We start from the raw sequence: 55,872 nt of genomic DNA, 5'->3' as shown, positions 1-55,872 counted from the left end.
CATCGGCGAGCGCCTTACCGCCCGCCTCCCCCGCCATGTCCCAGTACTGCCAGTCCCGCGTCTCCGGCTTCTCGAACTTCGTCGTGCCCACGCCGATGATGTACGCCTTGCCGGTCATGGCGATCCTCCTCGTAGGCGTCGAAGCCCTCCCCCATGACGGGCAGACTAGAACACGTTTCAAACTGACGGAAGGTCAGGTGGGGGTCGGCTTCCGGCCGGGAGGACGGAGAGACGGCCGGAGACCGGCCCCGGTGAAATGCGTACAGGAACGTACGAGACGGACCGAATCCGTACGGGCCGGCGGGAAACGTAAACCTCCCCGCACCGAATCCGTAAACCGCCACACCCGCCCAACCGGAATAGGCGGCACATTCCCCATCGCTCATCCCTCTTCTCCCTTACGGCGCCACCCGCGCGCTCCCCGCATTACCGGCACGTACCATCCGTCCTTATGAGTCACCGCCGCACCGCCCGGTGACGTACGACGAGGAGGAATCCCCATGGCCGCCGCGAACACTCCCGCGCCGGAGATACTCGCCGCTTTCGAGGCGGCAAAGGGCTTCATGCCGCTCGACGAAGGGCTGGCGCTTTACGGGGCCGCGACGCGAGCGGCGGCGCTGGGGCTGCCGCTGGTGGAGATCGGGACGTATTGCGGCCGTTCCACGATCCTGCTCGCGGACGCGGCGCGGGCCGCGGGGGTGCGGGCCGTCACCGTCGACCACCACCGCGGCAGCGAGGAGCAACAGCCCGGCTGGGAGTACCACGACCCGTCCCTGGTCGACCCCGAGGCCGGGCTGATGGACACGCTGCCCGCCTTCCGCCGGACACTGCACGCGGCGGGGCTGGAGGACCACGTCATCGCGCTGGTGGGGCGCTCGCCGCAGATCGCCGCGCTGTGGAACACACCCGTCGGGCTGGTCTTCATCGACGGCGGGCACACCGACGAGCACGCCACCGCCGACTACGAGGGCTGGGCGCCGCACGTCGCGCCCGGCGGACTGCTGGTCATCCACGACGTCTTCGCCGACCCGGCGGACGGCGGACAGGCCCCGTACCGCGTCTACCGGCGCGCCCTGGAATCCGGCGCGTTCACCGAAATGTCGGCACACGGCTCGCTGCACGTGCTGCGTCGCACCGGTGAAGGGCACTGACCGCACCACTACGATCGCGATGTGTCGAACGGCAGTACATTCCCCCCGCGCCGCCGCTTCGGCGGCACCCTCGTCGTCGTCCTGGCCGCGCTGCTGGCCGCCTGCGCCGCGGGCTGGCTGATCTGGCGGTCCACGAGCGGACACGGCGGTGACCGGCCGCCGAAGGCGCTGCCCGCGGCGAGCCCGGGATCGCCGTCACCGGGCGGCACGCCCGGTGAGGGCGGTACGGGCGGCAGCGGACAGGACGGGAGCGGCCGGCCCGCCCCGGACGCTTCGGACGGCAAGGGAGACCGGCCCGGGACCGGGCCGGGCGGCCGCCCCGGCACCCGCCTCCAGGGAAAGACCGTCCTCCTCGACCCCGGTCACAACATCCGCAACCGCGACCACACCCGCGAGATCGCGCGCCGGGTCGACGTCGGCAACGGGCGCAAGGAGTGCGACACCACCGGCACGTCCACCGACGACGGGTACGCCGAGGCCGACTTCACGCTCGACGTGGCGCGGCGCGCCCGTACGCTCCTCCGGGCCGAGGGCGCGAAGGTGGTCTTCACCCAGGACGGCGACCGTCCGTACGGGCCGTGCGTGGACGAGCGGGCCCGCGCCGGCAACGCGGCGAAGGCCGACGCGGCGGTGTCCGTGCACGCCGACGGCGCGGGCGCGGGCAACCGGGGCTTCCATGTGATCCTGCCCGCCCGGGTCACCGCGGGCGCGGCGGACACCTCCGCCATCGTCGGCCCCTCGCGGCGGCTCGGCGAGCACCTGGCGGGCCGGTTCGTGGCGGCGACCGGGAGCGCCCCGGCCAATTACCTGGGCGGCGGCACCGGCCTCGTCGTACGGTCCGACCTCGGCGGCCTCAACCTCTCCGGCATTCCCAAGGTGTTCCTGGAGTGCGGCAATATGCGCGACGCGAAGGACGCGGCGCAATTGACCGACCCGCAATGGCGGGAAAAGGCGGCCCGCGGGATCGCCGAGGGCATTACGGGCTTCCTGACCGAGTAGCGGCGGCGCCGATACCGGGCGGCCACCGATACCGGGCATCCGCCGATACCGACTCGATACCTGACCGATACCGACAAGACGGCCCACAGGATCCGGCGGTAGGTTCCCCCTTACGATGGGGGGCCACCCCGTGCCTCGCCACGCGCCCACCAGCGCATATGGCTGCGACAGCGAAGACAGACACCGGAACCGACAAAGGACCCTTACGTGAACATCCGCTCCCTCACTAGAGGCGACGGCGTGGTGATCGGAGCAGCGGTGTTGCTGTTCATCGCCTCGTTTCTCAGCATCAGCTCGTACGACGGATCCGACTGCACCGGCAGCTTCTGCCCGAAGGTCACCTCCACGAACGCCTGGGACGCGCTGCCCCTGCTGATGGGCATGTACCTGGCCGGCATCATCGCGGCCGCCCTGATCGTCGTGGCGCGGGCCCTGCCGCGGCCCCTGAAGGTCGCCGGTCTCGACCTGGGCCAGTTCGGCGTCGCCTGGACCGTGTTCGTCGCCTGGTTCGCCTTCTGGACGATCGTCAACAGCGGCGGCGCGGGCGCCGGGCTGATCCTCGGCCTGATCGCCGCGCTGGTGCTGGCCGGCGCGGCCGTGGCCACGCCGCTGGTGCCCGCCCTCAAGGCCGGCCTCGTCCCGGCCCCGCGGCCGCAGGCCCCGTCCCCGTACGGCGCGGCCCCGGGCCAGGGGTACGGCTACCCCGGCGCCCACCAGCAGCAGCCGGGCCAGGGCGGCTACGGCTACCCGGGCGCGCAGCAGCCCGCTCCCGGGCAGGGCCAGCCGGGCGGTCCGCAGACGTACGGCGGCCCGCAGCCCTCGCCGGCCGCCGCGCAGCCGCCGGCCCCCGCGGCCGACTTCGCGCCGTTCTGGTTCGCGGTGCCGGTCGCGCGCCCGCTGTACGGCGAGGACGGCGCGCCGACGCCGATCGCCGAGCTCGCGCCCGGCACGTGGTACCTGGCCGTGGACCAGCGCGGCCAGGCGCTGGTCGCGCAGACGCAGGACGGGCGCCGCGGCGTCCTCCAGGACACGACCGGCATCCAGCGCGGCTGACCCCTCCGGCCCGCGGCACACCGCACGACGGCCCCTCGCCCACCTCGGGCGGGGGGCCGTCGCCGTACCCCCACCCTTCCCATCGCCTCCCCCACCTCCTACGCTGCGCCAGCGCCCCTGACGACCCGTCAGCAGGCTCGCCCCGACGCACCGGAGGCCCCACGCATGCGACTCGGCCTGGCACTCGGCTACTGGGGCCGCGGCCCCGACCCCCGGCACCTCGAACTCGCCCAGGAGGCCGAGCGGCTGGGCTACGACTCCGTATGGACCTCCGAAGCCTGGGGCTCGGACGCGTTCACCCCCCTCACCTGGATCGCGGCCCACACCTCCCGCATCAAACTGGGCACCGCCATCGCCCAGATGGCCGCCCGCACGCCCACCGCCACCGCGATGCAGGCCCTCACCCTCGACCACCTCTCCGGCGGCCGGATGCTGCTCGGACTCGGCCTGTCCGGGCCGCAGGTGGTGGAGGGGTGGTACGGCCGCCCCTTCCCCGCGAGCCCGCTCACCGCCACCCGCGAATACGTGGACATCGTCCGCCAAGTGCTGCGCCGCGAGGCCCCGGTGTCCCTCGACGGCCGCTTCCACCCGCTCCCCTACCGCGGCCCGGACGCCACCGGCCTCGGCAAGCCCCTCAAGCCCATCACCCACCCCCGCCGCGCCGGCCTCCCCGTCCTCCTCGGCGCCGAGGGCCCCAAGAACATCGCCCAGACCACCCGGATCGCCGACGGCTGGCTCCCGCTGTACTGGTCCCCGTACCGCACCGGCGTGTACGCGGCCTCCCTGGCCGACGCCCCGGAAGGCTTCCTCATCGCCCCCATGGCCCGCGCCCAGGTCTGCGACGACGTGACCGAGGGCCTGCTCCCGGTCAAGGCCATGCTCGCCTTCTACATCGGCGGCATGGGCCACGCCTCCCGCAACTTCCACACCGCCCTGATGTCCCGCCTGGGCCACCCAGAAGCGGCCCACCACATCCAGACCCTCTTCCTCCAGGGCCACCGCAACGAGGCCGTCCAGGCCGTCCCCGACGCCTTCGCCGACGAGATCTCCCTGATCGGCCCCCGCGCCCGCATAGCCGACCGCCTGGCAGCGTGGCGCGAGGGCCCGGTGACGGACCTTCTGGTCACGGCGCCGGATGCGGAGACGTTGCGGGTGGTGGCTGAGGTGAATGGTTGAGGCGGCAGGTGCGCCGCCGAGGGCACCATGCTCAAGGCGGTCGGGCCGACGCACGGCCAAGACCGCCTGGCAGCGGCAGGCATCGGGAAGGAGAACGCATGAGTCGCGGATACCACACCCGGTGGGAGGTACCGGACGAGCACCGGGCGGACCCCGCCTACGTGGAGGCGGGGGCGGCGATCGCGCTCGGGCAGGCGGTGTTCGACGTGCGCGGCGCGCTCGGGATGTCGGTGGGTGAGCTGGCGCTTCGGGCCGGTCTCGGTGTGGAGGAGGTCGAGCGGATCGAGGGGGGCGGGACGGTACCGACCCTGCCGCTGCTGCGTCGGCTGGCGCGCGCCCTCGATGCCCAGCTCGACCTCTCCATCGACTCGGACGAGGTGTCACTGTCCTTCGTGCCACACGCCGCTTGAGGCGGAGCGGCCCGTCGGCCTCGCCCATTCCGGATCAGAACTTCGCCGCCTCCAGCCACTCCTCCAGGAACGCGCGGTCGCCGATGGCCTCGATGCCCGGAGTGTCCACCGGGAGGCGGCGGTAGTAGACGCGGAGGAGGTCGGTGAGGGGGCCTTGCAGGGTGATGGTGGCTTCTTCGGGGGTGTGGCGGTAGGTGACCGTGTCGCCGGTGTAGTCGAGGAGCCAGTCGGCGGGGGCGCCGGGCGGGGCGTCGGTGGCGTGCAGGCGGAAGGTGCGGCCGGTGCCGGTGAGGCGGGCGGCCGGGTGGTCGGGCTTCAAGGCAGGGACCAGGCAGACCAGTTGCGTCCACTCTTCCATGGCGTCGGCGGCCACCTCCGGGTCGAGGGTGAAGCCGGTACCCGTCGCGGACGCCGCGTCCGCGCGGTGGACGGCCGTCTCGTGGGTCATCCGGCGGGACCAGAAGACCGTCGGCTGATCCGGTGCCCAGGCCCAGACCGGGGTGTCGGCGCCGGCCTCGCGCAGCGCCTCGACGACGCGCCGCGCGCCGTCCGCCAGCCAGGCGTCCAGGGCCTCCGGGTCGTCGCCCTCGGGGCCCTTGTGGTTCGGGACCGCGTCGAACGGCACCATCTCCTCGGCCCGCGTCCGTACGGTCGTGTCGACCCAGCGGTGCGCGCCGCCGACGTGGCGCAGGAGGTCCGCCAAGGTCCAGTCCGGACAGGTCGGCACGGCCGTCTTGAGGTCGGTGCCGCGGACGGTTTCCCGGAGCAGATCGGTCTGGGTGAGGATCTCGGCGCAATAGCGGCCGTGGTCGAGGGTTCCGGTCATGGTGATCGTCATGGTCGAACAGTAATGCGTGGGCGGGCGCAGAGCCGACCCGTTTCACCGCGAACGGACCGCCTCCGACCGGGAGTTGTTTATGGCGTACTTATGCGGCTACCCGGCTGTCATGTCCAGGAGACACCGCTACGGAAGCAGTCATGCGGCCCGGGCCGTCACCGTCGTCGCCGACCTCACGGCCGTGATCCTCGGCCTCTGGATCGTGATGTACCTGCTCGACGCGAACCGCGCCAACGACCTGGTGCACTTCGTGCAGGGCGCGGCGCGGTGGCTGGCCGGCTGGTCGTACAACCTCTTCACCTTCGACGCGGAGTGGCTGCGGACGCTGCTGAACTACGGGCTGCCGGCGCTCGTGTACCTGGTGGTGGGGCATGCCCTGGCCGCCCGCATCAGGCGTATCGAGCACTGAGGGAAACCGGGGGAAGGGGCGGGGCGCGCCCCATCCCTCAGCGGCAGCAGTCCGGGGTCAGGCCCGTCGGCAGGCGCTCGCCCCCGAAGACGGCCGTGGTCGCCTCGTCCCCTCCCAGCGCGGCCACCGCGAGCAGCATCGAGCCCGCCGTCCAGGACGTCTGCTCCTCGGGCCAGACCGCGTCGTCGTCGAAGACGTAGCCGGTCCAGTACATGCCGTTCTCGGCGCGCAGGTGCTGGACCCACTTGAGGATCTGCACGGCCCGGTCCGACTCGCCCATCGCCCAGAGGGCGAGGGCCAGTTCGGCGCTCTCGCCGCCGGTGACCCAGGGGTTGGGCAGGACGCAGCGGACGCCGAGGCCGGGCACGACGAAGTCCTCCCACGCCGCTTCGATGCGCTCCTTGGCGGCGGTGCCGCTCAGGGCGCCGCCGAGGACCGGGTAGTACCAGTCCATCGAGTAGCGGGACTTGTCGAGGAAGCGCTCGGGGTGGTGCTGGATGGCGTGGCCGAGCCGGCCGAGGGCCAGTTCCCAGTCGGGCTGGGGTTCCTCGCGCTGTTCGGCGATGGCGAGGGCGCAGCGCAGCGCCTGGTGGATGGAGGAGGAGCCGGTCAGCAGGGCGTCGGTGACCGGCGTGCCGTCGTCCTCGCGCTTCCAGCCGATCTCGCCGCCGGGCTGCTGGAGTTCCAGGACGAATTCGACGGCCGCGTAGACGGCGGGCCACATGCGGTCCACGAAGGTGTCGTCGCCGGTGGACAGGTAGTGGTGCCAGACGCCGACGGCGATGTACGCGCAGAAGTTGGTCTCCCGGCCGCGGTCGGTGGGCGCCGCGGCGTCCCCGTCGGCGTAGGCCGCGTACCAGGAGCCGTCCGGGTTCTGGTGCCGGGCCAGCCACTCGTACGCGGCCTCGGCGCGCTCGTGCTCCCCGGCCGCGTCCAGGGCCATGGCGGCCTCGGTGTGGTCCCACGGGTCGAGGTGGTGGCCGCGGAACCAGGGGATCGCGCCGTCCGCGCGCTGTGCCGCCAGGATGCCGGCGACGGTGCGCGCCGCCTGTTCGGCGGTCAGGACTCCGGGCAGGACCAGGCGTTCCGTACGTCCTGGTGTCGTCACTTGGCGGCCCCGGCGGCGGAGTCGGCGGTGGCCGTGGAGTCGGCGGCAGCGGAGTCGTCGGTCGCGGCGGCGTCCGTCGGCAGATGCGGCTTGACGGCGTACGCGACGAAGCTCTTGCCGATCACCGGGTTGAGCACCCGCTCGGCCATCCGCGTGGCCAGCGGCTTCTTCATGATGTCCCAGACCAGCAGCTTGTGGTACGCCTTGACCGGCAGCGCCTGGTCGTTGTCGACGCCGAAGGCGCACTTGAGCCACCAGTACGGGCTGTGCAGCCCGTGCGCGTGGTGGGTGCCGTACGGCCGCAGGCCCGCCTCGCGCATCTTGCCGAGCAGCTCGTCGGCCTTGTAGATGCGGATGTGCCCGCCCTCGACCTCGTGGTACTCGTCGCTGAGTGCCCAGCACACCTTCTCCGGGCCGTAGCGCGGCACGGTCACCGCGATCCGCCCGCCGGGCCGCAGCACCCGCACCATCTCGGCGAGCACGCCCTTGTCGTCGTGGATGTGCTCCATGACCTCGGAGATGATGACGACGTCGAAGCTCGCGTCGGGGAAGGGCAGGGCCAGCGCGTCGCCCTCCATGGCGGTGGCGGTGGCGCCCGCGGGCGCCTCACCGGCCTCCTTCATGGCGGCGAACCACTTGGCGACCTCGCGGATCTCCTCGGCGTTCCGGTCGAGCGCCACGACCTGCGCGCCGCGCCGGTAGCACTCGAAGGCGTGCCGGCCCGCGCCACAGCCCAGGTCGAGGACGCGGTCGCCCGGCGCCAGCGGGAATCGGGAAAAGTCGACGGTCAGCAAGGGCTCTCTGCTTTCGTCCTGGGGGTCCGCGGGCAGCTACGGCCGACGGCGGCGGGTCATGGCGGTGGTGGTCGGTGCCCGGCCGGGCCGCATCAGGCGCGGCCGGCGGGGGTCGGTGCGGTGGCGTCCGCGGCGGCGCGGCGGGAGCGCGCGGCGCGCAGGCGCGGGGCCTGGAGGGCGATGGCCTCCCGGTAGCGTTCGGCGGTGCCGATGGCGGCCTGGCGCCAGGTGAAGCGGGCCAGGACGCGTTCGCGCCCGGCGGCGCCGAGGCGGCGGCGCAGGTCGGCGTCGCCCAGCAGGCGGGTCAGCCCGGCGGCCAGCGCACCCGCGTCGCCGGGCGGTACGGACAGACAGGTCTCGCCGTCCGGGCCGGACACCTCGGGGATGGCGCCGCCGGTGGTGGCCAGCAGCGGCGTACCGGTGGCCATGGCTTCGGCGGCGGGCAGCGAGAAGCCCTCGTAGAGGGACGGTACGCAGGCGACCTGGGCGCCGCGGACCAGGTCGACCAGCTCGGCGTCGCTGATGCCCTTGACGAACTCGATCGCGCCGCCGAGGCCGTGCCGCTCGATGGCGGCGGCCACCGGGCCGTCGTCGGCGCGTTTGCCGACGACCACCAGATGGGCCCGCGGGTTCTCCGCACGGACCTTGGCCAGCGCCTCGACCAGGTGGATCAGGCCCTTGAGGGGCACGTCCGCGCTGGAGGTGGTCACGATGCGGCCGGGGACCTCGGGGACCGACGGATCGGGCGAGAAGAGGTCGGTGTCGGCGCCGATGTGCACGACGTGGATGCGGCCGTCCCGTACGCCGAGGTGGTCCACGATCTCCTGGCGGGAGGAGCCGGAGACGGTCAGCACCGACGGCAGACGGCGGGCGACGCGCTTCTGCATCCGGGTGAAGCCGTACCAGCGGCGCACCGACAGGCGGCGCTGCCAGCCGGTGGCGGCGTCGAGGTCGAGCTGCCGGTCGACGGTGATGGGGTGGTGGATGGTGGTGACCAGGGGCGCGCCGAGGTCGCCGAGCAGGCCGTAGCCGAGGGTCTGGTTGTCGTGCACCACGTCGAAGTCGCCGCGCCGGGCGGCGAGGTGGCGGCGGGCGCGCAGCGAGAAGGTCAGCGGTTCGGGGAAGCCGCCGGTCCACATCGTGCCGACCTCCAGCGCGTCGATCCAGTCCCGGTACTCGCCGCGCTTCGGCGTGCGGAACGGGTCGGGCTGCCGGTAGAGGTCGAGGCTGGGCAGTTCGGTGAGGGTGACTCCCCCGGTTCCCTGCGGGGAGGCGGCCCCCTCGTCCAGGACGGGGTACGGCTGCGCGCCGATGACCTCGACGCGGTGGCCGAGGCGGGCCAGTTCGCGCGAGAGGTGGCGGACGTAGACGCCCTGGCCGCCGCAGAACGGGTTGCCCTTGTACGTCAGCAGGGCGATGCGCAGCGGGCGGTCGCCGTCCGGCCCGGTGGAGGCGGCGGGGGCCTCGGCGGGGTGCGGCGCGGCTGCCTGGACGGCCTCGGCGGACACTCTCGGCCCCCTTCTCGCTGGACTTTCGCCGGAGCGTAACCGCTGGCGCTAATCTAGAACAAGTTTCAGTACGGTTCGGCCGCGGCCGGCCGGCGACCGGTCCGCGGCACCCGCGGGCCAGGGCGGCCGGCGGGCTACTGATCAGTTCAAGGAGCTTCGAATCTACCGGCCGGAAACCTGGTCGAAAGAGCCGCACCAGGTGATTCGCGCCACGGCCCGCGCCCCTGCCATGCTGTGCCGATCGCAGGACCGGTACGGGCCGCACCGCGGACGCACCGTCACGGAATGGGACATATGACTACGGACTCCACAGCGGCCGGAGCGGCGCTTCCCGCCGGTCCGCCCCTGACCGCGCGTCAGGAGGCCCGTCGCCGCCGCATCCTGCACGCCAGCGCGGAGCTGGCCGGCCGCGGCGGGTTCGACGCCGTGCAGATGCGCGAGGTCGCCGAGGCGTCGGACGTGGCACTCGGCACCCTCTACCGGTATTTCCCGTCCAAGGTGCACCTGCTCGTGGCGACCATGCAGGACCAGTTGCAGCACCTGCACGCGACGCTGCGCAAGCGCCCGCCGACCGAGCCGGAGCCGGGCGCGCGGGTCGCGCAGACCCTGATGCGGGCCTTCCGCGCGCTCCAGCGCGAACCGCATCTGGCGGACGCGATGGTGCGCGCCCTGACGTTCGCCGACCGGTCGGTGAGCCCGGAGGTGGACACCGTCTCCCGGCTGACCACGGCGATCATCCTGGACGCGATGGGGCTGGACGGCGCGCCCACGCCCGAGCAGCTGTCCGCGGTCCGGGTCATCGAGCACACCTGGCACTCGGCGCTGATCACCTGGCTGTCCGGGCGCGCCTCGATCGCCCAGGTGAAGATCGACATCGAGACGGTCTGCCGGCTCATCGATCTCACGGCGCCGGCGCCGCGCGCCTGATCCGGCGGCTACGAACGGGTAACCCCTGAAACGGCGCATTGGGGGCGCGCACAACCCCGACGCGCTCCCCCTCGCTTCCGCTTGGCCAGTTCTCCGGGTCCATGTCAGTGGCATTGCCGGTATGAATTCCGGGTACTCGCAACGGAGCCGGTACACGTGGGTCTGGAGGGGGACTGCAGTGATCCGGGTGCTACTCGTCCACGACATATGTCTGTTCCGATGGGCGTTGACGGAAGTGCTCGACCGGGAGAACGACATCGAGGTCGCAGCCGCCAGCACCCGCGACGCGGCGGAGCGGGCGCGGGCGACGCGGCCGGATGTCTGTGTCGTGGACGCGGAGAGCCCCGAGCCGAACGGGACGGGGATATTGCGCAAGTTATCCAAACTCGCGAAAGCGAAGGGCCCGGTGAAATCACCGGCCCTGCTGGTGCTGGGCTCGGCGCGCCGGCCCGGACCGCTGCGCCGGGCCTTCGAGGCGGACGCCCTGGGATATGTCGACAAGGAGGCCTCGCCGGTACAGCTGACCACCGGCATCCGGCAGGTCGCGGCGGGAAAACGATTCATCGACGGCTCGCTGGGCTTCGGCTTCCTCCAGGCCGCGGACATTCCGCTCACCCGCCGGGAGCTGAGCGTGCTGTCACTGGCCGCCGAGGGCTCCTCGGTCTCCGAGATCGCCGGCGTCCTGCATCTGTCGACCGGGACCGTGCGCAACTACATGTCCGCCATCACCCGCAAGACCGGGGCCCGCAACCGCGTCGACGCCATCCGCATCTCGCGCGGGGAGGGCTGGCTGTAGTGGCCCGGCGGCCCGGGGCGCGGCGCCGCCGCCGGGCTCCTCGTGCGCCCACCCGCCGGCCAGTTCGCGGTAGAGCTCGGATCGCCGCAGCAGATCGCCGTGGCGGCCCGTCCGGGCGTGCGTGCCGTCCATCACCAGCACCCGTTCGGCCCGCAGCGCCGAGCTGATGCGGTGCGCGACGACGATCAGGGTGCCGCCGGGCCGGTCCGCGAAGGCGCGTTCGGCGCGGGCCTCGGCCGCCGGGTCGAGGTGGCAGGTCGCCTCGTCCAGGACGACCAGCGGCGCGGGTGCCAGGTAGGCGCGGACCAGGGCGATCAGCTGGCGCTCACCGGCGGACAGTTCGGCCGGTACGAGCGTGCCGTCCGGCCCGCCCAGCCGCGCCAGCAGCGCGCCCGCGCCGATCTTCTCGGCGGCGGCCAGGAGATCGGCGTCCGAGCCGTCCCGGTCCTCCTGGCCATCCCGGCCGTCCGTACACAGGTAGCGCACGTTGTCCCGCACGGTGCCGGAGAAGACGTACGCCTCCTGCGGTACCAGCACCCGGTCCGCGGCGGCGGGCCGGCGGACCTCGCCGCCGTCGGGCTCCAGCAGACCCGCGACCAGCCCGGCGAGGGTGGACTTGCCGATGCCGCTGGGGCCGACGACGGCCAGGTGTCCGCCGTCCGGCACGGTCAGGTCCAGGTCGCGGAAGACCGGGTCGGCGTGCGGGCCGTACGCGAAGGTCACGCCGCTGAGTTCGACGGCGATCCCCTGGTGGGGCGTGCGGTGGGGCGGGGCGCCGTCCGGTCCGGTCACCGGCTCGGCGGTGAGGCGGCGCAGCACCACGCCGAGGCGGGTGCCGGAGGTGCCCAGCCCGTGCATCAGGCTCTGCAACGCGGGCAGCAGCGACTGCGTCAGATACGCGAGCGCGCCCACCAGCGCGCCGGGCGTCACCCCGCGGCCGAGCAGCCAGGGCGCGCCGAGCAGCAGCAGGACGATCGGCAGCCGGCCGCTGATCCCGAGGGCGAGCACCCGGCACATGCTCCACCGGGCCAGCGCGGCCGACGCCCGCTGTTCGGCGTCGAACCGCTCGTCCACCGCGCCCGCCACGGTCCGCTCCGCGCCGGCCGCGGTGATGTCGCGCAGCCCGCCGACCGCCGCGCCGGTCTCCTCGGCGATCGCCTCGTCCGCCGCGAGGAACGTCTCCTGCCGGCGGGCCATCGGCCGCAGCGCCCAGCCGAACAGGGCCAGTCCGAGCAGCAGCGGCGGCAGCACCAGCAGCAGGAGCACGGGGGCGAGCGAGCACAGCCCGGCCAGCGCCCCGGCGGTGACGAAGACGAACGAGCGGGAGACCAGCACCAGCCCGGCGAAGGTGTCGCGGGCGATCTCCACCTGGTGGGTGAGCCGGGAGACCGCGGCGCCGTCGGGGGCGTACAGGGCGCGGCGCACGACCTTGCGCACCAGGCTGTCGCGCAGCGGTTCCACCAGGTCGGCCACGGCCCCGTAGACCCGCGCGGTGCCGTACGCGCCCGCCCCGACGCAGACCGCGGCGGCGGCCAGCCAGCCGATGCCGACGGCCGGCGCGCCGCGCAGGAACCCGTCGTCCAGGGCGCGGGCCAGCGCGAACCCGAACAGGAAGGTCTGCGCGGACTCGACCAGCGACCAGCCCGCGAGCCTGCCCAGGACCCGGCGCCGCCGCTTGAGGAAGCGCGGCCCGGAGCGCCGCAGGGGCTCGCCGGGCACGGTCCCGTGCCCGGCGGTCGGTCCGGCCGCGGCCCCGCGCCGCCCGGCCTGAACGGCTTCAGACATGCGCGGCCTCCTTCGGGGCCGTGGCGAACAGTGCCCGGTAATCGGGCAGCTGCCACAGCTCGGCGTGCGGCGCAAGGGCGCGAATTCGTCCGTCGTCGAGCCAGGCCACCAGGTCGGCGCGGGCGGCGGTGGCGGCGCGGTGGGCGACGACGATACGGGTGGTGGCCTTCACGTCGCGCAGCAGGGCGCGGGTGACGTGCAGTTCGGTGACGGTGTCCAGGCTGGACGTGGCGTCGTCGAGGATGAGCAGCCGCTCGGCGTGCGCGAAGGCCCGCGCCAGGCCGAGGCGCTGGGCCTCGCCGCCGGACAGGGGCGCGTCCGCGCACCGCGTCGCGTACCCCTCGGGCAGGCGGTGGATGAAGGGCGCGGCGCAGGCGGCCTCGGCGGCGGCCTCCAGCTCGGCCCGGCCGGGTGCGTACGCGCCGAGCGCGAGCGTGTCGCGGAGGGTCGCGCCGAGGACCGCCGGGCGCTCGAAGGCGTAGCCGACCGCGCGGCGCAGGGCGTCGTGCGTCAGGTCGGGCAGCGGTACGTCGTCCAGGACGACGCTGCCGGAGTCCGGGTCGGCCAGCCGTCCGGCGACCGCGGCCAGCACGGACTTGCCGGTGCCGGAGCGGCCGACGACGGCGACCGAGGTGCCGCCGGGCACGGTCAGGTCCAGGCCGCGCAGCACGGTGCGGTCGCCCCGCGTCACGGTGACGCCGTGCAGCTTCAGGGTGCCCTCGCCCGCGCCGAGCTGCCGCCTTCCGTAGGGCATCGCCGGGATGTCCAGGACCTCCGCGATGCGCCGGGCGGCGGCGCGGGCGTGCACGAGGGTGTTCAGCTGCCCGACGATCTGGCCGATGCCGGTGGCCAGGGCCGCGTACCGGGACGCGGCGAGCAGCCCGCCGACGGTCACCTCGCCCTGCGCCAGCCGGACACCGGCCACGCACAGCACGGCGATCTGGAGGAGCGGGACGAGCATGGCGGCCTGGGCCGTCGACCGGCCCAGGACCTCCCACATGCGGTGGCCGTGCCGGGCGAGACCGGGCAGCGGGGCGAGGATGCGGGCGGTCTCGTGGCGCTGGGTGCCCGCGGCGGTGATCGTACGGGCGCCGCCGACCGCTTCGACGAGGCGCTTCGCCATGTCGCCCTGGTGCTCCTGGTAGGACACGACGCAGTCGCCGGTGGCCCGGGCGAAGGTGCGCAGCAGCAGGGCGAGCAGGGGCATGCCCACGAGGAAGACGGCGGCGGTCCACACGTCCACGTACGCGAGGGCGATCAGCGCGCCGACCGGGGTGATGACGGCGGCGAGCGAGGCCGCCAGGGCGGTGGGCGCGGTCCCGGCGTGGGCGGCGTTGCCGACGACGCGGGTGACCAGGTCGCCGGTGCCGTACCGCTCGGTGGCGCGCGGCCCGGCGGCGAGGAGGTGCCGGGTCAGGCGCCGCCGTACCCAGGCGGTGCCGCGGGCGTCGGTGGTGCCGGTGAGCAGTCCGTCCAGGGCGTCCAGCAGGACGATCAGGCCGGTGAGGGCCGCGCACAGGACGAGCCACGGGGCGGCCGGGCGGTGTGCGAGGAGCAGGTCGAGGGTGTGCCCGAGGGCGCCGGGGAGGGCCAGGCCGAGGCCGGCCGACGCGACGGTGAGCAGCAGCAGCGCGGTGGCGCGCGGGGCGCTGTGGCGCAGGGCGCCGCCCAGCAGCCGGTCGGCGGGGGTGACGGTCACAGGCTCTCCCACGGAGGTGTGCGTGCGGCCCACGCACGGGCCGCACGCACGTCCGGATCACAACTCCCGGATAAGGGCTACCGGTTCAGGCATTCCGGTAGCAGCGCCGTTCTGTCAGAGACAGAGCAGAACGCTGGCCTGGCTCGCGCAGAGCGTCAGGCTGATGGTGCTGCCGCCACCGCCGCCGTGCTCGGGAGCGTCCATCGCCTGAAGGTCGAGAAGCGCCATGACACTTTCCTTTCACTTATGGGGACGTTGTTGTACTGGTGTTGCTGCGGTTCCGGGCGGGCGGGTCGCCCCGCGGTGCCCGGGTGTACGGCTCCGGCACGCGGCCGGAGCCGGTCTCAGGGCCGCCGGTGCTCCGGGGAGGGCGGCGGCGGGAGGAAGGGCAGGTGGACGGGCCGGTCGTGGAGGGCCGCGCCCAGGCCCAGGAGGCACCCGGCGGACCCGGTGGCCAGGTCCGTCGACAGGCGCATCATCTGGTCGCCGGGGAAGGCGAGGTGGCCCCGGTAGGGCATCGCGTACCAGCCCAGGCAGGAGATCTGTGCGGCCAGCTCGCCGTCGAGGTCGGTGGCCGGTGTGGTGGTCCGCGCGAGGTGCAGGACGCACCCGGCGCGGCCGCGGAAGAGGCCGGGCTGCACGTAGAAGCGGGACATCGCGGCGGGCAGGATGGCGGCGCGCGCCTGCTCGAACTCCTCGTCGGCGCGGTGCCGCAGGTAGTCGTCGAGGACCGTGGCGATGCCGACGCTGCCGCCGCCGAGGTACGGCATGGTCCGCCAGCCCTCGTCGACCACCAGGGCGCCGTCCTTGTCCCGTACACAGCGCGCCAGGTCGCGGCGCAGCGCCCCGGCGGCCATGTCGAGCAGCCCCGCGTCGCCGGTGGTCTCGTACAGCCGCAGGAAGAGCAGGGCGGGTCCGGTGGCGCCGCGCAGCAGGCCGGCGCGTTTGCCGCAGGCGTCGAGCCGGTCGGCGGCGTGACCGGCGGCCTCCAGGGCCCGCTCGCGCAGTTCGCGTTCGCCGCGGGTGCGGGCCAGGTCCTCCAGGGCCAGGCCGACACCGGCCAGCCCGCCGTTCAGGTCGGGCGCGAGGCGGTGCCACTTCTCGGCGAGGACCTGCTCCAGCAGGTGCGTGGCGCGGTCCCGGTGGCCCAGCCGGTCCAGCACCCAGGCCACGCCGGACAGCCCGTCGTAGAAGCCCAGCGGGGTGCCGGGAGGGGGCGGGTCGGTCTGCCGCAGCAGCCACTCCTCGCCTTCCTCGTACCGTCCGGCGCCGGTCTCGGCGAGCGCGTGGAGCACGCCGGCGGCGCCGTGCGCGATCCCCAGGCCGCCGCCGTCCGAGAACTGGGCGATGTCGCCGGGGAAGAGCCGGTCGGTGCGCTCGGGCGTGGCCGAGGCGAGGATGCCGCGGACGATCGAGTCGCGGCTGTGCGGCCAGTCGGCGGGCTCGGCCGGGAGGTAGGGCGCGGATTCGGTGCGCCGCTTCGCGGCCTTCCGCCCGGTGCCCGGGTCCGTGCCGGGCGCGTCCGGCGGCCCCTGGATCACCTCGACCGCCCCGGCCAGGAACTCCGCCGGTACGTCCGGGAATTCGTGGGCCACGATCTCGGCGAGGTGCGCGGCCTTGTCCCGGTCGAGCACCAGCAGCGAGGTCATCGGCAGGAACAGGGCGAGCCGCAGGCAGGCGAGCGCGTAGCGGTCCACGTCGACGCCGATGCGGTCGGCGGGGGCCATGAAGCCCGGGTGGGCCAGCGTCTGGCGCAGCTTGGCGCCGTCCACCGCCGCCGCCTCGAAGTCCAGCAGCCGTACGCTGCGTTCGTCGGGCGCGACCATGATGTTGAACATGTGCAGGTCGTTGAAGACGACGCCGTGGCGGTGCAGCACGGCCACGGTCTCCTCGACCGCGGCGTGGATGTCCAGCGCCCAGCGGGTGTAGTCGGCGAGCCGGTCCGGGCTCGGGGAGGTCGAGGTCAGAGGGTGCCGCTCGGCGAAGAAGGCGTTGAGGGTGCGCCCCTCCAGGAAATCCATGACCAGGAAGCGGTGGTCGTCCAGGAGGAACCAGTCCCGGATCTCCGGCGCGACGCCGCTCCCGGACAGCTTCTCTAGGGCGGCCCGTTCGCGCTCCAGGCGGGCCACCGCGTCGGCTCCGTCGGCGGCTAGGCCGGCGTGCGGACGCGCCTCCTTGAGCACCACCTTGTCGCCGGTGCGCCGGTCGCGCCCCAGGTAGACGCCGCCGCCGTTGGAGAAGTGCAGCGCCGACTCGATCTGGTACGGCAGGTCCGCGACGGTGGTGGCGTTGCGGGCGGCGAGCTGCGGGGCGAGGAAGTCCGGCAGCGTCACCCACTCCGGCGGGCTGAAGCGCGGCTCGCGCCGGTCGGGGACCAGCTTGCCCTCGGGGTCCTCGATCGCCCCGACGAGGCTGCCGTGCTCGTCGACGCAGAAGCGCCGCGCGAAGCCGCCGTAGCGCACGTACAGCGGGCCGTCGTTCCACCGCAGGTCGGTGAGGATGTACGGGCCCGGTTGGCCCTCCAGCAGCGCGCCCAGTTCCCGCAGCACGGTGTGCAGCTGCCGCTCGTCCGACGGGTAGATCGTGGCGAACTTGCCGCTGCCGCCGCGGTCGGCGTACTTGGAGTTGCGCATGTGCATCGGGCGCGGCCCGGGCACGAACTTGAACGGGATCAGCCGGTCGACGCAGTAGTCCCACACCTGGGAGGCCGTCTTCTCGGCGTTCTCCATGCAGGCCGAGACATGGATCTTCCAGCCCTGCGCGGGCAGGTCGGGGTGCGGCCGTCCGTCGTCGTCGACGGGGTTGACGTGAAGCCAGTCCCCGGAGAGGAAACACCGCCACCCTTCGGGGACTGCGCGCTGGGCCGCTTCGTAGAGGGGGCTGCCGCCGGACGCGGTGCCGTTGCCGGCGGACAGACGGTCCGGGGTCTCGTAGAAGAGTCTGTCGGCGAGACAGTACACCTCGTACCGTTTGTCCATCGTCTCCCCCCTCGGCGGCGTGGCACCGAGATTTCCACGCCGCCGGGGCGCGTTAACAGTCACAGATGTCACGAGGTAACTGTGAGAAGTTCACGGGTTACCGACGGTACGCACCGGTGGGCGCGGGCCGTGCGGCCGTGGCGCCCCGTGGGAACGTCCGTGGACCGGGCGTCACTCCTCCGGCGGGAAGACGGCCTCCCCCGTGCGGGCGTCGGTCACGCTGATGGCCTCGACGGGGCAGCCCTCCGCCGCCGCCAGCACGTCGTCGGACGCGGCGCACTCGGACCGCACGGGGTGCGACTGGCGGGCCGCGTCCAGTTCGAAGCCGCCGGGCGCGGTGGCCACGCACAGCCCGGAGCCGATGCACACGCCCCGGTCCACCTCCACGTGCCAGCGGGGGCCCGCCTCTTCGGGCGCGCCCTCGCCGGGCCCGGCCGGGCCGTCCGTACCGCTCATCCTCGCCTCACCCCTCCGCCGGCAGGTGGATCGTCTTGTACTCCAGGTACGCGCCGAAGCCCTCGGGCCCGAACTCCCGCCCGATCCCGGAGTTCTTGTATCCGCCGAACGGGCCGAGCATGTCGATGCTGAAGGTGTTCACGGAGTAGGTGCCGGTACGCACCCGCCGCGCCACGTCGATGCCGTGCGCGGTGTCCGCGGTCCACACCGAGCCGGACAGCCCGTAGTCGGAGTCGTTGGCGATGCGCACCGCCTCGGCCTCGTCCTCGTACGGAAGCAGGCACAGCACCGGGCCGAAGATCTCCTCGCGGGCGATCCGCATCGCGTTGGACACGTCGCCGAACACGGTCGGCTCCACGTACCAGCCGCGGTCCATGCCCTTCGGCCGTCCGCCGCCGGTGAGGAGCTTGGCGCCCTCCCGCTGCCCGACGGCGATGTAGTCCAGCGAGCGCTGCTGCTGGCGCCGGGCGACCAGCGGGCCCAGCTCGGTCGCCGGGTCCAGCGGGTCGCCGACGCGCAGGGCGCGGGCGGCGGCGACGAACCGCTCGGCGGTCTCGTCGTAGCGCTCGCGCGGCACCAGGACGCGCGACTGGGCCACGCAGGCCTGCCCGTTGACCAGCCAGGCGAACGGCGCGATGCCCGCCACCGCGGCGTCCAGGTCGGCGTCCGGCAGGATGACGGCCGCCGACTTGCCGCCCAGTTCGAGCGTGACCCGCGTCAGGTTGCGCGCCGCGACCTCCATGACGCGCCTGCCCGCCGCGACCGAGCCGGTGAAGGCCACCTTGTCCACGTCCGGGTGCCCGACCAGGTACTCGCTCACCTCCCGGTCCGCCGGAAGGATCGACAGCACGCCCCGGGGCAGCCCGGCCCCGTCCGCGATCTCGGCCAGGAGGTAGGCGTCCAGCGGCGTCTCGGGCGACACCTTGAGGACCACCGAGCAGCCGGCCAGCAGCGCCGGCGCCAGCTTGGCCGCCGCGGTGAACTGCGGGACGTTCCACGGCACCACGGCCGCCACCACGCCGACCGGCTCCCGCCGCACCAGCAGCGGCCCCAGCGCCCCGGCCCGGCGCTCCTCGTACGCGAAGTCGCGGGCGACCGTGAGCGCCGCGTCCCAGACCATCATCGCGGCCAGCGCCTGCACCATGACGGCGGAGGTGTACGGGGTGCCGTTCTCGGCGCTGACGACCTTGGCGATCTCCTCGCTGCGCGCCGCGAAGGCGTCCTTGATCCGTGTGACCACCGCGATCCGCTCGGCCGGCGGCGTGTCCGCCCACGCCCCCGAGTCGAAGGACGTACGGGCCGCGGCGACGGCGCGGTCCACGTCGGCCCGCGAGGCGTGCGGCACCCGGCCGATCACCCGCTCGGTGTGCGGCGAGACCACCTCGATGGTGCCGCCGCCGGCCGGTTCGGCGAACTCGCCGCCTATGTAGAGCCGTTCGTGCTCGACGGGTGCGCTCATGGCTGCCGCCTCCTGCGGGTCGACCGGGTCGGTGGGCACGGTGTGCGGGTGGGTCGGTGGCGCGGTGTGCCGGTGGCGCGGTGTACGGAGTTCGCGGTACACGGTGCGCGGTTCGCGGTCCACCGCGACTTTCTGACGCTCCATCAGGACTGATACCAGTTCCAGTTATGCTGGGCAATGCCCGGTACGGGGGCGCGGTCCGGTACGGGGGCGCGGCCCGGCCGCGCGGGAGCGGAGGTGCGGCGGATGACGGCAGCGGCCCGGACCGGGGCGGCGGAGGCCGGTCCCCGGGTGACCGACCACCGGGGCGGCGTGTGGTCGATCGCCGTCCCCATACCGGACAACCCGCTCGGCCACACCCTCGTCCACCTGCTGGAGACCGACCGGGGGCCGGTCCTCGTGGACACCGGCTGGGACGACCCGGACGCCTGGGACACCCTCACCGCCGGGATCACCGCCTGCGGCTTCGACGTCACCGACCTGCACGGCGTCCTCATCACCCACCACCACCCCGACCACCACGGCCTCTCCGCCCGCGTCCGGGAGGCCTCCGGCGCGTGGATCGCCATGCACGCCGCGGACGCCGACGTCGTCCGCCGCACCCGGGAAGCCGAACCGGGCCGGTGGCTCGACTACCTGATCGCCAAGCTGACCGCGGCCGGGGCGCCCGACGGCCACCTCGCGCCCCTGCGGGCGGCACGCGCCGAGGGACGGGTACGCGGCTTCCCCGGGCAGCGGGCCGCGCTGCCCGACCGCGAGATCACCCCCGGCGCCCTCCTCGACCTGCCCGGCCGCCGCCTGCGCGCCGTCTGGACACCCGGCCACACGCCGGGCCACGTGTGCCTGCACCTGGAGGAGGACCATCCGGCGCGGCGGCCGGGCCACGGCCGTCTCTTCTCCGGCGACCACCTGCTGCCGGGCATCAGCCCGCACATCGGGCTGTACGAGGACCCGGACGACGCCACGCCCACCGACCCCCTCGGCGACTACCTGGCCTCCCTGGAAGACGTCGCCCGGCTCGCGCCCGCCGAGGTGCTGCCCGCCCACCAGCACGCCTTCACGGACGCGGCCGGCCGGGTACGCGACCTGCTCGTCCACCACGAGGAGCGCCTCGCCGGGCTGCGCGCGCTGCTCGCCGTGCCGCGCACGCCCTGGCAGCTCGCCGAGGCCATGGAGTGGAACCGGCCGTGGGAGCGGATCCCGTACGGATCGCGGAACATCGCCGTCTCCGAGGCGGAAGCGCATCTGCGGCACCTGGTCCGGCGGGGGCTGGCGGAGGCGGTGCCGGGGTCGGAGCCGGTGACGTACCGGGCGGTGTGAGGGCGGGGCCGTCCGCGGGGGGGGCGCCGGGCGGTGTGAAGGCGGCGCCATCCGCGTGGGGTGCCGGGCGGGCCCGCACCCGGGGGCCGCCGTGCCCTGCCGGTTAAGGTGTGCGAGACAATTTCATCCCGTGCCCGATCGGGGGAAGCCGGTGGAAATCCGGCGCTGACCCGCAACCGTGATCCGGGACGTACGGCGTCCGCACGCCCGCCGGCCACCGGGACCGCGTACCGGTCCCGCCCCGGCCGGCCGCACGCCACCCGTACGCCCGGCGAGCCGGAGCACCCGCTGGGGCACGACCAAGGCTCCCGCCACCGCAAGGCCGCGCCTCCTCGCGCGGACGCCCGGTGCGCGGCACCGTCGAGGTATGCGGAGCTGAGCCCGGTGCCACCGCGGCCGATCACCGGATCGGCGGGCGGCTGGGCGTCCGAGTGCGGCTGCGCGCCCCACGCAGACCCACCGCGGCCCCCACCGCACCGAACCGACCGGAGAGGCACCGACCCGATGGCCACCACGGCTCCCCAGGCCCCCCTGGCTCCCAGGGCTTCCACGGCCCCCACCCGCGCCGTCCTGGCACGCCGCGCCGCCGCCGCGCTGGCCACCGCCGCCGTGCTGTGCGCGGCCGGCGCCCCCGTGGCGGCCGCCGACGCTCCCGCGCCGAACGCGCAGGCGTCGAAACTGCCGGACGGGCTGTACGGCACCAAGGACCCGCAGTACGACGGCGTCTGGCGGCAGTCGCTGGCGCTGCTCGCGCAGCGCACCGTCGGGGTGCGCCCGTCGGTGGCGGGCGTCGACTGGCTCGCCGGGCAGCAGTGCTCCGACGGCGCCTTCGCCGCCTTCCGCGCCGACCCGGGCAAGGCGTGCGACGACAAGACGATGCGCGACACCAACCAGACGGGTGCCGCGGTGCAGGCACTGGCCACGCTCGGCGGGCACGACGGCGCCGTACAGAAGGCGGTGAACTGGCTGAAGTCGGTACAGAACGACGACGGCGGCTGGCCCTCGATGAGCGGTACGCCCAGCGACGCCAACTCCACCTCGGTCGTGATCGGCGCGCTCAAGGCGGCGGGCCTGAAGCCGGAGACCGTCAAGAAGGGCGACAAGTCCCCGTACGACGCGCTGGTCTCCTTCCAGCTGGGCTGTGACGCGAAGGAGGGCGAGCGCGGCGCGTTCGCCTTCCAGCCCAAGGACGGCAAGCTGGCCCCGAACGCGGACGCCACGGCCGCCGCCGCGCTCGGCGGGCTGGGCCAGGGCTTCCGCGTCGACCCGGCCGGCAAGGACGTCAACGAGCCGGTCACGCCCCTGAAGTGCGAGGGCGGCGCGGACCGGAAGCCGGACGCGAAGCAGGCGGCCGAGGGCGGCGCCGCGTACCTGGTCGCGCAGCTCGACGCGAACGACCAGCACCTGAAGTCCGCGATGCCCGGCGCCGGGGACCAGCCCGACGTGGGCAACACCGCGGACGCCGTGCTGGCGCTCGCCGCGGGCTCGCACGGCGACGCCGCGCAGAAGCCGCTGAAGTGGCTGGAGAAGAACTCCGCCAACTGGGCCAAGGAGGCCGGACCGGCCGCGTACGCGCAGCTGGTGCTGGCCGCGCACGCCGCGGGCGCCGACCCGCGCCACTTCGGCGGCGCCGACCTGGTCGCCCAGCTCAACGCCACCGGGCCGAAGCCGGCCGGCAGCTCCGCGCCGTCCGCCGCCCCCGAGAAGGACGCGCAGGACCAGGACGAGCAGGGCGCCGGCGTGTGGTGGGTCTTCGGCATCGTCTTCGTCGCGTGCGTCGGCGTCGGGTTCCTGATCAGCGGCCGCAAGAAGAAGAACGACCTCTGATGCGACGCTCGCCACGGTCCCGCTCCGCCCGCCTCCTCGGCGCCCTGGCCCTGGCCGCCACGGCGCTGGGCCTGGCCGCCGCGCCCGCCCAGGCCCAGGACTACCGCTACTGGTCCTTCTGGGACGGCCCGGCGGCGGGCGCTTCGGCGTCCGAGGACGGCGGCTGGTCGTACGCGACCGAGGGCCCGGCCACCTCCCGGCCCCGGGACGGCGCCGTGGCGGGCTTCCGCTTCACCGTCAGCGCCGGCTCGGCCGAGGCGGGCAGGCCGCGCCGGGCGGCGGACTTCGCCGCGATCTGCGCGAAGACGCCCGCCGAGGACGGGAAGAAGCGGGTCGGGCTGGTCCTCGACTTCGGTACGCGGGCGGAGGCGCCGCGCGGCGAGACGCCGCCGGACATCCGTACGGAGTGCGCGCGGCTGCCGGAGGACGGCACGGTCGCCGACGCGCTCGCCGCGGTGGCGGGGCCGCTGCGGTACGACACGAACGCGCTGCTGTGCGCGATCTCGGGCTACCCGAAGGCGGGGTGCGCGGAGAAGGCGGAGCCCGGGCCGGGGGCCGGTTCCGGTTCCGGGCCGCCGGAGCCCCGGGCCTCCGAAAGCGCGTCCGCCGCCGGGAAGCAGGCGGACGGTGACGACTCGGGCGGTCTCTCCGCCGGGCTGATCGGCGGCATCGCGGCCGTGGTCGTCCTGGGCGCGGCGGCCGGGTGGCAGGCGCGCCGCCGCCGCGGATGAGCGCCCTCGCTCCCCGGGCCACCCGCTCCACCGCGCTGCACGCCGGCGCCTGGTGGCTGTGGGCGCTGGGCCTGGCCACCGCCGCGTCCCGGACCACCAACCCGCTGCTGCTCGGCCTGCTGATCGGGGTCGCGGGCTATGTCGTCGCGGCGCGCCGCACGGACGCGCCGTGGGCCCGCTCGTACGGCGCGTTCCTCAAACTGGGCCTGCTGGTGATCGGCATCCGCCTGGTCTTCGCGTTCTTCCTCGGCTCCCCCATCCCGGGCACGCATGTGCTGCTCACGCTGCCGGAGGTGCCGCTGCCCGAGTGGGCGCGCGGCGTGCGCATCGGCGGCCGGGTCACCGCCGAGGGCATGCTGTTCGCCTTCTACGACGGGCTGAAGCTGGGCACCCTGCTGATCTGCGTCGGCGCCGCCAACGCGCTCGCCAGTCCGGCGCGCCTGCTGAAGTCGCTGCCGGGCGCGCTGTACGAGGCGGGCGTGGCGGTCGTCGTCGCGATGACGTTCGCGCCCAACCTCGTCGCCGACGTGCAGCGGCTGCGGGCCGCGCGCCGGCTGCGCGGACGCCCGGACCGCGGTTTCAAGGCGCTGCTCCAGGTCGGGCTGCCGGTCCTGGAGGGCGCGCTGGAACGCTCGGTGTCGCTGGCCGCGGCCATGGACGCGCGCGGTTACGGCCGTACGGCACAGGTCCCGCCCGCCGTACGGCGCACCACCACCGCGCTCACCCTCGGCGGCCTGCTCGGGGTCTGCGCCGGTACCTACGGGCTGCTGGCCGACACCGGGGCGGCGTACGGCCTGCCGGTGCTGCTCGCCGGGCTGGCCGCGGCCCTCGGCGGGCTGTGGCTGGGCGGGCGCCGCTCCGTGCGCAGCCGCTACCGGCCCGACCGGTGGGGCGTGCGCGCCTGGCTGGTGTCCGGGTCCGGCGTCGCGGTGGCCGCCCTGATGATCTGGGCGAACTCCGCCGACCCGGCCGCCCTGCACCCGCCCGCCGTCCCGCTCACCGCGCCCGTCCTCCCGCTCTGGCCCGCGGCCGGTGTGCTGGTGGGGCTGCTGCCGGCGTTCGTCGCGCCGCTGCCGCCGCGCGCGGAGCAGCCGGTGGAGCCCGCGGCGGAGGAATCCGGGCGGGTACGGGCAAGGAAGTCACCGGCGCCGGGCGCGCCGGGCGCGAAGCCGCACACGAAGGAGTCCCCGCAGTGATCCGCTTCGACCAGGTGTCGGTCACCTACGGGGACGCGGCCGCACCCGCCGTCCAGGGCGTCGACCTGACCGTGCCGGAGGGCGAACTGTGCCTGCTCGTCGGCCCGTCCGGGGTCGGCAAGTCCACCGTCCTGAACGCCGTCTGCGGCCTCGTACCGCACTTCACCGGCGGCACCCTGCACGGCCGCGTCACCGTGGCCGGGCGCGACACCCGCACCCACCGGCCGCGCGAACTCGCCGATGTCGTCGGCACCGTGGGCCAGGACCCGCTCGCCCACTTCGTCACCGACACCGTCGAGGACGAACTCGCCTACGGCATGGAGTCACTGGGCCTGGCCCCGGACGTGATGCGGCGCCGCGTCGAGGAGACCCTGGACCTCCTCGGCCTCGCCGACCTGCGCGACCGCGCCATCACCACGCTCTCCGGCGGCCAGCGGCAGCGCGTCGCCATCGGCTCGGTGCTCACCACCCACCCCGAGGTGCTGGTCCTGGACGAGCCGACCTCGGCCCTCGACCCGGCCGCCGCCGAAGAGGTCCTCGCCGTGCTGCAACGCCTGGTGCACGACCTCGGCACGACGGTCCTGCTGGCGGAACACCGGCTGGAGCGCGTCGTGCAGTACGCGGACCAGGTCATCCTGCTGCCCGCGCCCGGCGCGCCCCCGGTCGTCGGCGCGCCCGCCGACATCATGGCCGTCTCCCCCGTCCACCCGCCGGTGGTGGCCCTGGGCCGGCTGGCGCAGTGGTCGCCGCTGCCCCTGTCCGTACGGGACGCCCGCCGCCGGGCGTCCTCGCTGCGGGAGCGGCTGGCGGGGGTGGAGCCGGGGAGCACGGACGCGGAGGGTACGGGGGCGGCGACGCGGACGGCCGGTGCGGACGCCGGGGCCGGGACCGGGACCGAGGCCGGGGCCAGAGCCGGAGCCGGAGCCGGGGCCGGGGCCGCTGACGGTGGTGGCGGGCGCAAGCGGCCGGGGTGGTGGCGTCGGCGTGACGCCCGTGGAGACGCCGGCCGTGGGTCCGGGGTGCGGCCCGTGCCGTCTCCCGCGCCGCTGCTGCGGAACACCGCCGACGGCCCCCTCGCCGCCGAGGCCGCGGGCCTCTCCGTGCGGCGCGGCCGGATCGACGCCCTGCACCGTGTCGACCTGGCCGTACGCGCCGGCGAGACCATCGCCCTCATGGGCCGCAACGGCGCGGGCAAGTCCACCCTGCTCGGCACCCTCGTCGGCCTGCACGAGCCCGCCGCCGGTTCGGTGCGCGTCGGCGGCGCGACGCCGCACCGCACCGGACCGCGCACGCTGCTGCGCCACGTCGGCCTCGTACCGCAGGAACCGCGCGACCTCCTGTACGCGGACACCGTCGCCGCCGAGTGCGCCGCCGCCGACCACGACGCGGACGCCGCCCCCGGCACCTGCCGGGACCTGGTCACCCGGCTGCTCCCGGACGTGGCGGACGACGCCCACCCGCGCGACCTCTCCGAGGGCCAGCGGCTCGCCCTCGCGCTGGCCGTCGTGCTCACCGCCCGCCCGCCGCTGCTCCTGCTCGACGAGCCGACCCGCGGTCTGGACTACGCGGCCAAGGGCCGCCTCGTGGAGCTGCTGCGCGGGCTGGCCGCCGAGGGGCACGCGATCGTGCTGGCCACCCACGACGTCGAGCTGGCCGCCGAGCTGGCCCACCGGGTCGTCATCCTGGCGGACGGCGAGATCGTCGCGGACGGCCCGACCGCCGAGGTCGTCGTCTCCTCGCCCGCCTTCGCGCCGCAGGTCGCCAAGGTGCTCGCGCCGCTGCCGTGGCTCACCGTGCCCCAGGTCGCGCACGCTTTGGAGGCCACCGCATGACCCGCCACGACGCGGCACGTCCGGGGCCGGGGCGACGGCGCCGGACGGCACCGGCGGACCGGCAGGTGCGGGCCGTACGGCTGGGGCCGCGGTCCGTCGCCGCGCTCGTCCTCGTGTCCGTCATCGGCGTGATGGCGTTCGGCTGGCCGCTGCTGGCCAGTTCCACCTCCGGGCTCGCGCACTCCAAGGACGCGCCGTGGCTGTTCGCGGCCCTGCTGCCGCTGCTGCTCGCCGTGGTCGTGGCCACGATCGCCGACACCTCGGCGGCCACCGCCACCCGCGGCACGCCCAGCCTGGACGCGAAGGCCATCGCCATGCTCGGCGTCCTGGCCGCCGCGGGCGCGGCGATGCGCCCGCTCGGCGCGGGCACCGCCGGCATCGAGCCGATGTTCTTCCTGATGGTGCTGGCCGGGCGGGTGCTGGGGCCGGGCTTCGGGTTCGTGCTCGGCTCGGTGTCGATGTTCGCCTCCGCGCTGCTGACCGGGGGCGTGGGGCCGTGGCTGCCGTTCCAGATGCTGTCCATGGGGTGGGTGGCGATGGGCGCGGGGCTGCTGCCGGGCCCGGACCGGCTGCGCGGGCGCCGCGAGCTGGTCATGATCGCGGTGTACGGCGCGGTCTCCGCCGTCCTGTACGGCCTGGTCATGAACCTCCAGGGCTGGCCGTACATCGGCGGCATGGCCTCCGGCGTCTCGTTCGTGCCGGGCGACCCGCTGCCCGACAACCTGGCCCGCTTCGTGGCGTACTGCCTGGCGACCTCGCTCGGCTGGGACCTGCCGCGCGCCGCGGTCACCGTCGTGCTGACCCTCACCCTGGGCGGCCCCCTCCTCAAGGCCCTGCGCCGGGCGACGCGCCGGGCGGCTTTCGACGTACCGGCGGCCTTCGGCGACCCGCGGCCCGGGGCCGGGACGGGGACCGGGCCGGGACGGGAGCCGGGGCCGGGGCAGGAGCCGGGGCCGGTATCGCCAGCACCGGCTCCGGACGCTCCCAAGTAACCTTCGGCGGCGCCGCGGGTACGGTCCCCCTCCGCACGGCGGCGCCGCGGATACGGTCCCCATCCGCACGGCGGCGCCGCGGGTACGGTCCCCACCCGCAGCGCCCCCAGCCCGTAAGGGCCCACTGGCGAGACGGGCCATTACGGCACCGCCTGCCACACCCCCTCCTCCTGTGACCTCACGCACAGGACTTCCGTCACGTACGACAGCCCTTAGTAGGCCCCGCGCTCCCCGCGATCCGCTCCCCCTCGGGCCCCGACGGGCGGGACTTTCCACCCCGCATGCGAGATCCACTAGTACGAGCGGGTATTGCCCTGCCCCCCGACCACTTCCCAGGGTGGACGTGTCGCCGAGAGCAGCGCGCCTCTCCTCCCCCCGGGTGCGCCCTCGGCGGCTTCCCTTGCACCCCGACGGAAGGCTTCCCCTCCCGTGAGCGTCACCTCGTCCACGATCACCCGCCGTCTCGCCGCCCACAAGAAGGCCGTCGTCACGGCCGGTGCCGTCGCCCTGGGTGCTTCGGCCGCGGCCTTCGCCGCCACGCCGGCCCAGGCCGCCGCCCCGGCCCAGGCGCCGTCCGCCGCGACGGCGAGCGACGCGCGGGCCGCGGCGCACAAGCTGATCCCGGACCAGGCGCAGTACCAGTGCTTCAGCAACATCGTCGAGCGTGAGAGCGGCTGGGACCCCACCGCGACCAACCCGTCCAGCGGCGCCTACGGCCTCGTGCAGGCGCAGCCCGGCTCGAAGATGGCCTCGGCCGGGCCGGACTGGAAGACCAACCCGGAGACCCAGGTCAAGTGGGGCCTGGACTACATGAACTCCACCTACGGCAGCCCCTGCGCCGCCTGGGACTTCTGGCAGTCCCACAACTGGTACTGATCCCCCACGGATCAGGCGGGCTGCCCGCCATCGCGGACAGGGCGAAGCGGCCGACACCCCTGGTGTCGGCCGCTTCGGTCTGCCCGGGCCCGGAAGGGCCTCAGTCCGCGTCCGCCCGGCGGGCCCGGAACCACGTCACCCCGACCAGGGCGGCGGCAATGTAGATCACTCCGGCGGCGGTGGTCACCGACTCCACGTACTGCTCGTAGCCGTCCGCGCGCAGCTCGACCGCCAGGAAACCCAGCGCCGTGCCAAGCCCCGCGAGCGCACAGATCAAAGCCGCGAAGGGGGGCTTTGCCAATTCCATCTCCTCCAAAAAAATGAGCCGACCCGGACGCCGCACGAGTGTACGTAGGGGCGTTTCAGCCAGCCGCGCCTACCCTGAGGGCCCGCGCCGAAACCCCGCCCGTCAGTTCCCGGTGGCCCCGTCGATCCGCTCGCGCAGCAGATCGGCGTGGCCGTTGTGCTGGGCGTACTCGGCTATGAGGTGGACCAGTACGCGGCGCAGGGAGACCGGGTCGCCCGATGCCGCGTGGACGCCCGTGGCGTCCAGGGACGGTGCGGCGGCCACGATGGCGCGGGAGTGCTCGCACTGCTCGCGCCAGAGCGCGAGGGCCTGGGCCGGGTCCCCGGACAGGTCGTCGAAATCCTGGTCGGGGTCGTCGTCGGAGTAGTGGAGCATCGGGACCGCTTCGCCCGCGAACTGGATGTGGAACCACCACCGTTCGACCCCGGCGAGGTGCCGTATCAGCCCGTGCAGGCTCAGCCCGGACGGCGGCACCGACCGCTCCGAGAGCCGCCCGGCGGGCACCCCCGAGCACTTCAGCTCGAAGGTGGCGCGGTGCCACTCCAGATAGCCGGTGAGGATCTCCCGCTCGTCACCCACCAGCGGCGGACGCCGCCGCGCGTCGCCCTCGGCCGCCCACACCGGCGGCGGCACGGTCGGCGAACTCCCTGCCTGTGCCCCTGATTCGGTCATGAGGCGAGTGTGGCAGGGACCACTGACAACGCCCCGGAACCGACCGTGCGACGGCCGCCCCTTTCGTCGTACATGTGATCCAATTACGGGATGAGTGACACTGGTTGCGGGGCGAGTGGGACACGCGGCGAGGCCGGCCGGACGAGCGCGTCGCTGGGGCCACTGGAGTGCGTCGACGGCCACTGGGTGGTGGGGGACTGCTTCCGGCCGGGCGGCCTGTGGCTGGAGTTCCGCGCCGACGGGATGTACCAGCACGCCCGCACACCCGCCGACGAGCTGCTGATCCCCTGGTCCAGGATCATGCTGGGCATCGGCTTCACCCTGGGCGGCAAGTACCCGCACTACGGCTCCGTGAGCCCGCTGGGGTGGATCGGCGGGCTTCCGGGCCCGTGGCAGGGCGTCGGCCGCGGCTATCTGCACATGACGCTGCGCCACCCGTACGAGGACTGGCAGGCCGCCTTCGACCGCCACCCCCGCCGCTACACCATGACGGAACTCGCGCTGTTGCAGTCGCTGCTCGGGCATGTCGGCGCCGCCAAGGAGTTCCACCGGTTCGGCGACGGGGAATGGCTGGGCCGCGCGGTCGGCCTGCTGACGCGGGAGCGGCCCCGGACGGGCCACGCCCTGAGCCGGGTGATGGGCGAGATCCTGGAGGAGGCGTGACCCCCCGGACCGTCACAGCCGCTGGATGATCGTCCCCGTCGCCAGCGCCCCGCCCGCGCACATCGTGATCAGCGCGAACTCCTTGTCCGCGCGTTCCAGCTCGTGCAGCGCGGTGGTGATAAGCCGGGCACCGGTGGCGCCGACCGGGTGCCCCAGGGCGATCGCCCCGCCGTTGACGTTGACCTTGTCCAGGTCCTGGTCGAAGACCCGGGCCCAGGACAGCACGACCGACGCGAACGCCTCGTTGATCTCGACCAGGTCGATGTCCTTCAGGGACATCCCGGCCTTGCCGAGCACCGCCCGTGTCGCGTCGATCGGCCCGTCCAGGTGGTAGTGGGGGTCGGCGCCGACCAGGGCCTGCGCCACGATCCGGGCCCGCGGCCGGAGTTTGAGCGCGCGGGCCATCCGCTTGGACGCCCACATCACCGCGCAGGCCCCGTCCGAGATCTGCGAGCAGTTGCCCGCCGTGTGCACGGCGGTCGGCATGACCGGCTTGAGGCCGGCGAGCGCCGCCATGCTCGTGTCCCGTAACCCCTCGTCGCGGTCGGCCAGCCGCCACATGCCCTGCCCGGCGGCCTGCTCCTCCTCCGTGGTCGGCACCTGTACCGCGAACGTCTCGCGCTTGAAGCGTTCCTCCGCCCAGGCCGCCGCGGCCCGCTGCTGGGACAGCAGTCCCAGCGCGTCGACGTCCTCGCGGGTCAGGCCCCGGTTCCGGGCGATCCGTTCGGCGGCCTCGAACTGGTTGGGCAGGTCCACGTTCCACTCGTCCGGCCAGGGCTTGCCCGGGCCGTGCTTGGAGCCGCTGCCCAGCGGCACCCGCGACATCGCCTCCACCCCGCACCCGATGCCGATGTCGATGACCCCGCCCGCGACCATGTTGGCGACCATGTGGTTGGCCTGCTGCGACGAGCCGCACTGGCAGTCCACGGTGGTCGCGGCGGTCTCGTACGGCAGGCCCATCGTCAGCCAGGCGGTGCGCGCCGGGTTCATGGACTGCTCGCCGGCGTGGGTGACCGTGCCGCCGACGATCTGCTCCACGCAGTCCGGCTGGATGCCGGTACGGGCGAGCAGTTCGCGGTAGGTCTCGCCGAGCAGGTAGGCGGGGTGGAGGTTGGCGAGCGTGCCGCCGCGCTTGCCGATCGGGGTGCGTACGGCTTCGACGATGACGGGTTCCGCGGCCATGACTGACTCGTCCTCTCCTCGCGTCCCGCAGGACGTCCCGGCCCCCCGACGACGGAACTGGTACGCGTTCTAGTTCCCCGGACAGTCTCTTTGAGCCGCGACCGGGGGCGCAAGGGTGCTGCACGGGTCTTCCGCGCCCAACGGGCGGCGTACGGACCGGGTTTGCGCGCCGCGCCCCTTGCCACGTATGGAACTCGTCACTACCTTCACCGCAACGAGCTGACGGCCCGTCAGGGTCGGCCGATCGCCGGTACTCACCGACCCGTACCGGTACGGGTACCGGGCCGGACCAGAGCTGGAGTCGCCGAGATGCCATGCCCCGCGCTGCCCGACGGGTTCGACTTCACCGACCCCGACGTCTACCAGAGCCGCGTACCGCTGCCGGAGTTCGCGCAGCTGCGGCGTACCACCCCCGTCTGGTGGAACGCCCAGCCGCACGGTGTCGCCGGGTTCGGTGACGACGGGTACTGGGTGGTGAGCCGCCACGAGGACGTCAAGGAGGTCTCCACCCGGCCGGAGGTCTTCTCGGCGAGCGTCAACACCTCGATCATCCGGTTCAACGCGGCCATGACCCGCGACCGGATCGACGTCCAGAAGCTGATCATGCTGAACATGGACCCGCCGGAGCACACCCGGGTCCGCCAGATCGTCCAGCGCGGCTTCACGCCCCGCGCCATCCGCGCCCTGGAGGACGCGCTGCGCACCCGCGCGCGGACCATCGTCGCCGAGGCACGGCGCAAGGAGTCCGGCGACTTCGTCACCGATGTCGCCTGCGAACTGCCCCTCCAGGCCATCGCCGAGCTGATCGGCATCCCCCAGGACGACCGGGCCCGGATCTTCGACTGGTCGAACAAGATGATCGCGTACGACGATCCGGAGCTGGCCATCACCGAGGAGGTCGGCAGCACCGCGGCGGCGGAGCTGATCTCGTACGCGATGAACCTGGCCGCGGCCCGCAAGGAGTGCCCCGCCCAGGACATCGTCAGCCGGCTCGTCGCTGCGGAGGACGAGGGCAACCTCGCGTCCGACGAGTTCGGGTTCTTCGTCCTGCTGCTGGCCGTCGCGGGCAACGAGACCACGCGCAACGCGATCACCCACGGCATGCACGCGTTCCTGACGCACCCCGACCAGTGGGAGCTGTACAAGCGCGAGCGGCCCGGCACCACGGCCGACGAGATCGTGCGCTGGGCGACGCCCGTCGTCTCCTTCCAGCGGACCGCCACCCAGGACACCACCCTGGGCGGCGCCCGGATCGGCAAGGGCCAGCGCGTCGGCCTGTTCTACGCCTCCGCCAACCACGACCCGGAGGTCTTCGAGCGCCCCTACGCGTTCGACATCACCCGTGACCCCAACCCCCACCTGGGCTTCGGCGGGGGCGGCCCGCACTTCTGCCTCGGCAAGTCGCTCGCCGTCCTGGAGATCGACCTGATCTTCCAGGCCATCGCCGACGCCATGCCGGACATCGCCCTCGCGGGCACCCCGCGCCGGCTGCGGTCGGCCTGGCTCAACGGGGTGAAGGAGCTGCGGGTCCGGTACGTGTAGGGCGCGGGTTCCGTATCCGTACGGCGATGCCCGGCGCTCCGTACGGCACGCGTTCCCTATCCGTACGGCGACGCCCGGCTTCCGTACGGCACGCGTCGCTTTTGCGCCTCCCGCGCTTCCTTCGGTCCTCAACCTTGCCAACGGGTACTGGCAGACTTACATTCAACTCGCCAGTAACACCGGCCAGTTCTCTACACCCTTCACGTGATCCCCACGTGTCCCCACATCCTGGCCCGGTGCCGGCATCTTCCCCCACAACTCTCGGCAGCGCGATCCACCGCACTTCGAAGGGGACCACTCTCATGAAGGACGCACACGGCAGACACGTCACGGGGCGGGTGAGCTGGCGCAAGTTCGCCGTGCTGTCCGTCCCGGCCTTCGCCGGGACCGCCGCACTGGCCATCGCCCTGGCCAACGGCGCGCTGGCGGCCTCGTTCGCCGTCTCGGGCCAGCAGTTCAAGGTGTCCGCCGCCTCCCTCAAGGGCGACGGGTTCGCCCAGTACGGCGGCGTCGACCAGAACGCCCGGGGCGACCTGCTGCCGGTGGCCGTGACCGCCATCAAGAAGGCCGACCTGCACAAACTGTGCCAGTCGGTGGTCACCACACTGCCGGTCATCGGCGACATCTCGCTCAACCTCACCGCGGGCGGCGGCAGTACGCCGGTCAAGGCGACCGACCTCTTCGTGGACGCGACCCAGCTCTCCGGCAACGCGTCCTTCAACAACATCGAGATCGGCCGGGACGCCTCCACCCTCGACAAGGGCCCCGCGACCGCGCAGGGCATGCAGGACCTGTTCGCCCAGCAGGCCGACGACGTCAGCATCACCAACCTCAAGCAGACGGCCTGGGCGACCAACGCCGGGACGTTCCGGCTGGCCGGCCTGAGCATGAAGATCTCCAAGGGCAAGAAGGAATGCTTCTGACCGGGCAGGGCACCTGGCGGCGCGGGTGGGCGGCCTGGCGCCGCTGGCGCAAGGGCCGCCCCTTCTGGGGCGGGCTGGCGGCCGTCGTCGCCGGTGCGGAGATCTGCGCCATCCCGCTGGCGCCGCTCAAGGTCATGCTCCAGCAGGGCATCGCCGGGATACCGTCCGTCCTGATGGGCCTGGTGATGATCCTCATGGGCCTGTCCGCGTGGTTCGCGCCGCACTACCGGGGGCTGGCGGGCGTCCTCACCGTCCTGGTCTCCGCCGCCGCGCTGGTGATGTCCAACCTCGGCGGGTTCCTGTTCGGCACCGTCGTCGGCATCCTCGGCGGCGGCATGATCTTCGCCTGGCAGCCCCGCCCGCTGCCGGAGCCGGAGGCGGACGGCGCCGCGGCGGAGACCGGGCCGTCCGGCACCGGACCGGCACCGTCCGGCAATGGACCGGCACCGTCCGACAGCGGTCCGGCGCCGTCCCACCCGCAGCCGCGCGGCTGACCGGCGGGACGGCCCCACCGGCCGGGCCGTACGCGTACGTCGCGGTCGTCGTACGCGTACGGCCGGACCGCCACCCCCGTACGGCCCGGCAGTCGCGCCCGCACGGCCCGGGCCCCCATTCCCGTACGCCCGGTTCGCCGCACCTCCGCGCAACCTCCGCACCCCCCTCGACTCGCGGGTGCCGTCGCGCCCAGCGCCGGCCCCCGTGCGGCCCCACCCGCACGGGCGGGGCCACCGCACCACTCCACCGCTCGCAGAAGGAGATCCGCGATGACGCACAGACCCGCACGCTCTCGCGCAGCTCACTCCCGTGCCCGGCGGCCGCGCGCCCTGCTCGCCGCCGGTACGGGAATCCTCGCGACCGCCTCTCTCTCCCTGGCCCTGACCGGCTCGGCCACCGCCCAGCCGACCGGGGCGCGGCCCGCCGCCGGCTCCACCACCGTCACGCCGGCCGGGCACGCCTACGCCGCCGACCTCAGCGGCAAGGCCACCTTCAAGGCCGGTTCGGTGACGGTCACCTGCACCGTCTCGCACGCCGCCGGCCAGGTACCGGACGCCCCGGACAACACCAACGCCGCGGGCCCGGTCAGCAGCACCCTCTCGGCGCCCACCTACAGCTCGTGCACCACCAGCATGCCGGGCGTCAGCGCCTCCATCCAGACCTCCGGCGACTGGGGCGTCTCCATGCAGCACGGCGCCCCGAGCACCGCCGGGCTGACCATCCCGACCGGTGGTTTCGTCCTGAAGACCAGCGGTCTGGCCAGCTGTACGGTCACGGCGGCGCCCACCGCCGCGGCGACGGTGAACGGCGCCTGGACCAACGGCGCGCCGTCCAGCCTGGTGTTCACCAACGCCTCCGTCCCGGTCAAGGTCGTCGGCGGCTTCGGCTGCCCGACCAGCGCGACGACCTCGCTCTTCAACGCCACCTACAAGGTCGCGGACACCACCGACCCGGCGTCGCAGATCACGGTCACCGAGTGACGGCCGTCACCGTCTGACGGCCGCCACCCGGTGTCCGGCCGCCGACGGCCGACGGTGGCCCCGGCCGACGGCCGGGAGGCGCCCGCCGGCAGCCCCCTCGGCCGCGGCCGCCCCCGGTCGTCGTCAGGCCGTTGCCCTCACCCGCCGGTGAGGGCAACGGCTACCGTCACCGCGCCGCTCACCAGCACCACGGCCGCGGCCAGGAAACCGGTGACCAGCCGGCGCCGCAGCTCCCGGTACACGCCCTCGTATTCTGCGCGCAGCTCGCCGCTGCGGGCCGCGATCCGCCGTAGATACACGCGGGAGAACTCCAGCTGGTCGGCCTGGTACTGCCGCTCGACCTCGGCGCGTTGGTCCCGCGTCAGCCACGGCAGCCGGTCGCCGAATTCCCGGGCCCGGACGCGTGCCCGGTCCTTCTCCGCCTCCCAGAGCAGAAACCCCTCGATCTCGTTGATCGCCTCGGCCGTGTTCACCGGCGTACCAGCGCTCATACCAGAGCACCCCTTTCCTTCTCCCGGTCCGGTGCGGGGGCTCCGACCTCGGGGTGGTGCAGGTCGAAGGCCGGGGATTCGGAGCGGATACGGGGCAGGGCGACGAAGTTGTGGCGGGGCGGCGGGCAGGAGGTGGCCCATTCCAGCGAGCGGCCCCAGCCCCACGGGTCGTCGGCCGTCACCTTCGCCCCGTACTTCGCGGTCTTCCAGACGTTGTAGAGGAACGGCAGCATCGACAGGCCGAGGACGAAGGAGAAGATGGACGAGACGGTGTTCAGGGTCGTGAACCCGTCGGCGGCCAGGTAGTCGGGAATGCGGCGCAGCATGCCTTCGGCGCCCAGCCAGTGCTGGACGAGGAAGGTGCCGTGGAAGCCGACGAACAGCGTCCAGAAGGTTATCTTGCCGAGGCGTTCGTCCAGCATTTTTCCGGTGAACTTCGGCCACCAGAAGTGGAATCCCGCGAACATAGCGAAGACCACCGTGCCGAAGATGACGTAGTGGAAGTGCGCCACGACGAAATAGGAATCCGTGACGTGGAAGTCCATCGGCGGCGAGGCCAGGATGACGCCGGTCAGCCCGCCGAAGGTGAAGGTGATCAGGAAGCCGACGGCCCAGAGCATCGGCGTCTCGAAGGACAGCGAGCCCTGCCACATCGTGCCGATCCAGTTGAAGAACTTCACCCCGGTCGGCACCGCGATGAGGAACGTCATGAACGAGAAGAACGGCAGCAGGACGCCGCCCGTGGCGTACATGTGGTGGGCCCAGACCGTCACGGACAGTCCGGCGATGGAGATGGTCGCGGCGATCAGGCCGATGTAGCCGAACATGGGTTTGCGGGAGAAGACCGGGATGACCTCGGAGATGATGCCGAAGAACGGCAGCGCGATGATGTACACCTCCGGGTGGCCGAAGAACCAGAAGAGGTGCTGCCACAGCAGCGCGCCGCCATTGGCCGCGTCGAAGACGTGCGCGCCGAATTTACGGTCCGCCTCCAACGCGAAAAGGGCCGCCGCCAGGACCGGGAAGGCCAGCAGGACCAGCACACCGGTCAGCAGCACGTTCCAGGTGAAGATCGGCATCCGGAACATCGTCATGCCGGGGGCGCGCATGCAGATGATCGTGGTGATGAAATTGACCGCGCCCAGGATCGTACCGAAGCCGGACAGCGCCAGCCCCATGATCCACATGTCGCCGCCGATGTTCGGGGAGTGCACGGAATCGGAGAGCGGGGCATAGGCGAACCAGCCGAAGTCGGCCGCGCCCTGCGGGGTCAGGAACCCGCCGACCGCGATCAGCGAGCCGAAGAGGTACAGCCAGTACGCGAGCATGTTCAGCCGGGGAAAGGCGACATCGGGCGCGCCGATCTGCAGCGGCATGATCCAGTTCGCGAAGCCGGAGAACAGCGGTGTCGCGAACATCAGCAGCATGATCGTGCCGTGCATCGTGAACGCCTGGTTGAACTGCTCGTTCGACAGGATCTGATGGCCGGGCCGGGCCAGCTCGGCGCGCATCACCAGCGCCAGCAGCCCGCCGACGCAGAAGAACGCGAACGACGTGATCAGGTACAGCGTGCCGATCGTCTTGTGGTCGGTGGTCGTCAGCCACTTCACCGGGGACTTGTTCACGGGGGACTTGGACTTCATGCCCGGTAGGTGTCCGGGGCCGGAGAAAACTTCACCGCACGAGGGTGTGAAGATCTCAGGCGTGCCGGACACCAACAGATCATGAGCAAGGACGCAGCCCCCGACGACGCTTCCGGCGGGGTCACCGGCGAGGAGAGCGCCCAGGGCGGCGGCAGGGACCTCGACGAGGCCTTCGCCGACGCCTACCGCGCGCACTACTGGGCCGTCAGCCGCTTCGTCGCCCGGCGGCTGGACGACGACCGGGCGGACGACGTGGAGGAGGTGGTGGCGGAGGTCTTCTCCATAGCCTGGCGGCGCCGGGCCGAGCTGCCGGAGTCGCCGCTGCCCTGGCTGTACGGAGTGGCCCGCAACTGCCTGTCGAACACGGTGCGCGGCTTCGGCCGCTACCGGCGCCTGCTGCACCGCCTCGGCAACCACGAGGCCGCGCACCGCCGCCAGACCGTGGACAGCCCCGACGCGGAGCGGCCGGGCTCCTGGGTGCACGAGGCCCTGGAGCGCCTCTCCCCCGCCGACCAGGAAGTCCTGCGCCTCACGGCCTGGGAGGAGCTGACCCTCCAGGAACTGGCCGTCACCCTGGGCTGTAGCCAGAGCGCCGCGGCGATGCGGCTGCACCGGGCCCGCAACCGGCTCCGTACACAGATCGACCGCCTGCGCCGGAAGGCGGGCCCGGCCCCCGCCCCGCCTCCCCCGCGCACCCGCCGTACGACCGCACGACCCCCCATGCCCGCGCCCGCGGTGCCGACCCGAGCAGGAGGCCGCAGCCTTGACTGACGAACTGGAGCTGCTGCGGCAGGCCGACCCCGTACGGGCCGACGAGGGCCCCTGGCGCGACCGCCCGCTGACCGCGCGCGCCGAACACCGGCTGGCCGCGCTGATGAGCGCCGAAGCGCCGGAGCGCACGCCCGGTTCCGCGCCGGCGCCCGGGCGGCCCGAGCGCGCGGCACGCGCCGCCCGCCCCGGCCGTCCCCGGCCCGCCCGCCGTACCCGCCGTCTCCTCATCGGCGCCACCGCCGCCTCGGCCGCCCTGCTCGCCGTCCTCACCCTCACCTTCTCCGGCGCCGGTACGACACCGGCGGTGGCCGCCCCCACCGCGCTCGTCGTGCAGCGCGACGCGCCCGCCGTCCCGCTGGACGAGGTGGCGCGGCAGGCGGAGGCGTACGCCCGCGCCCAGCACAACGCCCCCAAGCCGCACCGCGGGAGCCATCTCCAGAGCTGGTACCTGAGCATGCAGACAGGGCCCGACGCCAAGCCGCCGGTCACCGTCCCCGAGGAGCGGATCACCCGCTGGAACCCGGACGGCAGCGGCTCGGAACTGGTCGTCGCGACCGATCCGCGGCACCCCGGCCGCCCGGTGATCAACGACGCGGACGGCGAGTGGCGCACCGTCAACGACGGCAAGGTGCTGCACCGCAGGACGTATCCGGCGGGCACGCGCCTGGACGACCCGGCCACCGGCGAGGGCACGCTGCCCGCGCGCCCGCCCGCCGACCCCGACGAACTCCGCGCCTACCTGGCCACGTTCTACAGCGGCGCCGGTACGAAGACGCAGCCCCTCCTGATGGCCCTCTCCTCGTTCCTCCAGGAGTGGACCCCGGGCCCGCGCGAGTCGGCGGCGCTGGCGCGGATGCTGTCCCGGGCGCCGGACCTGCGGCCGGCCGGTCAGGTCGTCGACCGGCTCGGCCGGCGGGGCCAGGCCTACGCGTACCACGGGGAGGACACGTCGGACGGGTCCATGGACGGCACCCTGCAACTGGTCATCCTCGACCCGGAGACCGGCCGGATCCTGGGCATGGAGACGACGTTCACGAAGGACGTCCCCGACTTCAAGATCAAGTCGGGTGATGTGCTGTCGTACGAGGCGTGGATGCCATGAGATGACGTGGCCCCCTGTCGCTCACACCCCCGCCCCTAGCCCCTGCCCCTCGCGCCCCTGCCCCTCGGCCGGCTCAGTGTCCTAGCCGGTCGAGGGCCTGCTGCGGGTAGCGCGCGCCCGCCACGGCCTCGGCGGGCACCGCCGCGCGCAGCCGGGCCTCCTGCTCGGCGGTGAGGGTGAGTTCGGCCGCGGCCGCGTTCTCCGCCACGTAACGCGCGCGCTTGGTGCCGGGAATCGGCACGATGTCCTCCCCTTGTGCCAGCAGCCAGGCCAGCGCGGCGCGCGCTGGAGGCACACCGATCTCGTCGGCGACGCGGCGCACGGCACGCACGAGCGCGATATTGCGCGCGATGTTCTCCTCGGAGAACCGCGGCCAGCGGAGCCGGTTGTCCGCCTCGCTCAGCTCCTCGCGGGAGGCGAGCGCGCCCGCGAGCATGCCGCGCCCGAGCGGCGCATACGCCACGACCGTGACGCCCAGTTCCCGGCAGGTGGCGAGCATGCCGCCCTCGACGACGTCCCGGGTGAACAGCGAGTACTCCAGCTGCACCGCGCTGATCGGGTGCACGGCGTGGGCCTTGCGCAGCGTCGCGGGGCTGACCTCCGACAGTCCCAGCTGCCGCACCTTTCCCGCCGCCACCAGCTCCGCCATCGCGCCGACGGTCTCCTCGACCGGCACGGCCGGATCGCGGCGGTGGGCGTAGTAGAGGTCGACGTACTCGACGCCGAGCCTGCGCAGCGAGGCGTCGCAGGCGACGGGTACGTACGCGGGTGAGGTGTCCACGGCGTCCACCCGCCCGGTCACGGGGTCGTGCCGCAGCCCGAACTTGGTCGCGAGCACGACGGCGTCCCGCTCCACCCGGTCCCGCAGCCAGGCACCGACGAACTCCTCGTTCGCCCCGCGCCCGTACGCGTCGGCGGTGTCGAGAAACGTCACGCCCAGCTCGGCGGCCCTGTCCAGCGCCCGCCGGGCCTCCGCAGGATCGGCGGGCCCGTACGCGACGGACATCCCCATGCACCCGAGCCCGACCGCCGAAACGATCGGCCCGCCGGGTCCGCCGAGCCGCCGGTACCTCATGGCGTTCCTCCCCCACTCGCTGATTCGGCTCCGCCGGGGCCCGGCACACGCGAGAACGCGCGGAACGACATGGCGGCGGCGTGGCAGTGATCGTAACCACGGAAGGCCCCGAGTGGCGGGGTGCCGCCGAATGGCTGATGCTGGACGGGCGCGACGATCCAGCGGCGCGGCAGTGTCCACTGCCGCGCCGCTCTTCCGCGCAGGCTCAGGCCAGCGGGACGTTCACGCAGGCCAGACGGGCGCCCGCGGTTCCCGCGTGGCCCGGTTCGGTGTGCGTGCCGTGTTCGTGGACGACCACGGAACGGGCCTCTCCGTAGCGGACGTGCCAGGCGACCTTGGCGGTCGAGGAGCCGCGGCCGTCCTCGTCCGTCCTCATGTCGAGCCAGATCTCGTTGCGGGGGTTCGCGTAGGCGGGGTCGGTCGACGGCTGCACCGGGTCGGGGACGTTCTGGTAGTGCGGGCCGGAGTCGTTCGGCTTCGGGCCGCAGGGCTTGGTGTGGACATGGGCGCCGTACGTACGGTCGGGGACCAGCCCGGACAGGCGCAGGGAGACGGCCGTACGGGCGTCCTTGCCGGAGCCGTACCGCTTCTCCACGACCGTGACCCGGCTGCCCTCGGGCACCAGGGCCTGGTCGTACGTGACGGCCTCGCCCGTCGGGGACGCCGCGAAGTGCGCGCGGACGGTCACGCTGGTGCACTGCACTCCCAGGGCCGGCGCGGTGGCCGGCGCCATTGCCAGTGATGCGGTCAGCACTGCCGTAGCGATAGACATGGCACGCACCCTCGCGTCCCGGTACGGCAACCGGAACCGGGTATCCGGTCAAGCCGGGGGTACGGGGGAATTATGGAAGGCGGGTTTGGGGAGCGGTCCGCGGGACACACGGGGTGTCGGTGACGGGCGGTCCGAAGAGGGACGGAAGCGTCCGGCGAGGTGCGTGAAAACTTTTTCCGCACGGGCCGCATACATCCGCGAGGACTGGGCAGGGTCAGGTCCGTGCGCTGCATATGTGGTGCAACACGGGGCAATTCGGTTGCCGTGATCTCCGCGAGATGGATCACATCCATAAAGGCCGGATAAAGACCCTCAGGACGCCGTTTCCCCTGCAAGCAACGGGGTCGGCCACGCTCACGCGATCACCTGTGCACTGTCCGTGATGACCTGCTCTGCACCTATGGTCGACCTTTGCCCGTCACGCCATGGCGGGCGAGACCCGCCCCGGCGGGTGTTCCATGCAGTCGTCCCAGAGAGCGCAGGCGAGCGAGCACGTGCCGACGCAGTCACCCGTCGCACAGCGGACCCGTACCGGTGGTCCCGAGTCCGGTCCGGCCGATATGGCCGACGCGGTCGAGCCGGAGAAAACGGAGAAGCGGGGGAAGGCCGGCGACGACATCACGGTCGTCGATCCGGCCATGGTCAAGCGGGCGGTCTCGGCGGCCGCGGTCGGCAACGCGATGGAGTGGTTCGACTTCGGCGTCTACAGCTACATCGCGGTCACGCTGGGACAGGTCTTCTTCCCGTCCGGCAACCCGACCGCGCAGTTGCTGTCGACGTTCGGCACCTTCGCCGCGGCGTTCCTGGTCCGCCCCATCGGCGGCATGGTCTTCGGTCCGCTCGGCGACCGCATCGGCCGGCAGAAGATCCTCGCCATCACGATGATCATGATGGCGGCGGGCACCTTCGCCATCGGCCTGATCCCCTCGTACGCCTCCATCGGCGTCTGGGCCCCCGTCCTGCTGCTGGTCGCCCGGCTGGTGCAGGGCTTCTCGACCGGCGGTGAGTACGGCGGCGCCTCGACCTTCATCGCCGAGTACGCGCCCGACAAGAAGCGCGGCTTCATGGGCAGCTGGCTGGAGTTCGGCACGCTCGCCGGTTACGTCGGCGGCGCGGGCCTGGTCACGCTGCTGACCTACCTCCTGCGCGACAACCACGACGCGCTGCTCTCCTGGGGCTGGCGCATCCCGTTCCTGATCGCGGGCCCGATGGGCATCATCGGCCTCTACCTGCGGATGCGGCTGGAGGAGACCCCGGCCTTCGCGCAGTTGGAGAAGGAGGCGCGGACCAAGGAGAAGGAGCGCCGGGAGGCCGAGAAGAGGCTCGGCCTGCGCGAGATGGTCTTCGGCCAGTGGCGCGCGATGCTGCTCTGCGTCGGCCTGGTCCTGGTCTTCAACGTCACCGACTACATGCTGCTGTCGTACATGCCGAGCTATCTGACCTCGGAGCTGAAGTACGACGAGACGCACGGGCTGCTGGTCGTGCTGGCCGTCATGGTCGTGATGATGTGCGTCCAGCCGTTCGCGGGCCGGCTCACCGACCGCTTCGGGCGCCGCCCGGTTATCGCGACCGGCTGCGTCGGCTTCCTGGTGCTGTCCGTACCGGCCCTGCTGCTGATCCGCCAGGGTTCGCTGGCCGGCATCGCGCTGGGCATGGCCGTCCTCGGCCTGCTGCTGGTGTGCTTCACGTCCACCATGCCGTCCACGCTGCCCGCGCTGTTCCCGACGAAGGTGCGCTACGGCTCGCTGTCCATCGGCTTCAACGTGTCGGTGTCGGTCTTCGGTGGTACGACTCCGCTGGTGGTGACCGCGCTGATCGGCGCCACGGGCAACAACATGATGCCCGCGTTCTACATGATGGCCGCCGCCGTGATCGGCGGGATCGCGGTCCTGCTGATGGCGGAGAGCGCGTGCAAGCCGCTGCCGGGATCGCCGCCGGCCGTCGAGACGGAGTCGGAGGCGCGCGCGCTGCGCAAGGCCGCGAAGTCCGCTGCGGGTGCCGGTTCGGCCGCGGGCAAGCGGCGGGTGGCGGAGTCGCCTGCCTGATGCCGCCGGTGGCGGCAGCCCCCCGTGAACAACGCCGGTGCGCGAGGACACTTTCGTCCTCGCGCACCGGCGTTCGTGGCGTCCGCACCAGGTCCCCGTCCCCCGTCCCCGTGCCCGCCCCTGCTCTACGTGTCGCTCGGGCGATACGGGCGCTCCCATTCGCCGTTGTCACACGTGCGCCCCGAGGGATCCTTCTGGCCGTGCGCGTAGACCCCCTCCCCGGACGTCGCACCGGACGGCGACGGGAAGAAGCTCGTGAACGCGACGCGGCAGCTGTAACCGCCCCCCGCCTGCTCGTGTTCGGGACAGGCCAGCGCGGCGGGCACGGCGGCCAGTACGGTGCCGGCGGCGGCGACCGTCACCGCCACGGCGCGGGTGAACTTCCGCAGAGGGCGGCCGGAAGACGCGGAACTGCTGCGACTCGGAGAAACGGCATACGCATACATGCGGCTCAAGGGCTTCCCTTTCCTTCACCGGGCCGCACCCTCGCGCGCCCTGATGGGGCCCATGCTGGCCGGAACCGGGCACCCGGCCCCGGCCACACTCCGGCGCCCCGGCGGCTGCGACCCCAACAGCGGACACCCCCGTAACCGGCACGCCGTCACACCCGTTGCACTCCCCCGGCCCCGCCCCGCCCCCGTCACTGCTCCACGAGCCGCACGAACGGTATGTGCTCCCCCGCCTGCCGATAGCCCTCCACCGTGCCGTCGACCTCGAATCCCATGTACGCCGTCAGCGACTTGGCCGCCTTGGGGTGCTTCGGCGCATAGCGCGCCATGATCCGGCCGCCCTCCTCGGCGGACAGGAAGTGCGCGATGACGGCGCACCGGCGGCGGCCGACCTGGATGGTGGCGCGGGGCTGTGCCCGCAGGTTGCGGTACCACTGCGCGTCCGGGCCGAAGCCGGAGGCCAGCGTCCAGGTGCGGGCCTGCCGGTCGTACGACACGACTTCCAGGACGACCCGCCGGGTCTTGCCCGACGTGCGGCCGAGGTGCTCCAGAAGCAGCAGCCGTTTGCCGAATATCCCGCCGAGGCCGAGCCGGTAGAGGTGGATCGGCGCACGGAAGGCGAGCCGCTTCCAGCCGGTCGGCCGCTCCGGACGTCCCACCGCCCGCGCCGCCGGCGGCGTCCGCGACGGTCCCTGCCCCGCTTCTGAGTTCGACATACTCCGACGCTAGCCCCACCCACTGACAAGCGGAGGACCCGCAACCGGCCGAGCTGGAGCACATCGGTCCGGACAGCTCGGCGAACGAACCCCCGGCCCGCACCAGCGTTCAAGACCGCGCTCCGGCTCCGTACGAAACTCGCCGCATGAGCACGGAGACACCCACCGCAACACCTGCCGGGAGCGTCGCACGCTTCCCCACCAAAATCGCCGTCGTGGTCCGCGAGGACCTGGCCACCTGGCAGAAGCTGAACGTCACGGCCTTCCTGGCGAGCGGCATCGCCCACGCCGACGACGCCGTCATGGGCAAGCGCTACGAGGACGGTTCGGGCAACGCCTACCTCGCCCTGTTCCGCGAGCCGGTCCTGTGCTTTGCCGCCGACCCGGCCGGCCTGGCCCGTACCCGCGCCCGCGCCCTCACCCGCGAACTGCCCACCGCCCTCTACACGGCGGACATGTTCACCACCGGCAACGACGACGACAACCGCGCGGTCGTACGCGCCGTCCCCGCCGACGCCCTCGACCTGGTGGGCGTGGCGGTCCACGGCCCCCGCGCACAGGTCGACAAGGTGATCAAGGGGCTGAAGCTGCACGGCTGACGTGAACCGTGGCGGTGGAGGGTGGCCCTGCGCCACCTCCACCGGACGCCATGCGGCACGATGTCCGGTATGAGCATCGTGAAGATCAATGTGCTGACCGTCCCCGCCGAACAGCGGGAGGTCCTGGAGAAGCGCTTCGGCGCGCGGGCCGGGTCCGTGGAGTCGTCGGACGGCTTCGAGTGGTTCGAGCTGCTGCGCCCGCTGGAGGGCACCGACCAGTATCTGGTCTACACCCGCTGGCGGGACGAGCAGGCTTTTCAGGCGTGGATGGAGGGGCCGATGAAGGCCGCGCACCAGGGCGGCGCGGAGGGCGGCGAGCGGCCCAGGCCCGCCGCTTCCGGGTCCACGCTGTGGTCGTTCGAGGTCGTGCAGCAGGCCGGGCCGAAGGAACAGGGCTGAGCCGGACGGCCGGATGGCCTGGCGCCTCAGAAGTCGAGGAGGCGCTGGGCGGTTTCCCGGTAGTGGCGCAGGGCGACGCGGAGCTGTTCGGTGTCGGTGTCGTCCTGCTCCCATGTCGCGCGCAGGGAGCGGCGGCGGGCGGCCAGCGCCTCCGGGAGGAGGGCGGCCAGTTCCTCGTAGAGGCCGTCGGCTTCCTGTACGGCCTCACGGGGGCGGTCGACGAAGCCGTTGACGGCGTGGTCGAGCCGCTGCCGCAGCTTCTCCCGGGCCTCGGCGGGGAGCAGCGGTTCGGGGGATCCTGCCGGGGTGCCGGACGCCGGGGTACGGGACGGTTCCGGTGTGCCGGTGGCGCCGGACCGTTCCGGGGTGCCCGCCGGGTAGTCGGTCTCGGTGCCGGGCAGGCCCGCGTACACCCCCGGGACGCTCTCGGCGGCGCCGGACGTGGTGGTGGGCGGCGGGGCGGCCGGCTGCTGCGCGCCACCGGTGCCCTCGTACGCCGCGGCGCCGCGCTCGGGAGGCGGCATGCCCTCGCTCGAAGCGCGTTCCTCGGGTGTGCCGGCCGGGCCGGCGGGCCCGGTCCCGCGTTCGTCGTACGTACTCATCGCGCACCGCCTTCCGCAGTGTCGTGCCCGTGGCCGCGGCCGTGCGTCCAGGGGGAACGCATCCGGTCGCCGAACCGTCGGGTGGTGGTCTTGTGGTGCCGGTGGCCGGGACGGCCGTCCCGGTCCGCGTACCCGGACCCGTACCGGTCTTCGGTCGCGCCGCCCTGGCGGTCCCCGGAACCGTGGCGGTCCCCGGAGCCGTGGCGCCGGTGGCCGTGCGAGGTGTCGGGCCCGTCCTCCGGTCCCGCCTTGAGCAGTTCGTCGAACAGCACGCGCGCGTTCACCACGGCCGCGCGCAGTTCCTCGGTGCCGGCGGCGTTCTCGGGGCGGTTGTTCCGGGCGCGTACGGCCGTCTCGTGGGCCTTGCGGTAGCCGTGGACGCCGTGCGCGTGGTGGACGGAGAGGGCGTCGGTCTGCTCGTCGTAGGTGTCGGCGGGGTAGCCGCGTTCGCGGGCGAGCCGGCCGATCAGCAGGTCGGCCTCGACGACGGCCTGTTCGGGCTGGTCGACGAACTGCCGCTGCACGGCCTCCCACCGCTCCTCGTACTGGAGCCGCAGTTCGGCGGTGAGCGGCCGCGGGCGGAACGCGCCGTGGCGGTCCAGCCGCTGGTTCAGCTCGCGTTCGGCGGCCGCGGTGTCGCCGTCGTGCACGGCGACGGCCCGCTCGTACTCCGGGCCGAAGCGACGCCGCAGCCCTCTGCTGCCGCTGCGGGCGACCTTGGCGCGCGCCATCAGGACGAGGGCGGCGATCACGAGTAGTGCCACGATGGGGACGATGATGAGGGTGATGGACATACGGGGCGGGTTGCCCTGCCCCCGGGCGCCAAACACCGCCTGGTGACGGGCTGTTCGGGAACGGTGGGCAGAACGGCCACCGGAACCGCGGCCGGGCACGGCGACCGTGGACAGGGGTGCGGACCGGCGTTATCCGGGCGCGCGCCCCGCCTCCCACCGGCACAATGCCGCCATGACCGACACCGCGACCGGACGCCCGACCGAGACCTGGCGCCTCTCGGCCGAGCCCGACGACTCCCCCGCCGCCACGGCCCTGTTCCGCGAGTACTACACCGAGGTCGCGGCGCGCTACCACGTCGTGCACGGATTCCCGCCGATCACCCCGGAGGAGATCGACGAGGGCGTGGCGGAGTATCCGGTGGGCCGGCTCGTGCCGCCGCACGGCGAATTGCTCATCGTCCGGCAGGACGGTGCGGCCGTCGGGTGCGGCGGGCTGCTGCTCCTCGACGGCGGGCGTACGGCGGAGCTGAAGCGGGTGTTCGTCCGCGGGCCGTGGCGCGGGCGGGGAGCCGCGGGCGTCCTGATGCGCGGCCTCGAACGGCGCGCGGCGGAACTGGGGGCCGCGCGGATCCGGTTGGACACCCGGAGCGACCTGGTGGAGGCCGTCGCGATGTACCGGGCGTACGGGTACGGGGAAATACCCGCGTACAAGGAGGACCGGTATTCGGACCTCTTCTTCGAGAAGGCGGTTCTTCAGGGGCGTCGGTGACGGCCGGCGGAAGGCTGAAGGGCGCGCCGCTCAGCGCGGCGCGGCCCCCGGCCGCCGCCCCCGGTGTTCCTCACCGCGCGGTCGCTCCGCGTCCGAGCCGCACAGTTCCGCCGACAGCTCGTCGACCAGCTCCGTGAGGTCGGTCGGCCGGTCCTCGGTCCACCAGTCGCCGAGCAGTTCGGCCAGCGACGCGCGGCGGGCCGCGGACAGCCGTTCCGCGGTCGCGCGGCCCTTGTCGGTGAGGACCAACGGCAGTCCTTCCCGTACGGCCAGGCCGCGTTCCTCGATCTGCCGGGCCGCGTCGGCGACCACCCGGAACGGCACGATGCTCCGCTCGGCGAGCAGCGCGGGCTCCACCGAGCCGTACCGGTTGATGCGCAGCAGCATCCAGCTCGCCGCCGGCCGCAGATCCAGTCCGGCCCGCTCGGTGATCCGCTCGTAGACCGCCTTGCGGCCCTCCAGGCTGCCGAGTTTGGACAGCGCGCGGCAGACCTCCTCGTAGGAGGAGCGCTGTACGGGGTTGGGGGACAGCACCTCGGAGTTGTCGGGGGCGGTGACGCCGCGGCGCAGCGGTTCCTCGCGCAGGAACCAGGCCAGCACGAAGGCGATCAGCACGACCGGGACCGCGTACAGGAAGACGTCGGTGATGGACGTCGAGTACGCGTCGAGCACCCCGGACGCGGCGTCGGGTGGCAGCTGCCCCACGGTACGCGGGTCCTCCGCGATCTTCGACGGGTCGGTGCCGGGCGGCAGCCGCTGACCGGCGAGGGCGTCGGCGATCCGCGGCCCCAGTTTGTTGGCGAAGATCGTGCCGAAGATCGAGACGCCGAAGGAGGAGCCGATCGAGCGGAAGAAGGTGGCGCCGGAGGTGGCGACGCCGAGGTCCTCGTAGGCGACGGCGTTCTGCACGATGAGGACCAGGACCTGCATGACCAGGCCGAGCCCGAAACCGAAGACGAAGAAGAACACGCTCATCACGGTGTTGCCGCTCGACGGGCCCAGCTGGTGCAGGAGCAGCAGGCCGACGGCCGTGACGGCGGTGCCGGCGATCGGGAAGACCTTGTAGCGCCCGGTACGGCTGACCAGCTGCCCGGAGCCGGTCGAGGACAGCAGCATGCCGATGACCATCGGCAGCATGTGCACACCGGACATGGTCGGCGAGACGCCCTTGACGACCTGGAGGAAGGTCGGCAGGTACGTCATCGAGCCGAACATCGCGAAGCCGATGACGAAGCCGATCACGGCGGTGAGGGTGAAGGAGCGCAGGCGGAACAGGCGCAGCGGCAGGACCGGTTCGGCGGCCCGGCGCTCGACGGCGGCGAACACCGCCAGCAGGACGAGCCCGAGCACCCCGAGGCCGATGATCTGCCAGGAGCCCCAGCCGTAGCTGACACCGCCGAGCGAGGTCATCAGGACGAAGCACGCGGCGACCGCGGCGATCAGGACGGTGCCCAGGTAGTCGATGCGGTGCGGGGTGCGGCGGGCCGGGATGTGCAGCACCGCGGCGATCACGGCGAGCGCGACGATCCCGATGGGCAGGTTGATGTAGAAGACCCAGCGCCAGCTGAGATGGTCCACGAACAGGCCGCCGAGCAGCGGTCCGAGGACGCTGGTGGCGCCGAAGACCGCGCCGAACAGGCCCTGGTAGCGGCCGCGGTCGCGGGGCGGCACGATGTCGCCGACGATCGCCATCGACAGCACGATCAGGCCGCCGCCGCCCAGGCCCTGGACGGCGCGGAAGGCGATCAGCTGCGGCATGTCCTGCGCGATACCGCACAGCGCGGAGCCGATCAGGAAGATCACGATGGCGGTCTGGAACAGCCGCTTGCGTCCGTACTGGTCGCCGAGCTTGCCCCACAGCGGGGTCGCGGCGGTGGAGGCCAGCAGATACGCGGTGACCACCCAGGACAGGTGGTCCAGGCCACCGAGGTCGCTGACGATGGTGGGCAGCGCGGTGGCCACGATGGTCTGGTCGAGTGCCGCGATCAGCAGGCCGAGCAGCAGCGCGCTGATCGCGACCAGGACCGTCCGCCGGGACTGGCCCTCACCGGGGACGGCCGGAGCACCGGTGTCCTGCGCCATGAGCGTCTCTCTTCGTGCGGGCGGGAACGGCTTCACGGAGTGGGGCGAGGGCCGGGAGGCCTCGCGGGGGTCGGACTGCTGGGGATCGGGGGTTCTGGGGGACGGACTGCTGGGGAACGGGTGCCCGCGCGGGCTTCTTCTCCATCCTGATCGTTTTGGTCGGATACGGCCTGCTGAGAGCCGTGGGGCCCGTTGGCTCCCGGCTGCTCCCTGTGCAGGAAGGGGCCGAACCCGGATAATCACTGACCGATCGAGGGCTTCAGGAGGGGGAATCGCTCGTGACGGCTGAGACCTGCCCGCACTGCTCGGCACCCGCGCGCGCCGACGGCCGGCCGCGGTGCCTGTGCGAGGCGGCCGGTGCCGAGGACTTCGATCCGCTGCGGGTACGCCCGTACGTGCGACTGCCGGAGGGGGCGGACGCCACGGACGCGACGCCGGGCGGCGCGGCGGAGGCGATGCGGCCCGATCCGCGCCCCGCGCCGCGGTTCGGCTCCCGTACGGTGCCGCCGGCCGGGTCGCGGTCGGGGGCACGCGCCGGGTCCCGCGCGGGGCCGCGCTCCGGCACACGGCCGGATTCGCACGCCGGTTCGTACGGCGGCGCGTACGGACGACCGCACGCCGGTGCGCACGCCGGTTCGCCCGAAAGGCCGCAAGCCGGACCGCCATCCGGATCACGAGGCGGCCCGCACGCCCGCGCGCACACCGGTTCCGGCGCGGAGGACGGAACCGAGGCGGAGGCCGGGCCCGGGGCCGAAGACGGGACCGGCGCGCACGAGACCGCCCGTCGGCGCGGAAAGCAAGCGGCCCTGGCCGCGATGGCGGTCTCCGCGGCGGCCCTGGCGGCGGGCGCGGTCATGCTCAGCGGCGCGCTGCTGTCCGACACGGACCAGCACCGCGCCCTGCCGGACGACCACCGGCACCTGCCCAGCATCGCCCGGACGTCGGACAGCGGCAGCGCGCACACCCCCGGAGGAGGCGCACCGGGCCCCCGCACCGCGGCCCCCTCCGCCGCCCCCACGCACGCGCCGAACCGGGCACTCCAGGCACAGCCGCCTCCCGGCACGCCCCGTACGCCGTCGCCGTCGCGCGCCCCCTCGTCGGCCCCGGGCACGGCCACGGCGTCCGGCAGCATCACCAGCGCCCCGGCGAGCCGTCCGCCGAGCAGCCCGCCGGACGAACCGATCGTGTTACGGGAGGGAGCCACCGGGCCGGAGGTGATGGAGCTGCAACGGCGGCTGGAGCAGCTGGCCGTGTACCCGGGCCCGGTGGACGGCCGCTTCGACCGTGCCGTCCGGGAGGCCGTCATCGCCTTCCAGCGCACCTTCGGCCTGTGGGAGGACCCGGCGGGAGTCTACGGCGTACAGACCCGAAGGTCACTGGAGGCCCGGACGGTCGAACCATGAGCCGGGGCGCACCCCCGGGCAGCCGGTGAACCGGGGGGCGGCTGGCCTCGAACGGGGGGCTCTTTGTATCGTGTAGGAACAAAGTGGTTCCGCCCGCACTCCCTGACCGGCGGGCGGAGCCGCTTGACTCTTTCCCCAGCGCCCAGGAGCCCGCCGATGCCGGCCACCACCCAGCTCACCGCCCGCGCCCTGCTGCTGGACATGGACAGCACCATCGTGAACTCCGAGGCCGTCGTCGAGCGCTGCTGGCGCCGCTGGGCCGCCGAGCAGGGGCTGGACGCGGACGAGGTCCTCAAGGTGGTGCACGGCCGGCAGGGCTGGGCCACGATGGCCGCGCTGCTCCCCGACCGTCCGATGGAGCTCAACCACGAGGACAACCGGCGGATGCTGGAGCAGGAGACCGCGGACGTGGAGGGCGTCGTGCCGGTCCCCGGCGCGCCCGCCTTCATGGCGGCCCTCGCCCGGCTCCCGCACGCCCTGGTGACCTCCGCGGACCGCGCCCTCTCCGACGCCCGGATGGGCGCGGCCGGGCTGCCGATGCCGGACGTACGGATCACCGCGGAGTCCGTGAGCGCCAGCAAGCCGGACCCCGAGGGCTTCCTCAAGGGCGCCGCCGAGCTGGGGTTCGCGCCCGCGGACTGCGTGGTCTTCGAGGACTCCGAGGCGGGCATCGCCGCCGGGCGCGCCGCGGGCATGCGCGTGGTGGGCGTCGGCGAGCGGGCCGCGGCGTTCGGCCCGGACATCCACGTACGCGACCTGCGCCAGGTCCGGGTCGAGGCGCTCGCGGACGGGTCGATAGCGCTGCACATCGAGGCCTGAGGGGCGGGACGGCCCGCCTGCGGCCCCGTTCGGGCGGCCGGACGGGGCGGACACCTGCCCGCGCCGCCCCGCCGCCCGCGCTCACCCCGTGATCGCCTCGTACAGGCTGAACCCCGCCATCAGCACCATCACCGCCGCCGCCACCTTCGTGATCAGCGCCAGCGGTACGTACTTCATCAGGGTGCGCCCGCCGAGGATGCCCAGCCCGGCCACGGCCCACAGGGCCAGTACGGCGCCGACGCCGACCGAGAGCGGGTCGTCGTAGCGGGCGGCGAGGTTCGCGGTCATGATCTGGGTCAGATCGCCGAACTCGGCGACCAGGATCATCATGAAGCCCGCCCCGGAGACCTTCCAGAAGCTCTGGTCGGCGGGCTTCTTGACCTCCTCCTCGTCCTCGCCCTTGCGGAAGATCAGGACGGCCGCGCCCGCGAGGAAGAGCACCCCGACGACCGCCTGGACGAGGCGGTGCGGGAGCAGGGACAGCACGCTGCCGGCGGCGATCGCGAGCGCGACGTGCACGGTGAAGGCCGCGGCGACGCCGGCGAAGACGTACGAAGCGCGGTAACGGGTGCCGAGCACCAGACCGGCCAGTGCGGTCTTGTCCGGCAGCTCGGCCAGGAAGACGACGCCGAAGACGACGGCGGCGACGGTGAAACTGAACACGGGGTGTCTTACCTCGTTCGGTCGGGCCGCGCCGAGGGGCCCGGAAAAGGGTTCGCTTCGGCACGGCAGCGTCCTTCGCGCGGACAGGTGTCCACACGAACACTGCGGCCGAAGGTCTCGCTGGCGTGGCAGGGACACCGGTCACCTGCCGCGCTCCGGGCGCCGGCCCGCCTCGGGCGGCCGGTCACCTGGGCGGTGACGGCCGACGGGCGGGCAGTATGTCGACGGTCCGGCGAAGAGCTACTCCCCTTCTGCTGTGGCCAAGGGTACGCGGTGCAGGCGCCCGCGGGCCACCAGCTCCAGCACCACCGCTACGGCCGCCGCCTGTACGGCCAGCAGCGCCACCAGGACGAACAGCTGCACCGCGCCCGCCTGAACGGGTGAGGCGCCGCCCAGCAGCATGCCCACGAAGGCTCCGGGAAGTGTGACGAGCCCCACCGTGCGGGTCTGGTCCAGCCCCGGCAGCAGCGCGTCGGACGCGGCCGGACGGGCGACCTCCAGCCGGGCCTCCCGGTCGGGCAGGCCCAGCGCCAGGCCCGCCTCCACCTCGCCGCGCCGCGTCTCCAGCTCGTCCAGCGCCCGTCGCCCGCCGAGGACGGTGGCGGTGAGCGCGCCGCCGATGAGGATGCCCGCCACGGGGATGAGGGTGATGCCGCGCGGCGGGACCAGGCCGGTGAGCACCAGGGCGCCGACGACCGGCACGACGCCGGCGGCGAGCGGGGCGGCCGCCCACCACCAGGTGCGATTCGGGGTGAGGCGGCGGCCGGCGGTCCGTACGGCGACGGCGAACATCAGTACGAGGAAACACAGCAGCCAGGGCACGGACCGTACGACCCAGCCGATGAGGTAGGAGACGGCGGCGAGCTGGAGGGCGGCGCGCACGCCGGCGAGGGCGATGGCCCGCGCGTGACCGAGGCGCGCGAGCGCGGCGACGGCCACGGCGGCGGCCAGCAGGACGGCGAGAACGACCCCGAGGGTGGCGTTGACCGGCAGCAGCACGCGATCACTGTAGGCCCGGCCACCGGCCCACCGGGTCAGCCGCCGGGGGCGCACGCGCCCGCGCGGGCCACAGCCCCTCCCGCCGGGGGCGGATGACGTCACGTCAACCCCTTGAAGTGACGTGAGCATGTCGTCACTCTGTTACCTGAGGACCGCCCCCTGGTAACCCCACGGCAGCACCATGAGGCCGTCCCGCACGTCAACTTCCCCCCACAGCAAGGGAGTTCCGATGCCCAAGGTCTACGCGCGTCGTGTCACGGCCGCCGCCGGGTCCGCCGCCGCCCTCGTCTGCACGCTGGTACTCGGCACCCAGCCCGCCCAGGCGGCGCCGCCCACCCCGCCGGACGCCGCGACGGCGCGCACGTACCTCGCCCAGCTCAAGGAGCAGGCCGAGGGGCCGCAGGACGGCTACAGCCGCGACAAGTTCCCGCACTGGTCCGATCAGGGCAAGAACTGCAACACGCGCGAGGTCGTGCTCAAGCGGGACGGCGAGAACGTCCAGACCGACAGCAAGTGCGCGGCCACCAGCGGCGTCTGGAAGTCGGCCTACGACGACGGCGTGTGGACCCAGGCCTCCGACGTGGACATCGACCACGTCGTACCGCTGTCGGAGGCGTGGCGGTCCGGGGCGCGGCAGTGGACCACCGCGCGCCGCCAGCAGCTGGCCAACGACCTCACCCACGCGCAGCTGATCGCCGTCACCGACAACGTGAACCAGGCCAAGGGCGACAAGGACCCGGCCGAGTGGCTGCCGCCGAAGACCTCGTACCACTGCACGTACGCGCGGATGTGGGTGTCGGTGAAGCACGCGTACGGGCTGACGGCCGACAAGGCCGAGAAGGCTGCGCTGAAGAAGATCCTGGACCGCTGCTGAGCGCGGTCGCCGTCGCGGTTGCGGTTGCGGCTGCCGTCGCGGTCGCTGTCGTGGCCGCGGCTGCGGCCGCTGCCGTTTCCGGGTGGCGCGGTGGTCCGGCAGGCGCTTGATCGCTTCTGACCGTCCGGCGTCCAAGTGGCGCAACCGTACGACCGGATGGCTCCGTCTTTCTCCGTCGAGGAGGCCGGAGCCGCCCCGTCGCCCTGTGGTCGGCTCCTATCCTCTGAGCACACACGTACGGGCACCGGCCCCGTACGGGGGAGGATCGCCGATGGCCGTACTGCGCCTGGGGCCGCTGCTGCGGTACGTGGACGAGATCAGCGCGACGGTGTGGGTGGAGACCGACCGGCCCTGCGAGGTGCACGTGCGGTGCGAGAGCGGCGCGGGCGGCGCCGAGCGCACCTGGCAGGTGGCCGGGCACCATTACGCGCTGGTGCCCGTCTCCGGGCTGGCGCCGGACAGCGAGACCCCGTACCGGGTCCTGCTGGACGGCGAACAGGTCTGGCCGCTGCCCGGCAGCCGCTTCCCGGAGAGCACGATCCGCACGCCCGCCGCGCCCGGCGACGGCCCGGACGAGCAGCGCCTGCGGGTCGCGTTCGGCTCCTGCCGCTGGGCCGCGCCGCCCACCGACGCGCACGACCCGGTCGGCCCGGACGCCCTGGACACCCTCGCCGCGGCGCTCGCCGCCGATTCCGGGCGCCAACGCCCGGACCTCCTCGTCTTGCTGGGCGACCAGGTGTACGCCGACCAGACTTCGGACGCCACTGCCCGGCTGCTCGCCGCCCGCCGCGACACCTCCGAGCCGCCCTGGCGGCAGGTCGCGGACTACGAGGAGTACACCCATCTGTATGCCGAGTCGTGGCTCGACCCCGAGGTGCGCTGGCTGCTCTCCACCGTCCCCAGTTGCATGATCTTCGACGACCACGACGTCATAGACGACTGGAACACCTCCGCCGCCTGGCTGACCCGGATGCGCGCGACTTCCTGGTGGCGAGAGCGGGTACTGGGCGGCCTGATGACGTACTGGGTGTACCAGCATCTGGGCAATCTTTCCCCCGCCGAGCTGGAGAAGGACGAACTCTACGGGCGGGTGCGCACGCTGCCCGACGGCACCGAACTGGTGCGCGAGTTCGCCGCCGCGGCCGACGCCGACCCGGCCTGCGCGCGCTGGAGCTACCGCCGCGACTTCGGCCGCGTACGGCTGGTCATGGTCGACACCCGCGCCTCCCGCGTGCTGGCCGAGGGGAGCCGGGCGATGCTCGGCCCGACCGAGGCCGACTGGCTGCGCGAGGCGGTGCTGGCCGACCACGGCGCGTACGACCACCTGCTGGTCGGCAGTTCGCTGCCGTGGCTGATGCCGAACCTGGTCCACGACGCCGAGGGGTGGAACGCGGCCCTGTGCGCCGGGGCGCGCGGCGCGCGCTGGGCGCGCTGGAGCGAGTCGCTGCGGCAGCGCGCCGACCTGGAGCACTGGGCGGCGTTCCCGGAGTCGTTCGCCGCGCTCACCGACCTGCTGAAGGAGGCCGCTTCGGGGGACGCGGCACCGGCGACGGTGTGCGTGCTGTCCGGCGACGTGCACCACGCGTACGTGGCCGAGCCGTACTGGTACGACGGCACCCGCCCCACCAGCAGGGTGCTCCAGCTGACCTGCTCGCCCGTGCACAACAGCATCCCCGCCTCCATGCGGGCCGGTTTCCGCTTCGGGTGGAGCCGGCCCGGCCGCCGCCTGGGGCACGCACTGGCCCGGCACGGACGGCTGGCGCGGCCCTCGATCGGCTGGC

53 protein-coding genes, 2 pseudogenes and 1 riboswitch (2 of these 56 cut by a window edge) are annotated in these 55,872 nt (G+C 73.5%); of the genes and pseudogenes, 30 read left to right on the top strand and 25 right to left on the bottom strand.

What is annotated here, in order from left to right:
* Positions 1-118, bottom strand: partial view of a lipid-transfer protein gene (locus CP973_RS09700; protein WP_150239327.1) — the 5' end (the start) only. Its footprint begins 1,079 nt before the window's first position; the window shows 118 of its 1,197 coding nt (coding positions 1-118); the start codon lies at positions 116-118; the stop codon falls past the left edge of the window.
* A 382-nt stretch (positions 119-500) separates the two neighbouring features.
* Between CP973_RS09700 and CP973_RS09695 the strand changes: the two genes are divergently transcribed.
* From CP973_RS09695 to CP973_RS09675, 5 genes are all read left to right on the top strand, one after another.
* Positions 501-1,151 carry a class I SAM-dependent methyltransferase gene (locus CP973_RS09695; RefSeq protein ID WP_150239325.1) on the top strand — a complete coding sequence of 217 codons (651 nt, stop codon included), beginning with the start codon at positions 501-503 and terminating at the stop codon, positions 1,149-1,151.
* Positions 1,152-1,172: 21 nt separating this feature from the next.
* Positions 1,173-2,150, top strand: a complete 978-nt coding sequence (locus CP973_RS09690) for an N-acetylmuramoyl-L-alanine amidase (RefSeq protein ID WP_150239323.1) — start codon at positions 1,173-1,175, stop codon at positions 2,148-2,150.
* Between the two features lie 207 nt (positions 2,151-2,357).
* Complete coding sequence (locus CP973_RS09685) at positions 2,358-3,203, top strand: DUF5336 domain-containing protein (RefSeq protein ID WP_150239321.1); 846 nt, start codon at positions 2,358-2,360, stop codon at positions 3,201-3,203.
* 165 nt (positions 3,204-3,368) lie between these two features.
* Complete coding sequence (locus CP973_RS09680) at positions 3,369-4,379, top strand: LLM class F420-dependent oxidoreductase (protein ID WP_150239319.1); 1,011 nt, start codon at positions 3,369-3,371, stop codon at positions 4,377-4,379.
* A gap of 98 nt (positions 4,380-4,477) precedes the next feature.
* On the top strand, positions 4,478-4,789 hold the full coding sequence (locus CP973_RS09675; protein ID WP_150239317.1) for a helix-turn-helix domain-containing protein: 312 nt from the start codon (positions 4,478-4,480) through the stop codon (positions 4,787-4,789).
* A gap of 34 nt (positions 4,790-4,823) precedes the next feature.
* Here CP973_RS09675 and CP973_RS09670 read toward each other — a convergent pair whose 3' ends face one another.
* On the bottom strand, positions 4,824-5,627 hold the full coding sequence (locus tag CP973_RS09670) for a maleylpyruvate isomerase family mycothiol-dependent enzyme (RefSeq protein ID WP_425281947.1): 804 nt from the start codon (positions 5,625-5,627) through the stop codon (positions 4,824-4,826).
* 109 nt (positions 5,628-5,736) lie between these two features.
* Between CP973_RS09670 and CP973_RS09665 the strand changes: the two genes are divergently transcribed.
* Positions 5,737-6,036, top strand: coding sequence for a hypothetical protein (locus CP973_RS09665; protein ID WP_150239315.1), 300 nt, complete (start codon positions 5,737-5,739; stop codon positions 6,034-6,036).
* 37 nt (positions 6,037-6,073) lie between these two features.
* Here the strand turns inward: CP973_RS09665 and CP973_RS09660 are convergent, their stop codons facing one another.
* The 3 genes from CP973_RS09660 to CP973_RS09650 all read right to left on the bottom strand — a co-directional run bounded on the left by CP973_RS09660 (position 6,074) and on the right by CP973_RS09650 (position 9,446).
* The gene (locus CP973_RS09660; RefSeq protein WP_150239313.1) at positions 6,074-7,144 is read right to left on the bottom strand and encodes a prenyltransferase/squalene oxidase repeat-containing protein; all 1,071 of its coding nucleotides are present in this window, start codon (positions 7,142-7,144) and stop codon (positions 6,074-6,076) included.
* The gene (locus CP973_RS09655) at positions 7,141-7,938 is read right to left on the bottom strand and encodes a class I SAM-dependent methyltransferase (protein ID WP_150239311.1); all 798 of its coding nucleotides are present in this window, start codon (positions 7,936-7,938) and stop codon (positions 7,141-7,143) included. The genes CP973_RS09660 and CP973_RS09655 overlap by 4 nt, the downstream gene beginning before the upstream one ends.
* Positions 7,939-8,030: 92 nt before the next feature.
* Positions 8,031-9,446, bottom strand: coding sequence for a glycosyltransferase family 4 protein (locus CP973_RS09650; RefSeq protein WP_150239309.1), 1,416 nt, complete (start codon positions 9,444-9,446; stop codon positions 8,031-8,033).
* Between the two features lie 294 nt (positions 9,447-9,740).
* Here CP973_RS09650 and CP973_RS09645 point away from each other — a divergent pair, with 294 nt between their 5' ends.
* Both CP973_RS09645 and CP973_RS40765 read left to right on the top strand, forming a co-directional pair.
* Positions 9,741-10,373 (top strand): TetR family transcriptional regulator, encoded by a 633-nt coding sequence (locus tag CP973_RS09645; protein ID WP_150239307.1) that lies wholly within the window; start codon positions 9,741-9,743, stop codon positions 10,371-10,373.
* 121 nt (positions 10,374-10,494) lie between these two features.
* Positions 10,495-11,085, top strand: a pseudogene (locus CP973_RS40765) (response regulator transcription factor); the annotation flags it as partial.
* Here CP973_RS40765 and CP973_RS09635 read toward each other — a convergent pair.
* The 6 genes from CP973_RS09635 to CP973_RS09610 form a co-directional block, all read right to left on the bottom strand.
* The gene (locus CP973_RS09635; RefSeq protein WP_150239303.1) at positions 11,011-12,954 is read right to left on the bottom strand and encodes an ATP-binding cassette domain-containing protein; all 1,944 of its coding nucleotides are present in this window, start codon (positions 12,952-12,954) and stop codon (positions 11,011-11,013) included. The pseudogene CP973_RS40765 and the gene CP973_RS09635 sit on opposite strands and share 75 nt — an antisense overlap.
* The gene (locus CP973_RS09630; RefSeq protein ID WP_150239301.1) at positions 12,947-14,653 is read right to left on the bottom strand and encodes an ABC transporter ATP-binding protein; all 1,707 of its coding nucleotides are present in this window, start codon (positions 14,651-14,653) and stop codon (positions 12,947-12,949) included. Before CP973_RS09630 ends, CP973_RS09635 begins: the two co-directional genes overlap by 8 nt.
* Before the next feature lie 114 nt (positions 14,654-14,767).
* Complete coding sequence (locus CP973_RS09625; RefSeq protein ID WP_003982959.1) at positions 14,768-14,881, bottom strand: SapB/AmfS family lanthipeptide; 114 nt, start codon at positions 14,879-14,881, stop codon at positions 14,768-14,770.
* A 116-nt stretch (positions 14,882-14,997) separates the two neighbouring features.
* Entirely contained in the window at positions 14,998-17,631 is a 2,634-nt protein-coding gene (gene lanKC / locus CP973_RS09620; protein ID WP_150239299.1) for a class III lanthionine synthetase LanKC, read from the bottom strand.
* A 171-nt stretch (positions 17,632-17,802) separates the two neighbouring features.
* Positions 17,803-18,087, bottom strand: coding sequence for a ferredoxin (locus CP973_RS09615; RefSeq protein ID WP_150239298.1), 285 nt, complete (start codon positions 18,085-18,087; stop codon positions 17,803-17,805).
* Between the two features lie 7 nt (positions 18,088-18,094).
* Positions 18,095-19,546: an aldehyde dehydrogenase gene (locus CP973_RS09610; RefSeq protein ID WP_150243367.1), complete on the bottom strand. Its 1,452-nt coding sequence runs from the start codon at positions 19,544-19,546 to the stop codon at positions 18,095-18,097.
* 246 nt (positions 19,547-19,792) lie between these two features.
* Here CP973_RS09610 and CP973_RS09605 point away from each other — a divergent pair, with 246 nt between their 5' ends.
* From CP973_RS09605 to CP973_RS09575, 7 genes are all read left to right on the top strand, one after another.
* Positions 19,793-20,866, top strand: a complete 1,074-nt coding sequence (locus CP973_RS09605; protein ID WP_150239296.1) for a Strvi_7410 family MBL fold metallo-hydrolase — start codon at positions 19,793-19,795, stop codon at positions 20,864-20,866.
* Positions 20,867-20,984: 118 nt separating this feature from the next.
* Positions 20,985-21,095, top strand: a riboswitch (cobalamin riboswitch).
* A gap of 275 nt (positions 21,096-21,370) precedes the next feature.
* The gene (locus CP973_RS09600; protein ID WP_150239294.1) at positions 21,371-22,693 is read left to right on the top strand and encodes an SCO2321 family membrane protein; all 1,323 of its coding nucleotides are present in this window, start codon (positions 21,371-21,373) and stop codon (positions 22,691-22,693) included.
* Positions 22,693-23,424, top strand: coding sequence for an SCO2322 family protein (locus CP973_RS09595; RefSeq protein ID WP_150239292.1), 732 nt, complete (start codon positions 22,693-22,695; stop codon positions 23,422-23,424). Before CP973_RS09600 ends, CP973_RS09595 begins: the two co-directional genes overlap by 1 nt.
* A complete protein-coding gene (locus tag CP973_RS09590) occupies positions 23,421-24,620 on the top strand; it encodes an energy-coupling factor transporter transmembrane component T (protein WP_244409358.1) in 1,200 nt (399 codons plus the stop codon). Before CP973_RS09595 ends, CP973_RS09590 begins: the two co-directional genes overlap by 4 nt.
* Positions 24,617-26,452: an ABC transporter ATP-binding protein gene (locus tag CP973_RS09585; protein ID WP_150239288.1), complete on the top strand. Its 1,836-nt coding sequence runs from the start codon at positions 24,617-24,619 to the stop codon at positions 26,450-26,452. Before CP973_RS09590 ends, CP973_RS09585 begins: the two co-directional genes overlap by 4 nt.
* Positions 26,449-27,444: an ECF transporter S component gene (locus CP973_RS09580; protein WP_150239286.1), complete on the top strand. Its 996-nt coding sequence runs from the start codon at positions 26,449-26,451 to the stop codon at positions 27,442-27,444. The genes CP973_RS09585 and CP973_RS09580 overlap by 4 nt, the downstream gene beginning before the upstream one ends.
* A gap of 429 nt (positions 27,445-27,873) precedes the next feature.
* Complete coding sequence (locus tag CP973_RS09575) at positions 27,874-28,320, top strand: aggregation-promoting factor C-terminal-like domain-containing protein (RefSeq protein ID WP_150239284.1); 447 nt, start codon at positions 27,874-27,876, stop codon at positions 28,318-28,320.
* 100 nt (positions 28,321-28,420) lie between these two features.
* Here CP973_RS09575 and CP973_RS09570 read toward each other — a convergent pair whose 3' ends face one another.
* Positions 28,421-28,627, bottom strand: coding sequence for an SCO3870 family protein (locus CP973_RS09570; RefSeq protein ID WP_106982250.1), 207 nt, complete (start codon positions 28,625-28,627; stop codon positions 28,421-28,423).
* Between the two features lie 102 nt (positions 28,628-28,729).
* Positions 28,730-29,299, bottom strand: coding sequence for a DinB family protein (locus CP973_RS09565; protein WP_150239282.1), 570 nt, complete (start codon positions 29,297-29,299; stop codon positions 28,730-28,732).
* Positions 29,300-29,389: 90 nt separating this feature from the next.
* Here CP973_RS09565 and CP973_RS09560 point away from each other — a divergent pair, with 90 nt between their 5' ends.
* A complete protein-coding gene (locus CP973_RS09560; RefSeq protein ID WP_244409357.1) occupies positions 29,390-29,962 on the top strand; it encodes a hypothetical protein in 573 nt (190 codons plus the stop codon).
* Between the two features lie 12 nt (positions 29,963-29,974).
* Here the strand turns inward: CP973_RS09560 and CP973_RS09555 are convergent, their stop codons facing one another.
* Complete coding sequence (locus CP973_RS09555) at positions 29,975-31,144, bottom strand: steroid 3-ketoacyl-CoA thiolase (RefSeq protein WP_150239280.1); 1,170 nt, start codon at positions 31,142-31,144, stop codon at positions 29,975-29,977.
* 309 nt (positions 31,145-31,453) lie between these two features.
* On the opposite strand from CP973_RS09555, the gene CP973_RS09550 reads away from it, so the two are divergent.
* The 4 genes from CP973_RS09550 to CP973_RS09535 all read left to right on the top strand — a co-directional run bounded on the left by CP973_RS09550 (position 31,454) and on the right by CP973_RS09535 (position 35,084).
* The gene (locus CP973_RS09550; protein WP_150239278.1) at positions 31,454-32,686 is read left to right on the top strand and encodes a cytochrome P450; all 1,233 of its coding nucleotides are present in this window, start codon (positions 31,454-31,456) and stop codon (positions 32,684-32,686) included.
* A 302-nt stretch (positions 32,687-32,988) separates the two neighbouring features.
* Positions 32,989-33,609, top strand: coding sequence for a DUF6230 family protein (locus CP973_RS09545; RefSeq protein ID WP_150239276.1), 621 nt, complete (start codon positions 32,989-32,991; stop codon positions 33,607-33,609).
* Positions 33,600-34,103: a DUF6114 domain-containing protein gene (locus CP973_RS09540; RefSeq protein WP_150239274.1), complete on the top strand. Its 504-nt coding sequence runs from the start codon at positions 33,600-33,602 to the stop codon at positions 34,101-34,103. The genes CP973_RS09545 and CP973_RS09540 overlap by 10 nt, the downstream gene beginning before the upstream one ends.
* Positions 34,104-34,373: 270 nt before the next feature.
* Positions 34,374-35,084, top strand: a complete 711-nt coding sequence (locus CP973_RS09535) for a hypothetical protein (protein ID WP_150239272.1) — start codon at positions 34,374-34,376, stop codon at positions 35,082-35,084.
* Positions 35,085-35,221: 137 nt separating this feature from the next.
* On the opposite strand, the gene CP973_RS09530 is transcribed toward CP973_RS09535, so the two are convergent.
* Both CP973_RS09530 and ctaD read right to left on the bottom strand, forming a co-directional pair.
* Positions 35,222-35,575: a hypothetical protein gene (locus CP973_RS09530; RefSeq protein ID WP_150239269.1), complete on the bottom strand. Its 354-nt coding sequence runs from the start codon at positions 35,573-35,575 to the stop codon at positions 35,222-35,224.
* A pseudogene (gene ctaD / locus CP973_RS09525) lies at positions 35,572-37,191 on the bottom strand (aa3-type cytochrome oxidase subunit I); the annotation flags it as partial. The pseudogene ctaD and the gene CP973_RS09530, both read right to left, overlap by 4 nt.
* Positions 37,192-37,299: 108 nt before the next feature.
* Here ctaD and CP973_RS09520 point away from each other — a divergent pair.
* Complete coding sequence (locus CP973_RS09520) at positions 37,300-37,989, top strand: RNA polymerase sigma factor (RefSeq protein ID WP_150239265.1); 690 nt, start codon at positions 37,300-37,302, stop codon at positions 37,987-37,989.
* Positions 37,982-39,091 (top strand): CU044_5270 family protein, encoded by a 1,110-nt coding sequence (locus CP973_RS09515; RefSeq protein ID WP_150239263.1) that lies wholly within the window; start codon positions 37,982-37,984, stop codon positions 39,089-39,091. The genes CP973_RS09520 and CP973_RS09515 overlap by 8 nt, the downstream gene beginning before the upstream one ends.
* A gap of 73 nt (positions 39,092-39,164) precedes the next feature.
* Here the strand turns inward: CP973_RS09515 and CP973_RS09510 are convergent, their stop codons facing one another.
* On the bottom strand, positions 39,165-40,166 hold the full coding sequence (locus CP973_RS09510; RefSeq protein ID WP_150239261.1) for an aldo/keto reductase: 1,002 nt from the start codon (positions 40,164-40,166) through the stop codon (positions 39,165-39,167).
* A 205-nt stretch (positions 40,167-40,371) separates the two neighbouring features.
* A complete protein-coding gene (locus tag CP973_RS09505; RefSeq protein WP_244409356.1) occupies positions 40,372-40,938 on the bottom strand; it encodes a superoxide dismutase family protein in 567 nt (188 codons plus the stop codon).
* A gap of 560 nt (positions 40,939-41,498) precedes the next feature.
* Between CP973_RS09505 and proP the strand changes: the two genes are divergently transcribed.
* On the top strand, positions 41,499-42,983 hold the full coding sequence (proP, locus tag CP973_RS09500; RefSeq protein ID WP_244409800.1) for a glycine betaine/L-proline transporter ProP: 1,485 nt from the start codon (positions 41,499-41,501) through the stop codon (positions 42,981-42,983).
* Positions 42,984-43,108: 125 nt separating this feature from the next.
* Here the strand turns inward: proP and CP973_RS09495 are convergent, their stop codons facing one another.
* Positions 43,109-43,351, bottom strand: a complete 243-nt coding sequence (locus CP973_RS09495; RefSeq protein WP_150239255.1) for a hypothetical protein — start codon at positions 43,349-43,351, stop codon at positions 43,109-43,111.
* A gap of 272 nt (positions 43,352-43,623) precedes the next feature.
* The gene (locus CP973_RS09490) at positions 43,624-44,148 is read right to left on the bottom strand and encodes a nitroreductase family deazaflavin-dependent oxidoreductase (RefSeq protein WP_244409355.1); all 525 of its coding nucleotides are present in this window, start codon (positions 44,146-44,148) and stop codon (positions 43,624-43,626) included.
* Between the two features lie 146 nt (positions 44,149-44,294).
* Here CP973_RS09490 and CP973_RS09485 point away from each other — a divergent pair, with 146 nt between their 5' ends.
* Both CP973_RS09485 and CP973_RS09480 read left to right on the top strand, forming a co-directional pair.
* Positions 44,295-44,747 (top strand): DUF2000 domain-containing protein, encoded by a 453-nt coding sequence (locus CP973_RS09485; RefSeq protein WP_150239253.1) that lies wholly within the window; start codon positions 44,295-44,297, stop codon positions 44,745-44,747.
* A 69-nt stretch (positions 44,748-44,816) separates the two neighbouring features.
* On the top strand, positions 44,817-45,146 hold the full coding sequence (locus CP973_RS09480; protein ID WP_150239251.1) for an antibiotic biosynthesis monooxygenase family protein: 330 nt from the start codon (positions 44,817-44,819) through the stop codon (positions 45,144-45,146).
* Positions 45,147-45,172: 26 nt separating this feature from the next.
* Here the strand turns inward: CP973_RS09480 and CP973_RS09475 are convergent, their stop codons facing one another.
* Positions 45,173-45,748, bottom strand: coding sequence for a hypothetical protein (locus CP973_RS09475; protein ID WP_150239249.1), 576 nt, complete (start codon positions 45,746-45,748; stop codon positions 45,173-45,175).
* Positions 45,745-46,542 (bottom strand): hypothetical protein, encoded by a 798-nt coding sequence (locus CP973_RS39930; protein ID WP_167538302.1) that lies wholly within the window; start codon positions 46,540-46,542, stop codon positions 45,745-45,747. The genes CP973_RS09475 and CP973_RS39930 overlap by 4 nt, the downstream gene beginning before the upstream one ends.
* A gap of 172 nt (positions 46,543-46,714) precedes the next feature.
* Here CP973_RS39930 and CP973_RS09465 point away from each other — a divergent pair, with 172 nt between their 5' ends.
* Entirely contained in the window at positions 46,715-47,251 is a 537-nt protein-coding gene (locus CP973_RS09465) for a GNAT family N-acetyltransferase (protein ID WP_150239248.1), read from the top strand.
* Positions 47,252-47,281: 30 nt separating this feature from the next.
* Here the strand turns inward: CP973_RS09465 and CP973_RS09460 are convergent, their stop codons facing one another.
* Positions 47,282-49,333: an MDR family MFS transporter gene (locus tag CP973_RS09460; RefSeq protein WP_150239246.1), complete on the bottom strand. Its 2,052-nt coding sequence runs from the start codon at positions 49,331-49,333 to the stop codon at positions 47,282-47,284.
* 278 nt (positions 49,334-49,611) lie between these two features.
* Here CP973_RS09460 and CP973_RS09455 point away from each other — a divergent pair, with 278 nt between their 5' ends.
* A complete protein-coding gene (locus tag CP973_RS09455) occupies positions 49,612-50,736 on the top strand; it encodes a peptidoglycan-binding domain-containing protein (protein WP_150239244.1) in 1,125 nt (374 codons plus the stop codon).
* A 156-nt stretch (positions 50,737-50,892) separates the two neighbouring features.
* Complete coding sequence (locus CP973_RS09450) at positions 50,893-51,555, top strand: HAD-IA family hydrolase (protein ID WP_150239242.1); 663 nt, start codon at positions 50,893-50,895, stop codon at positions 51,553-51,555.
* A gap of 81 nt (positions 51,556-51,636) precedes the next feature.
* Here CP973_RS09450 and CP973_RS09445 read toward each other — a convergent pair whose 3' ends face one another.
* Entirely contained in the window at positions 51,637-52,218 is a 582-nt protein-coding gene (locus CP973_RS09445) for a TMEM165/GDT1 family protein (protein WP_150239240.1), read from the bottom strand.
* A gap of 240 nt (positions 52,219-52,458) precedes the next feature.
* A complete protein-coding gene (locus tag CP973_RS09440) occupies positions 52,459-53,217 on the bottom strand; it encodes an ABC transporter permease (RefSeq protein ID WP_150239238.1) in 759 nt (252 codons plus the stop codon).
* A gap of 229 nt (positions 53,218-53,446) precedes the next feature.
* Here CP973_RS09440 and CP973_RS09435 point away from each other — a divergent pair, with 229 nt between their 5' ends.
* Both CP973_RS09435 and CP973_RS09430 read left to right on the top strand, forming a co-directional pair.
* The gene (locus tag CP973_RS09435) at positions 53,447-54,091 is read left to right on the top strand and encodes an HNH endonuclease family protein (RefSeq protein ID WP_150239236.1); all 645 of its coding nucleotides are present in this window, start codon (positions 53,447-53,449) and stop codon (positions 54,089-54,091) included.
* 271 nt (positions 54,092-54,362) lie between these two features.
* On the top strand, positions 54,363-55,872 hold the 5' portion of the coding sequence (locus CP973_RS09430; RefSeq protein WP_150239234.1) for an alkaline phosphatase D family protein. 161 nt of this gene lie beyond the right edge of the window; 1,510 of the gene's 1,671 nt are visible here — the first part of the coding sequence; the start codon lies at positions 54,363-54,365; the stop codon falls past the right edge of the window.

This window comes from Streptomyces albofaciens JCM 4342, from assembly GCF_008634025.1.
In the GTDB taxonomy this organism is placed as follows: Bacteria; Actinomycetota; Actinomycetes; order Streptomycetales; family Streptomycetaceae; genus Streptomyces; species Streptomyces albofaciens.
The sequence above is the reverse complement of the archived record's forward strand: the minus strand, read 5'-3'. Positions and strand labels throughout refer to the sequence as shown.

Excerpts from the sequence above, each read along its gene's own strand:
- CP973_RS09580 (WP_150239286.1), top strand. The coding sequence starts at position 26,449 with ATGACCCGCCACGACGCGGCACGTCCGGGGCCGGGGCGACGGCGCCGG.
- CP973_RS09555 (WP_150239280.1), bottom strand. The coding sequence starts at position 31,144 with ATGGCCGCGGAACCCGTCATCGTCGAAGCCGTACGCACCCCGATCGGC.
- CP973_RS09680 (WP_150239319.1), top strand. The coding sequence starts at position 3,369 with ATGCGACTCGGCCTGGCACTCGGCTACTGGGGCCGCGGCCCCGACCCC.
- CP973_RS09510 (WP_150239261.1), bottom strand. The coding sequence starts at position 40,166 with ATGAGGTACCGGCGGCTCGGCGGACCCGGCGGGCCGATCGTTTCGGCG.
- CP973_RS09695 (WP_150239325.1), top strand. The coding sequence starts at position 501 with ATGGCCGCCGCGAACACTCCCGCGCCGGAGATACTCGCCGCTTTCGAG.
- CP973_RS09670 (WP_425281947.1), bottom strand. The coding sequence starts at position 5,627 with ATGACGATCACCATGACCGGAACCCTCGACCACGGCCGCTATTGCGCC.
- CP973_RS09665 (WP_150239315.1), top strand. The coding sequence starts at position 5,737 with ATGTCCAGGAGACACCGCTACGGAAGCAGTCATGCGGCCCGGGCCGTC.
- CP973_RS09520 (WP_150239265.1), top strand. The coding sequence starts at position 37,300 with ATGAGCAAGGACGCAGCCCCCGACGACGCTTCCGGCGGGGTCACCGGC.
- CP973_RS39930 (WP_167538302.1), bottom strand. The coding sequence starts at position 46,542 with ATGTCCATCACCCTCATCATCGTCCCCATCGTGGCACTACTCGTGATC.
- lanKC (WP_150239299.1), bottom strand. The coding sequence starts at position 17,631 with ATGGACAAACGGTACGAGGTGTACTGTCTCGCCGACAGACTCTTCTAC.
- CP973_RS09560 (WP_244409357.1), top strand. The coding sequence starts at position 29,390 with ATGAGTGACACTGGTTGCGGGGCGAGTGGGACACGCGGCGAGGCCGGC.
- CP973_RS09600 (WP_150239294.1), top strand. The coding sequence starts at position 21,371 with ATGGCCACCACGGCTCCCCAGGCCCCCCTGGCTCCCAGGGCTTCCACG.
- CP973_RS09645 (WP_150239307.1), top strand. The coding sequence starts at position 9,741 with ATGACTACGGACTCCACAGCGGCCGGAGCGGCGCTTCCCGCCGGTCCG.
- CP973_RS09490 (WP_244409355.1), bottom strand. The coding sequence starts at position 44,148 with ATGTCGAACTCAGAAGCGGGGCAGGGACCGTCGCGGACGCCGCCGGCG.
- CP973_RS09550 (WP_150239278.1), top strand. The coding sequence starts at position 31,454 with ATGCCATGCCCCGCGCTGCCCGACGGGTTCGACTTCACCGACCCCGAC.
- CP973_RS09625 (WP_003982959.1), bottom strand. The coding sequence starts at position 14,881 with ATGGCGCTTCTCGACCTTCAGGCGATGGACGCTCCCGAGCACGGCGGC.
- CP973_RS09635 (WP_150239303.1), bottom strand. The coding sequence starts at position 12,954 with ATGTCTGAAGCCGTTCAGGCCGGGCGGCGCGGGGCCGCGGCCGGACCG.
- CP973_RS09505 (WP_244409356.1), bottom strand. The coding sequence starts at position 40,938 with ATGTCTATCGCTACGGCAGTGCTGACCGCATCACTGGCAATGGCGCCG.
- CP973_RS09435 (WP_150239236.1), top strand. The coding sequence starts at position 53,447 with ATGCCCAAGGTCTACGCGCGTCGTGTCACGGCCGCCGCCGGGTCCGCC.
- CP973_RS09545 (WP_150239276.1), top strand. The coding sequence starts at position 32,989 with ATGAAGGACGCACACGGCAGACACGTCACGGGGCGGGTGAGCTGGCGC.
- CP973_RS09615 (WP_150239298.1), bottom strand. The coding sequence starts at position 18,087 with ATGAGCGGTACGGACGGCCCGGCCGGGCCCGGCGAGGGCGCGCCCGAA.
- CP973_RS09475 (WP_150239249.1), bottom strand. The coding sequence starts at position 45,748 with ATGAGTACGTACGACGAACGCGGGACCGGGCCCGCCGGCCCGGCCGGC.
- proP (WP_244409800.1), top strand. The coding sequence starts at position 41,499 with ATGGCCGACGCGGTCGAGCCGGAGAAAACGGAGAAGCGGGGGAAGGCC.
- CP973_RS09675 (WP_150239317.1), top strand. The coding sequence starts at position 4,478 with ATGAGTCGCGGATACCACACCCGGTGGGAGGTACCGGACGAGCACCGG.
- CP973_RS09480 (WP_150239251.1), top strand. The coding sequence starts at position 44,817 with ATGAGCATCGTGAAGATCAATGTGCTGACCGTCCCCGCCGAACAGCGG.
- CP973_RS09485 (WP_150239253.1), top strand. The coding sequence starts at position 44,295 with ATGAGCACGGAGACACCCACCGCAACACCTGCCGGGAGCGTCGCACGC.
- CP973_RS09465 (WP_150239248.1), top strand. The coding sequence starts at position 46,715 with ATGACCGACACCGCGACCGGACGCCCGACCGAGACCTGGCGCCTCTCG.
- CP973_RS09535 (WP_150239272.1), top strand. The coding sequence starts at position 34,374 with ATGACGCACAGACCCGCACGCTCTCGCGCAGCTCACTCCCGTGCCCGG.
- CP973_RS09565 (WP_150239282.1), bottom strand. The coding sequence starts at position 29,299 with ATGACCGAATCAGGGGCACAGGCAGGGAGTTCGCCGACCGTGCCGCCG.
- CP973_RS09605 (WP_150239296.1), top strand. The coding sequence starts at position 19,793 with ATGACGGCAGCGGCCCGGACCGGGGCGGCGGAGGCCGGTCCCCGGGTG.
- CP973_RS09570 (WP_106982250.1), bottom strand. The coding sequence starts at position 28,627 with ATGGAATTGGCAAAGCCCCCCTTCGCGGCTTTGATCTGTGCGCTCGCG.
- CP973_RS09530 (WP_150239269.1), bottom strand. The coding sequence starts at position 35,575 with ATGAGCGCTGGTACGCCGGTGAACACGGCCGAGGCGATCAACGAGATC.
- CP973_RS09460 (WP_150239246.1), bottom strand. The coding sequence starts at position 49,333 with ATGGCGCAGGACACCGGTGCTCCGGCCGTCCCCGGTGAGGGCCAGTCC.
- CP973_RS09595 (WP_150239292.1), top strand. The coding sequence starts at position 22,693 with ATGCGACGCTCGCCACGGTCCCGCTCCGCCCGCCTCCTCGGCGCCCTG.
- CP973_RS09610 (WP_150243367.1), bottom strand. The coding sequence starts at position 19,546 with ATGAGCGCACCCGTCGAGCACGAACGGCTCTACATAGGCGGCGAGTTC.
- CP973_RS09450 (WP_150239242.1), top strand. The coding sequence starts at position 50,893 with ATGCCGGCCACCACCCAGCTCACCGCCCGCGCCCTGCTGCTGGACATG.
- CP973_RS09590 (WP_244409358.1), top strand. The coding sequence starts at position 23,421 with ATGAGCGCCCTCGCTCCCCGGGCCACCCGCTCCACCGCGCTGCACGCC.
- CP973_RS09540 (WP_150239274.1), top strand. The coding sequence starts at position 33,600 with ATGCTTCTGACCGGGCAGGGCACCTGGCGGCGCGGGTGGGCGGCCTGG.